The following is a 57,671-nucleotide window of genomic DNA, read 5'->3' as shown; positions in this document are numbered from 1 at the left end:
CATCTTCTAAGTCCCAAGATTCTAGAATCCAATCTTTATTCAAAAGGTAAAATGCAGAGGCATATTCTTTTTTGTATCCCGATATTTCATATTTCATCAAAATATTTTTTTTAAACTTAATGATTTTTTTCTGATAGAATTTATAGTCTGATTAAATTGTTGATTTGCAATTTCTGGACTTTTAGCGGTTATAATTATTTCATATGATGCAATAAATTCATTGTCGGAAAAAAAGAGTTTTTTTTCTAATTTATTATCTACAACAACAGCTTTATAATTAGTAAAATTTGTTTGCAATCCATTGTGATTATGCGTAAGATATTCTAGGATTATATTCTTTTGTTTTATGGAAATTAGCGAATCGTTATTTTTAGTCTTTTTCGAGTATATATTTTTATTTAGGGCATTTAAAATTAGGTCTAGCCCATCTTTATGCTTTATTTCTTTTATAACATATTTGGTTTGATAGGATTCATCTTCACAGTAATAATATAATTTGCCCTCTTCGTAATATTTAAGCAATTTACATGGGCAGGAGATTAGAAAATGGCTTACCGTTCCAAATGTTTGTAAATTATCTCCTTGGCTTAAAGATAATATTGGGATAATTAAGGTCAAAAATACATGCTTCATAGGTTGTTACTGAAGTGAGTATTTAAATCCTAAAACAAACCATCTTTTAGGCATTATCGCTCCTAAAATATCGGCATATTCTTTATTAAAAATATTTATTAATTCAGCGCTATATGTTAAACGATTTCCTAGGGCATAATTTAAATTGACATTATGAACAAAATATGACTGACTTAAGGTTTGATCGATATTCAAGTCTGACTCATTGCCCCTAATCTTCATTTGACCATTTAAATTAAATTTCCATTTTTTCCAATCGAAAAAAACATTGTAATTAAATCGGTCACCAGAGTTGTTAGCAAGGTATTTTGACAAAGTGTTGGTATTATTTTCAAATAGACTTTGATTTTCTTCAGCTGCAAAAATTTTACAATAACCTAATGATCCGCTAATATTAAGTACTTTGAATTTTTTTAAATTAAACCACAATTCAGACTCCCAGCCCAATGTTTTTAGTTTGCTTATATTTTGAGCAAATAGATAATTTTCATTTTCTAGTAAATCAATATTTGTAGAGATTTGACTGGAATTCATTAGCACCCAGTCAATTAAATTAGAAGCATTTCTATAAAACAAGGTGTTTTTAATAGTGGCATTTTTATATTTTTTAATATCAATACCAATTTCCCAGTTTAGACTTGTTTCTGCTTTTAAATCTGGATTTCCGATATTACGTCCAGCCGAAAGAGTACCGTTATAGTTATTATTATAAAACCTTTCGGTAAAGTCTGCAGACCTTATAGTTCTTCCAAAACTTGTTCGAAGATTATAATTATCATGATTATAATTTACATCAAATTGTGGGCATAACTGTACACGGTAGCTTTTATTATAGTCTAATCTTAATGACGGGTTGATTGTTATTGCTTTAATTTTTTTCATAAAATTTACAAAGCTCCCAATGTAGTAGTCAGAGTGATTCCCTCTATCAATACTAGCAATTTTACGATTTTGAAGATTTACTCCGCTAACCACTCTGTAAGAGTCAGTTTTCTTTGTATAATTGATATTACTATTAGTTAGCTCAGTGTAATTTTGATAATAAGGGAATTCAGGATTAAAAATATACAAATCATCAACATTTTGATAAGAAGTCATTAAACTAAGTTTTCTGGTTTTATCAATTTTATAATTTATCTGGGCTTGTGTCCAACTTTTTCTAATTGTTTCGTTAGAAAGATCATAATTACTACGAGTATAATAATACTGTGAGTTAAAAAAACGTTTGGCATATGCTGATCTAAGTATTACATTTAATTTATTACTAAAAGCATATTTATGAGAAAGTGAAAATGTTTGGTTGTCAAAAAAACTAAATATATCCTTATAAAGTTCTTGTCCATCTGACTTAATTAAGTTAACTCCAAGAGTTGTATAAAACTTCTCATGTAGTTTTTTTGCAATAAATAAATTATCTCCTGTTAAGCCATTTGACCCAACTTTAGACTCTACAATAACCTCATTTTTACTTATTCCTTCTTTAAATAATTTTGTTACGATATTAATTACACCTCCAACAGCATCTGGGCCATAAATTGACGAGCCTCCTCCTCTTATAATTTCTATTTGATGAATTTCAAAAGGATTGATGGGTATATACATACTGAAATGTCCAGTAAGAGGATCATTGACTCTTGCTCCGTCTAAAAGAACAAGGGTTTGGTTGAATGTACTTCCTCTTAGTACTATATCAGACTGAGTACCAAAGCCACCTCTAGATTGTAATTCAATACTAGGAATTAGCTTTAATAATTCGTCAATAGAATTAAAACTATAATTTTCAATATCATTTGAATTTATGATAGTTATGTTTTTACCAGACTCTATATTATTTAAATCAATCATACTGCCATATATATTGACAGTTTTAAGATTGGTGTTGCTTTGGTTTGTTTCTTGTCCCAATATTAAAAAGGGAATAAAAAGAATAAGTAGTAAATTTTTCATAAATCAAATATAATTTTTTAAACTTAGTTACAGTGTCTTTTTTAAGTATATAATTTTCATTTGACTAAGAGTAGAATGTCTTTTTAAGAGAACTCTTATTGAAGCAAAAATTAACTGAATGAGCAATTAAATTAGAAAAGCAAACTATTTATAATTTACTCTATTTAATAATGTATTTTTTTTCTACAGTACCATTATTGTAGATTTCTATTTTGAATTTAGGCTGTATACTTTGTTTCCCTTGAAAGTCAAAAGTATATAGTAGTTTTTTCTTAAAAGACTCTTCGTTGATGATAGTATTTGTTGGTAGACATTCGCAGTTTTCGTCATATATCCCGATAGTTGATGCACTTTCACAGGGTTCACCAGGAAATATGCAGAATAAGTCATTATTTATTACATTAGAATTATAGTTACAAGCATCTCCATTTTCACAACCTATAATGCTGTCATCAAAAAACCAGTCAAATTTATTCGCACAATATACATTTGAACTGTTTCCAGAAGAAGGTGGTGCTAATTCAAGCTCAAAGACAATTTCATTCTGAGGGTTTACTTCTGTTATGACTGCACCTCTGTTAGTGATCGACAAATTACCAAAGTTGACCAATGTATTGCCATTTTCTAATCTTTGAACACTACTTATAGAAGGACTAAATAATGAGTCGGGGTGATAAAAGTCCCATGTTTTGGTGGCGGTCATTGCATTTAAATCTAATTGATATTCAACAGCTCTAGAAATGTTTTGGCCCATAAAATCTGCACTATGATTACCATTATCAAACAGAAGGTATTTGTCGTCTCCTAAACTTTTAATACAATGTTGGTGTGTAAACGGGTAATCATTTACAAATTCAAATTGATTTTGTGATCCTCCCCATCTCCATATAACATCACCGGAAGTACGGTGTATTTTGGTAATTTCATCTAGATTTCTAGAAGAAATCAAAAAGTGACCATCGTAATCAATATCAATTGCATTTGTATGAATAAAAGCAATTTGGTTAGCTGTTAAATTGCTATATATATTATCAGTTACGCTAAAATGATCCCAGCTTTCCCACTGAAATATTACTTCATGATCAGAGTTTAGCTCTTGAATAACAACGCCCTCGACAATTGCATCTGGGTTTCCTCCTGTGACTACCTCATCCATTGGAAATGGTTGAAGATCATAATAAAACAGAACATAATTGCCATTTGGAAGTGCTAAAAAATCATGATTATCGGCTATGTATCCATTTTGCCCATATACGGTATCAACTGTGTTAAATAAAGAATCTACAACATGCCAGCACATATTTTGTCTATCAAAATATGTTATATGATTATTTAAGTTTACTTTCCAATCCCAGCCCATCATTCCAAGGTTTTCAGAGAAGAGAATTTCCCCATCAACATTGATAATCATCACGGGTTTATTACTGCCCTGACCAACAGGCTTTATGAATAAATTCTTAGAGGATGCTTCTTCAGTTGTTGTTAATGTAAAACTAGGTTGTGATAGAGAGACAATAGGTATAAAGCTAAGTAGGAACATTATTTTTTTCATCTTATAAATATACAATTTTACTAAAAATGAAAAAATTTTAAATCTGTTAATAATGATTTTTTAATTTAATTCAGCCTGAATGTAGAAGGTAAACAACTATTAGCTATAATTAGATTTTGCACAAATCCATTTAATGAAACTAGCAAAAAGATTATCAGACAGTGTCTCATTCTTTTTTGTTTGAATCTATACATTTTTTCCAGTTTTTAAAGGACTGACGATATGTTTGATACTCTGAGGTTTGTTTGTATTCTTCGTGGTTCATGCCCTCATTTCTTGCTGGTTTTTTTGGTTTTTTACCGCAATCACCCCAAAGGACTTCTTTTTTATAATCTTCTTCACAACTTTTCCATATCTTCAGTTCACTTCGGTAGATTTTATACTCCGATGTTTGTTTGTACTCTTCGTGATCCATACCATCTTCTCGTAAGGGCTTATTTGGTTTGTTTCCACAGGGACTTTTAGTAATTTCCTTTTTTTTACTAAACACAGGTTCTGTTAGTTGTTTTGGACTCATACATTGTTTCCAGATTTTTAATTTTTCACGGTATAATATATGTACATGAGTTTGTCGAAATTCATCAATACTAGTTCCTTTGGGTCTTTTGGGTTTATCAGGTCGGTCGCCACATTTATTAATCGGCTCTTCATTTTGACTCTCCAATCTTTTTTGTTTTTGATTTTCAAGTCTTTTAGATTCGCGTTCATCTATTCCAAGGGGGCTTGTGCAGTATTTCCACTGCTTAAGATTGTTCTTGTAATTAATAAAGTTTTCAGAATCTTTATAATTTTTTATAGTTTGATTTTCAATTCTTTGAGGCTTAACAGGCCTGTCTCCACATTCAGTATTTTGTCCAATGATAACAGAGGGAAAGATTAGTAAAAATGTAAATTTAATTAGTTTCATAAATTGGAATTAAATAATTGGATTAAACATAAATATAAGTCTTTTGTAAAATAATTATAAGTATAAAATGCGTGTTCTTAATGATTTTATGTACTTTTGGCGTTTTAAATATAGTAACTACATAAAAATATGAAACAAGGAACAGTAAAGTTTTTCAATCAAGTTAAAGGCTTTGGCTTTATTACTGATGCAGACGGGAGCAAAGATTATTTTGTTCACTCAACAGGTTTAACGGAAACAATTAAGGATGGCGACTCAGTCCAATTTGAATTGGAAGATGATCCAAAGGGAATGAGAGCAATTAATGTTAAGCAAGCAGAATAGTATCATAGCTTAATAGTTGCTAAAACCCCACAATTTTTAATAATACAATTAAGATTTTTTGCTTCGGGCAATAAATCTATGTTATATCTATGCTTATTTTTCTAATTTAAGCTTGTATTATTTATTTCACTTTCTGAATATATAATTTGGATAAATGGGATTATTGAAAACACCCCACATTAATTATTTTTTTCGAATTCAAAATCATCATTATTAAGTATAGTGTAAATATAGTTGTTATTTAATGTGTTTAACAGGTCTATAAAAGAGGTTTCTATGTTCATATTTTTTGCAACTAACATTTACTTGTTAATAATAAAGCTGCAAAAAAAGGCATTTCAGGAGTAAAAAAGTTCCCTTATGTATGAATTTATCATATAAATAACTAGATTTGCAACAAATTTAAAATTTAATATGATGAAAAAACATTATCTATTTTTATTAATGATCCTTTGTTTGGGATCTTTTAATGTGTTTGCTCAAGACGTGGTCGATTGTGATCCTCTTGGGTGTACAGATGCTACAGCATGTAACTATGATGCTACTGCAACTGAGGATGACGGTTCTTGTGAATTCGCTCAAGAAGACGTAGACAATCCTGGCTTTATGTTAACATGTGATGGAGCATGTCAAGATGACGATGATAACGGTATTTGTGACTTTAACCAGGTTGGTTGTACAGACGCTGAAGCTTGTAATCAATCGTTTTTTGTATGTATTGGTGATGATGGAATTGCTTCTATCTGTCCTGCAACAATTGACGATGGTTCGTGTACTTACGCAGTATTAGACTTCAATTGTGATGGTACATGTGTTGATGTTGACGAGGACGGTATTTGTGATAAGGTTGATGATCTAATCTGCGCTAATGACTCTGACAACGATGGAGTTTGTGATGATTCTGAAGTCTTTAGTGAGTGTGCTGATCCAACAGCTTGTAACTATGTTGCAGGGTCATCTCAGACTTATGGCTCTGACCCAAATATCACATTGCCTGGCGATATGGAAATGATTGATTCAAATAACGATGGTTTATTTGTATGTGTTTTCCCAGACGAATGGTTTAATTGTGATGGTACTTGTTTAGATGCAGATACAGACGGAGTTTGTGACGAGGTTGATGGTTGTACTGATGTAGATTCATTTAACTGGAATGATGTTGCTGCGACAGAATGTTGTACAGTAGCTGGATGTACAGACGACACTGCTTTTAACTATGATGCTGCGGCATGTTTTAATGATGGTTCTTGTGCTGAAATAGTTGAAGGTTGTATAGATGAAACTGCTTGTAACTTTAATGCTAACGCTAACACAGATGACGGTTCTTGTTCATTTGCTGCAGAATGGTATAATTGTGATGGTACATGTCAAGATGACGATGCTGATGGAACTTGTGATGAGGTTGAGATAGATGGATGTACTGACGAAACAGCATTTAATTATAATTCATTAGCAACTGAGGATGATGGTTCATGTGAAGAAGTTACTATTGGTTGTTATGATGAAAATGCAGGTAACTACTGTGCTGATTGTAATACTGAGTGTGAAAACGGAGATTGTTGTGAAGATGTTGTTTTAGGTTGTACAGATAATGACCCAGACACATTTGGTGGAGTTGCTTGTAACTATGATGCAGCTGCAAATACAAACGATGGTTCTTGTACATATGCAGCAACATGGTTTAATTGTGATGGTACATGTGTTGATTTAGATGAGGATACAATTTGTGATATTGTTGATGAATGTGTAGGTGAATTAAATGATTGTGATGACTGTATGGATTTAGCAGGCACTTATGTTATGGGAACTTGTAATGGTGACTGCGTAGAAGGAGATGATGATGGTGATGGAGTTTGTAATGATTACGAAGTTTTAGGTTGTACTGATGCAAATGCGGTAAACTATAATGAAAATGCAGGTGCTACTGAAGATGATGGTTCTTGTTTTGATCCTTTATGTGATAGCGACTGGGATGCAACAACAGGAAACTATATTGATGGCGACTCTGACAATGATGGAGTTTGTGATGATGATGAGGTTTTAGGTTGTACTGACATTAATGCTTGTAATTTTGATGCTGCAGTTGGAGCAACAGATGATGATGGTTCTTGTGAATTGCCATCTACAGGTTATAATTGTGACGGTAGCTGTGCAGATACTGACGGAGATGCAGTATGCGATTTAGCTGATGAATGTGTTGGTACTTATGATGCATGTGGTGTTTGTAATGGCGAAGGAGCAGAAGAATACTATCAGTGTTTAGATGCTACAACAGGAGAACAAACATGTATTAATGATACTGATGGAGATGGAGTTTGTAATGAACTAGAAATCGCTGGATGTACTGATATATCTGCATGTAATTATGATATGACGGCAACGGAGGATGACGGTTCTTGTGAAGGTGTTGTTGGTTGTGATTTACCATATATGTTAAACTACAACCCTCTTGCTGATGAGGACTGTGAAGGTGATGATTGTGGTACTGCAACTTGTATTGTGAACGACTCATGTATTGAGTTTGTACCTGGTTGTATGGATGATACAGCATGTAATTATGATGAGACAGCAAATACAGATGACGGTTCTTGTGAGTCTGATTCTTGCGCTGGTTGTATGGACGATACAGCATGTAACTATGATGCTGACGCAACTATATCTGCTCAATCTGATTGTTTATTTGAAGCATTTGTCCCTGCTGGGGAGGATTGTGCTTATTGGGAGTTAGATACTGACGGTGATGGTGTTTTAGATTACATGGAAATTCACGGTTGTACAGATGCTACAGCATGTAACTTTGATGTTGATGCAACAGAAGATGATGGCTCTTGTGAAGGTGCTTGTGATAGCTGTGATGAAAATGGGGTATTTACTGACGGTGATATAGATAATGACGGAGTTTGTGATAACGTTGAGATTCAAGGTTGTACAGATGAAATGGCTTGTAACTATAATCCGTTTGCAACTGAATTAGATGGTTCATGTGAAGGCCAAATTGGTTGTAACACTCCTAATGCAGTAAACTATAGTCCAGATGCCGATTGTTTCTCTAACGAATTATATGGTAATGACGAATTATGTCAAGACTATGTATTTGGTTGTATGGATGAAACAGCATGTAATTATGATGAAGCTAACAACTTCGATCCAGCTACTGCTCAAGGTGGAACATCTTGTATTTACGCTGCAGCTAGTTATGATTGCGATGGTAACTGTATAGAAGATTGTGATGGAGATGGAGTTTGTGATGACTTAGAAATGTGGGGATGTACAGATCCACTTGCTTGTAATACATCATATTTTGATGCTGACGGAAATGTATATGTAACTCCTATGTCAGATGACGGTGAAACAATGTATATGATTGCATCTCAAGATGACGGCTCATGTCTTCCGTATGGTTGTGGTCAAGTTTGGAGCTTTAACTATGATGCAGATGCAGTAGCAAATGGTTGTATTGACAACACATTATGTACTGACTGGAATCTAGGTTGTACAGATGCATTTGCATGTAACTATGATATGACTGCTAATTTTGATGATGGTTCATGTGCATACGCTTCAAATGGTGCTGGAATTGAAGATCCGATTTGTCAAGAATGTGTTCAAGATGCTGATGGAAATTACGTTGGTGTAACATATATTGATGAAGATGGTGATGGTATTCCAGACTGTGATTCTATCGTTGTAGGTTGTATGATTGCTGATGCATGTAACTTTAATCCAAATGCAATGTTTGATGATGGTTCATGTATTTCAGAAGGCGACGTTTGTGAGATTGATGGTGCTCCTGGTACAATCATTGATTGCATATGTGTGCCTGACGACGTTTCAATTGAAGAGGTTACTAGCTCTTTTGGATTATTAATTTATCCAAATCCAGCTGATGACTATATTACAATTGAATTAGATTCATATGATTATGAAGATGCAAGAATTACAATTATTAATCAATTAGGACAGATTGTTGTATCACATACTACATCAACGTTCTCAACTACAAATATCAATGTAGGTAATTACCCAACTGGTTTATACCAAGTAAGCGTAGCTACTGAGAAGGATATTGTAAACAAATCATTATTGATTAAGTAATTAGTAACTAATTGCTAGAAATAAAAAGGGGCTCAAGTGAGCCCCTTTTTTTATGGTAGAAAATATAGTCTATCTACTTAAGTGCTTGTGATAAATCATCAATTAGATCATTATAGTTTTCAATTCCTACACTTAATCTAATTAAGCCTTCACTAATTCCTATTTCTTTTTTTTCATCATCTGGTACATCAGTGTGTGTCATTGAATAAGGGTGTTGAGCAAGACTTTCATTACTTCCTAAACTAACCGCCAACTTAATTAGTTTAAGTGAATTTAAAAGCTTAAATGCGCTAGCTTCACTTTCTTCTATTGTAAAACCAATCATAGCACCACCTGTGAGGCATTGAGACTTATATATATCTACTTGCTTTTGCCCCATGTTTGGTAGTCCTGGATAAAACACATTTTTTACTTTTGGGTGTTTAATTAAAAAATCAACTAGTTTCCTTGCGTTTTTTTCTTGTTGATTCATTCTAATATGTAGTGTTTCTAGACTTCTTGTTAATAGCCATGCCGTATATGGAGCTATCATGCTACCAAGAAATGTACGTAGAGTTTTAATTGGTAATATACTTTCATGACTGCCCATAACTGCACCTGCAATAACATCACTATGACCATTTAAGAATTTTGTAGCTGAATAACATACTAGATCTGCTCCAAAATCTAATGGCTTTTGCCAAATTGGTCCCAAATATGTATTATCAACAACCGCAATAATATTATGGCCATACTTCTTCTCTATTCTTTCTTTGAAGAACTTAATAATATTTAAGTCAAAAAGTGCGTTAGTGGGATTTGCCGGGGTTTCAATATAAATCATCTTTAATTTAGAAGTCAGATTTTGATTTTCTAAATCGTTCCATAATTCTTCAATATTAGTGTCATTATTAAAGCCTTTTGATTCAACTCCAATATCAGCTAAAAAATTATTAATAAAATGGTGAGTACCTCCGTATGTAGGTTTACTATAGAGAATTAAGTCCCCAGGTTTTAGGTAAGCTAGCATTGTTGTTGATATAGCACTCATCCCACTTTCGAATGCTGCAGCTTCTTGAGAGTCTTCTAGTATTGCTAGACGCTCTTCAAGAATTTGCATGTTTGGGTTATTTATTCTAGAGTAAATAAGCCCTATTTGCTCATGTTTTTTCAAACTATCTTTACCATATGCTACTTCAAAAAAACGCTTTCCTTCTTCAGCTGTTTTAAAAACAAATGTTGATGTTTGAAAAATAGGTGGTTTTACTGATCCCTCGCTCCAGTCGGGATTATATCCGAAGGACATCATATGTGATTCTGCTTTCATAATTTTTAATGGCTATGTCCATGACCATGGTCATGGTGATGATCATGACTATGTCCGTGGTGATGATTACTATTTTCTCTTTTGTGTTTTATTCCGTTTAAGTTATTAAAAGCATTCTCATGTGCACTGAATGTAATTTCATTATTTATCAATTGAATTATTAGGTCACCATTTTTTGAGTATGCTTCTTCTAAAAGTTGTTTTTCATTTTGAATCTTACGATAACTTAACTGCCCATTTTTATAATACTCTTCTATAAGACTATCATTTATATATTTTTGAAATTTTAATTGTCCATTTTTGTGATATGTTTTTATTATTTCAAGTTCATCCTTATTAAAGATGTGTTCAGATTTCACCTGTCCATTTTTGTATGTCTCTTTTACTAATTGATTTTGAGAGAATATAATCAATGGCATTATTACAGATAGTAAGAAAAGTTTAGATTTCATTTAGTGAATATAATAATTTTTAAACACCCAGTAAGCCCTAAATATTATAATTATATTGCTTATGATTGTTTTAATTTGTTGATTTGATTTTCAATTTGTTCATCTTCAATCCTTGAAAACAATAGTTTTGGAGAATTTAATTGATGTCCTGCGGGGATTTGATTTATATCACTAGCGCATGACCATTTAGAGCTCTTTATGTTTAGCATATTTTTCAACTTTTGTGCTGTAAAAGGCATAAATGGTTCACAAAGAATAGATAATGATGCGGTAATATGGATACTAATATTTAAAATTGTTTCTGTTCTTGCTTTTTTGTCTGATTGTTTAAATAATTTCCATGGTTCAGTATCAGCTAAATATTTATTCCCTGATCTTGCTAAATCCATTAAAGTTTGTAATGCAAATCTAAATTTATAGTTATCAATTGAGTCTCCAATTACATTGGGTGTAGATTTAATTTTTAAAATTATATCTTCATCAATTTGTTCCAAATTATTTTTTCCTGGCACTTTACCATCCCAGTATTTATGACATAATACAAATACGCGATTGATAAAATTTCCTAGTATAGCGACTAATTCATTATTATTTCTTGCCTGAAAGTCTAGCCAGGTAAAGTCATTATCTTTATTTTCAGGTGCATTAATACATAAAACGTATCTTAGTACATCTTGTTGATTAGGAAAGTCTTTTAGATATTTATGTAACCAAACTGCCCAATTTTTGGATGTTGATATTTTACGACCCTCTAAATTAAGGAACTCATTAGCAGGCACGTTGTCAGGAAGAATAAAATCTCCATAGGACTTTAGCATGGCAGGAAAAATAATACAGTGAAATACAATATTATCTTTGCCAATAAAGTGAACTAGTTTAGTATTAGAATCTTTCCAATATGACTCCCAGTTCTTATTGTTTTTCTTAGCCCAGATTTTAGTGGCTGAAATATATCCGATGGGTGCATCAAACCAGACATATAATACTTTGCCTTTTTGATCTTCTATAGGTAACTTAACGCCCCAGTCCAAATCTCTAGTGACTGCTCGAGCTTTCAGGCCAGAATCAATCCAAGATTTACATTGTCCTACAACATTACTTTTCCACCTAATTCCATTTTCTTTAATAATCCAATCTTTTAGCCAATCCTCATGCCGATCTAAAGGTAAGTACCAATGAGACGTTTCTTTTTTAGTTAATTTACCACCACTAAGAGCAGATTGAGGATTTTTAAGTTCGGAAGGCTCTAGACTAGCACCACATTTTTCACATTGGTCCCCATATGCATCTTCATATCCACAAATTGGGCATGTTCCCTTAATATATCTATCTGCTAAAAAAGTTTTTTCTTTTTCATCATAGTATTCTTCGGTAGTTTTTTCTATGAATTTATTATCATCTAGTAGTTTTTTGAAAAACTCCTTTGCTACTTCGTGATGTTCTTGATTAGATGTTCGACTATATATATCTAATGAAATCCCAAATTCTAAGAATGAATTTTGAATCATTGTATGATACTTATCTATTACATCTTGTGGTTCTATACCGTTTTTTTTTGCTTTAATAGTTATTGGAACACCATGTTCATCAGAACCACACACATATAATACATCATCCCCAATATTTCTTTTATATCTTGCAAAGATGTCACCCGGGATATATACTCCTGCCAGGTGTCCAATATGAATAGGTCCATTAGCATAAGGCAATGCTGCTGTAACAGTAAATTTAGATGAGTCGCTCATAGTTTTGTATATTGTGTAAAAGTATAGTAAAGGATTTACAATGACAATAAATAATATAAATTCTATTGCGCCGCCAAATTTAAAAAAGGGGGATTGTATTGAAATTGTTGCTTGTGCAAAATTTATTTCTGTTAAGGACGTGGCTGATGCAATATCTATTATAGAAGACAATGGTTTTGTTGCTAAAGTAAACCCTCAAAATTTTAATAAACATAATGTGTTTGCAGGGACTATAGATCAGCGCATAGAAATATTACAATATGCATTGGATGATGATGAAACAAAAGCTATTTTTTTTGCACGCGGAGGTTATGGTACTATTCAAATTATAGATGGTTTAGATTTTGACTATTTTAGTAAAAACCCAAAATGGCTTGTCGGATTTAGTGATATAACAATTATTTTGAGCCATGTAAAGTCCTACTACAATATTCAAGCTATTCACGGTCCTATGCCATTTAACTTTAGCGCAACGGATACTGATTCAGTAATTAACCTTTTTAGTTTACTGCAAGGAAATTATAAAGCTTTAGAATGTCCTCTGTTTAAATTAAATAAATTAGGATCATGCAAAGGGAAGTTGTTCGGCGGCAATTTATCTATATTATATAGTTTAATAGGAACAAAAGATATAGATGGAATAAAAAATTCTATTCTTTTTTTAGAAGATGTTGATGAGTATCTATATCATTTAGAAAGGATGATTTATACAATGGATCGATCAGGTATTTTAAAGAGTTTAAAGGGTTTAGTAATTGGTCAGATGACCGCAATTTTAGACAACAAAGATTCATTTGGAAAGACGTCTTACCAATTAATATATGACATAGTTAAAAAATATGATTATCCGGTATGTTTTAATTTCCCTATAGGTCATAGTTCTCAAAACCAACCAGTTATTACAGGAAAAGAAGTTGAACTGAATGTAACTACAGCATCCTCTTCAATAACTTATTTGTCATGAAAAAAGAAAATCCTAGTATAAGGTTAAATCGATTCATAGCTATGTGCGGCATATGCTCACGTAGAAAAGCGGATCTCTTGATCGAAAATGGTAGAGTTAAAATAAATGGTAATACTATTTCTGCTTTAGGTACGAAGGTAAGTGACAAAGATGTTGTCGAGGTAGATGGTAAAAAAATTTCAATCGAGAAAAAACGATATATTTTACTAAATAAACCCAAGGGATATATTACAACCATGAGTGATGAAAGAGGACGAAAAACAGTCTTGTCTTTAATTCAAGACACTTACAAAGAGAGACTGGTGCCAGTTGGTAGGTTAGATCGAAATACTACAGGCTTGTTGTTATTTACAAACGACGGCTTATTGGCTAAAAAATTAATGCATCCTAAATACCAAATAAAAAAAATCTATAATGTTGAACTAAATCGAGATTTATGTAAACAAGATTTTGATGCCATTATCAATAATCTTACTTTAAGTGATGGAGTAGTTATAGTGGACGGTTTAGAGTATTGTGGTTCCAATAATAAGTTAAGGATAGAAATCCATATAGGAAGGAATAGAATAATTAGAAGAATTTTTGAACATCTTGGATATAATGTTGAAAAACTGGATAGAGTTGAATATGCATGTCTTTCAAAGAAAAATCTTTTACTTGGCAAATGGAGAGTTTTAACAAATTTTGAATTGAAAGAATTAAGCCGAATAAGTTAGTTGCTTTTATTAATTTAGTTACATGGAATTAAAATCAAGTGGACATACGTCAAAATTATTGGTTTTATTAGCTTTTTGTATTGTTGCTACAACTCTTTGGTATACTAATAATCTTGCAAATAAATTAAAAATAGAAGAACAGAAAAAAGTTGCTCTATGGGCCAAAGCAACAAAAGAGCTTTCGGATATGAACAACTCAAATTACGATGTTGGTTTTGTTTTTGAAGTTGTTAATAATAATACTACAGTCCCTGTAATTCAAGTCAATGAACTAGGAGATATAATTGCTCATAGAAATATTAACAAGCCCCACACAGAAGATGAGTTGCAAAAGCAGGTCAAGCTAATGAAGAGAAAATATCTTCCAATTGAAATAGAATTAATAAATGGGACTAAAGAATACATCTATTATAAGGATTCAAGATTGCTACAGAATTTAAAAAATTTTCCTTTTTTTATTTTGTCGATTATAGCAGCTTTTATCATTATTGCATATTTTGCTTTTAGTAATGCCAGGATTGCAGAACAGAATAAGGTTTGGACAGGCATGGCTAAAGAATCAGCACACCAAATAGGGACACCCCTTTCATCTTTATTGGGCTGGTTAGAGTATTTAAAAGAAAATAAAATAGAACAATCAGTAACATCTGAAATAGAAAAAGATTTGTCAAGGTTATCAGTAATTGCATCTAGATTTTCTAAGATTGGTTCTCTACCAAAATTAAATAAGATTAACTTAATTCCAGTTTTAGATAGTTCTATTAATTATATGCAAAAACGAGCATCTTCAAAAATATCTATAAGATTGATTTCAAATTCTCCACAAGTTAATGCTAAAATAAATCTTGATTTATTTGAATGGGTTATAGAAAATATTATTAAAAATTCTATGGACGCAATTAATGAAACTGGAAAAATTGTGGTTAAAATAATAGAAAATAAGAAAACAATTTTTATTGATATCATTGATAATGGTAGAGGCGTTAAGAAAACTCTTTCCAAGCAGATCTTTGAGCCAGGATTCACATCAAAAAAAAGAGGATGGGGATTAGGTCTATCTTTAGTAAAGCGAATTATTAAAGATTATCATAAGGGAGATGTAAGTTTATTAAAATCTACTCCAAATCAAGAGACTATTATTAGAATAGTTTTAAATAAGTAGCTATGGCAGGAATATATATTCATATTCCATTTTGTTCACAGGCGTGCCACTATTGTGACTTTCATTTTTCCACATCACTAAAAAATTTGCGTACTGTTATAAGTTGTATAAAAAAAGAGCTAACTATTCAAAAAAATTATTTAGAGGGTCAAACTATTAATACAGTTTATTTTGGAGGCGGTACACCATCCATTATTCCTGTTGATTATATTGTTGATATTCTTAAATTAATTAAAAGCAATTATAATATTGATAAGGAATTTGAATGTACTATTGAGGTCAACCCTGAGGATGTTTCATTAAACAAATTACGTGAGTGGCAAACTTGTGGTGTCAATAGACTGAGTATTGGTATTCAGTCTTTCTTTGATGAGGATCTAAAATTCATGAATCGTGCCCACAATAGTAAACAGGCACTTGATGCATTGGACCTTATAAGAGAATCAAACATAAAAAATGTTAATGCGGATTTAATCTACGGATATCCACAATTAAGCATCGAAGGATGGACGCGTAATTTGCAAACATTAATAGAATATAAAATTCAACACATTTCATGTTATTGCTTGACAGTCGAAAAAAAAACAGCTTTATTTAATTTTATTAAGAATAATAAATGTAAGCCACTAGATCCTGACCAAGGAGTTAAGCATTTTTTAAAAGCTCGTGAGATTTTAATTGATTCAGGATATATTCATTATGAGTTTTCAAATTTTGCTTTTAAAAATTATCAATCTCAACATAATAAAAATTATTGGAATAAAACCTATTATTTAGGCATTGGTCCTTCAGCCCACTCATATAATGGTAAATCCAGGCAGTGGAATGTAAAAAATAATTCGATTTATTGTGAAAAAATAAAAACAAATCAAGTATTTTATGAAAAGGAAATTTTAACTAAAAAAAACATCATGAATGAGCATATTCTTACAAGTGTAAGAACATTTAGTGGATTAGACTTACAGTTTTTTTCAGATAATATGACTTATGAGGAATATAAACAATTTATTAATGAATCATCGAAGTTGGAAAGAGCAGGTTTTTTTACAAGAAAAGAAAATATATTACATCTTACTAAAAAAGGAATATTATTTGCGGATAGTATTTCATCTCAATTATTTTTAATTTAACAAATTAAATATGAAAACGACTATTTATCATAATAATATAGAGTATTTAGCGGATTTAGATAATCCTTTAGATCTCTCTATACCTATGCATTCAAATAGTGTATTAGCATGGCACGTTCCAAACTTAAAAATATCACCTGTTTCTACGGTTGATTGGGTTGCTGATGTAAATGAAGGAGCTCCAGTTAATTTTAATAATATACATTTCAACCCTCATGCACATGGTACTCATACGGAATCTATAGGCCATATTTCGTCCAGAAAAGAGTCATTAAATGACAATTTAACAAAATTCTTTTTTGTCTCAAAGCTTATATCAATGAAGCCAGTAAATATAAATTCGGATTTTGTAATAAACAAAGAGAGCATTCAAAAGTTGGTGAGTAAGGACGAAAATATAGATACTTTAATAATTAGAACATTACCAAATAGTGATCTTAAGAAATCTAAAAATTATTCAAATACCAACCCTCCATACTTTTTAAAATCAGCTATAGAATACATTGTAGATATAGGAATAAAACATTTATTAGTAGATTTACCCTCTATTGATAAGGAAAAAGATGGAGGAGCTTTAGAGGGGCATAAAGCTTTTTGGAGATATCCTAAACAACCAAGAATTGATTGCACAATTACAGAGCTAATATATGTTTCTGAATTAATAAAAGATGGCTTATTTCTATTGAATCTTCAATTTGTGCCTTTTGAAAATGATGCATCCCCAAGTAGACCAATAATTTTTAATCTTAAAAAAGTTGAATAAATTGAATTGGACAAAGACTAGCTATTGTAATAGCATTACAAATTACTCACGCTTAAAAACCCATGAGGTTTTAGTGGGTGAGGTTGGAATTGGGGGCAGTAATCCAATTAGGATACAGTCAATGACAACAACAGATACAATGGATACGGAGGCATCTGTAAATCAGGTAATTAGTTTAATTAAAGCGGGTGCTGAACTCATTAGATTAACAGCTCCGAGTATTAAAGATGCTAGAAATTTATATAATATTAAAAACTCATTAATTAAAAAGGGTTATNGCCATCCATTGATTGCTGATATACACTTTACTCCAAATGCTGCTATTGAAGCTGCAAAAATTGTAGAAAAAGTGAGAATTAATCCAGGCAATTTTTCAGATAAAAAAAGATTTAAAACGCATAATTATTCTCATACCCAGTATCANGATGAGTTAAAAAGGATAGAAGAAAAAATAGTGCCACTTATAGAAGTTTGTAAAACTCATTGTACAGCTATGCGAATAGGTACTAATCACGGGTCTTTATCGGATAGAATCATGTCGCAATATGGCGATACACCATTAGGTATGGTTGAGTCTGCTCTAGAGTTTGTTCGTATTTGTGAAAAATACAATTATAATCAAATAATTCTTTCCATGAAGGCAAGTAATCCGATTATTATGATTCAGGCATACCGACTACTTGTTAATAAAATGAGAAAAGAAAATATGTTTTATCCTTTGCACTTAGGAGTTACAGAGGCTGGAGAAGGTGATGATGGTAGAATAAAGTCTGCAATAGGAATAGGATCACTTTTAATGGATGGCATTGGTGATACTATTAGAGTTTCATTAACAGAAGCACCCGAAAATGAAATTCCTACAGCAAAACTAATAACACAGTATATTGATAATAAAAAAGATCACATAAATTTTAAAGAGGTTAAGCAAAACCCTATTAATCCTTTTGCTTATGCAAAACGAAATTCATTTTCAATTTTTAATATTGGAGGCAATAATAGTCCAATTGTAATTTCTGATTTTTCAAGTCCAAAAAAGATAGATGTAGATAATTTAATTTCGGTTGGATATAGATACTCTGCAATACTAGATAAGTGGACAATTAGCGATGCGGCTTGTGACTATTTATTTTTAGGTGATAATGATATAGGTTTTGAGATCCCTGGTACTTTGAGGTTGCTTTACAATTATAAAACATGGCAAAGCCATAAAAAGGGCTACCCAGTTTTATCAGCTTATGAATATTTGAATGCTTCTAAACTATCTAATTTTCTAAACATTATATGCGTTTGTTTACATGATCTAAATACAGACTTAATATCTAAATTAAAGATAGATTCAACAGCTGTTTTATTAATTGAGGCTAATCAGAGTAATGTTATTTTTGAACAAAGAAAGATGTTTGTTANGTTAATGAATAATAGTATTTTAAATCCAATAATTATTAGTCGCTCATATAATAATTTATCTAAAAATATATTGCAAATAGAATCATCTATTGATATTGGCAGTCTTTTATTAGATGGATTGGGTGATGGAGTTTTTATTGTAGCCAAAAACAACTGTAGTAAACGTGAAGTCAATCAACTCGGATTTGATATTTTACAAGCAACTCGTACTAGAATTTCAAAAACTGAATATATATCTTGTCCCTCTTGTGGGAGAACTTTATTTGATTTGGAGCAAACCACTGCAAAAATTAGAGCGGCTACCGGCCATCTCAAAGGATTAAAGATTGGTGTAATGGGCTGCATTGTCAATGGACCTGGAGAAATGGCTGATGCAGATTATGGCTATGTAGGGACCGGTCCAGGCAAGATTAGTTTATATAAACAAAAAGAGGTGGTAAAAAAAAATATTCCTACAGATGATGCCATAAACGAATTAATATCCCTCATTAAAGAACATGGAGATTGGATTGATTAGTTTTGAATGCCGACTTTAAGGATATGGCATTAATTGAATCTANATCAAAGTATTCATTTGGATAATTAATAGTTTTAAGTTTTCCAATCCAATTATTTTTAACAGTCTCAAATTCTTCTTTTTTAGACTGATTCACTGGTTTAGAATCAGGAAGTTTTGTTTTAAATGGATCTACTTGCTTTCCATTCTTCCAAAATCGGTAACAAACGTGAGGACCCGTGGCTTGGCCAGATCGCCCTACATAGCCTATTATATCCACTCCTTGGGAAACGCGCTTGCCTTTTTTGATATTATTTTTAGACCATATTTTTTTACTTGACTTATCCATATGTAAATACTGGGTTGTATATGTTGAATTGTGACGTATTTTTACATAGTAGCCATTATATCGATTATATGATACTTCAATCACTTCACCATCTGCCGTACTGTATATTGGAGTTCCAATGGGTGCGGCGAAATCTGTTCCAAAGTGACCTTTCCACCTTCCTGTTACGGGATGCTTTCTTTTCGTTGTGAATCTAGACGAGATACGGGTAAATGATACGGGGGCTTTAAGAAAAAACTTTCTTAAGTTATTACCAGACTCATCAAAATAGTCATCAAATTCCCCTAGTTCATTAAATGCAAATGCATAGTATTCTTTATTGTTTGTATGAAAAACAGCAGCATGAACTTTGCCTACTCCAATAAATTCCCCATCGACGTATTTCGCATCATAAATGACTTTGAATTTGTCACCTGGGTTTATTCTAAAAAAATCTATCGTCCATGGATATATTTCGTCAGCAAAGATGTTTACAAGTTTTGCTGACAAATTGCTTTCTTCCATTGCATACCATAATGATGAGTTAATTATACCAGATCCCGTTTTTTCTTTAATTGTAAGCTCTTTGTGATCGATATATACATTTGTAGTATCTAGTAAGTTAGCAACTAAAAAATCAACTTTATTTATCTCATATATAAAATGTTTCGGGATGGTAAAAGCAGTGTCAGCAAATATAATTGTGTATTTAGCTCCTGCTTTAACATTTCTGAGATCAAAAACACCTTTAGATAATTTAGCAATCTTATCAATTTGAACAAAGTCAACATTATTTCTATTTAGTATTTCTCCTACATTCTCATTCTTTTGTACAGTTTTATTTATAATAAATAAATTTGTAGTGTCAATATTGTAATATANGTTTTTCTCTATCTCAAGCGTAGCATTATATACTTTAGGATCTTTTTTTTTGACACTCGTTTTACAAGCGGTAATAATTAAGATTAGTATGCAAAGATAACTTAGTCTCATTTATTTAATACTTGATTCTATCCACGATTTCCCCCACTCTTCTTTTTCTTTATCTGACCAAAGGATTGGGAAGAAAATGATCTTTTGAAATTTAGGTGGTAAATATGACTGCCAATTAGTGCCTCCTGTTGCGTCTATAAATTTATTTTTATTTTTAAGATGCTTGATNGCAGATTTATAATGTGCTAATTTCCAATTAACATTAACATTGACGTCGAACTCTCTTAGTAAACTAATTAACTTTTTATTTTCCTTGTCTTTTTTTGAAAGCTCGTTGTATTTGGCTAAAATATTTCTTGAACTCATCTTATTACATAGTTTCAATAGTCTTTCATTATATTGTCTTTCAAATTGTTTTAGGGTATATGTTTTTTTGCCAGTTGATAATTCATTAGCCCCACTTTTCCAGTATAAATTATCATATTCCTCATTAAGTGTTTTTTTAACGTTAGACTTGTTTGAAAGATTTTGAAGATATGTAGATCTTATTTCGAGCATTCTAAATTGAACACTTTGGAAGCCGCTACTTGGTAGTAAAGCCATTCGAAACTTTAAGAACTGTTCTTTCTCCATTCCTTCAATCATAATATCAAATGATTCTATCATCTTATTTAGATATCGGTTCAGTCTTTTCATTTTCTCTATAAATAAATCTAATTTCAGACTTTTCTTCCAGCCTAGATCCTCACCTGTGTCTAGCACATTTCTACCATTTTTATTTATATGTTCGATCTCATTAAGACATAATTTTAAATATAGTTCAGTTATTTGATGGTATATTATAAATATTTGCTCATCAGGAAAGTCAGTTTTAGGTTTTTGCAAGGACAACAGGGTGTCTAATTTAATATAGTTCCAGTATCCAACATAATCGGAATATAGTAGTCCATCAAGATATGAATACAGGTCCTGTCCAGTTGCTGAGTATTTGTCAGCTAGAAGCTTTATCTTTTCAAGTAGTTTTTTATCTTCCATTATTGTAGTAATACATTAAAAAGATAGTATAAATAATAAATTAAACCTAGAAATAAAACAAAGTGTTTTGATAAGAATCAAGACTAACATAAATAGACCCCACAAGTACTGGTAATTCTATTTTTAGTGGAATGCGCATATTATCAGAGCTTACCCAGATAAACGCTCCAGATTCACTTTTAAATACTCTACCTTTTTCCAGTAGAGGGGACAATTTCAAAGCTTTAATTTTTCCAAATTTTGTTTTGATTATTTCCTCTTTNATGATTTTTAAATGAGATTTATAGTATCGGTCTTGGTAATGGTAATCAAAAAATATTGTATCTCCAATTTGACTTTTTAAATTTTCTGTTTTGCGAAGTCTGTATCCTAAGCCAAGTAAATCATTGTTTTGTGTTGTTAATAATGAATCAGCTTTAAGCCTTAGTTGTGTTTTTTGATAGTATTTTCCTTCTTTTATATCCATAGAATACCACATTGTGTTTAGGTTAGCAGTGTCAATTATAGAACTATAGTGGTGTTCGACTTTCATAAAAAGGCTGAATAGTTTAGTGGTTTTCCCAAATGCATTTAAAAAATACGCAGCTTTATTATTATAAATTGTGTCTATGACACTTAGGTGTGCGTTTGCAGCAGTTAGTGCTCCGGTTTTTTTATTTTTTCGCCCGTATGTGATTTTGTAGTTTAATTTTTCTCCGCTTAGAAATGCAGCTTTCTTTGAATTAATTTTAATTTTTTCGTCTAAAAGGGGGTAAAACTTATTAAAAGCAGTGTTTTTTTGGCTAAAAAATAAAAAAAACACGATAAAAATAAATAAAAACAAAGTTTTTTTTAAATTTTTTTTCNTCATTTTTAATTCATTTTCGCTCATTTTTAATTCATTTTCGCTCATTTTTAATTCATTTTCGCTCATTTTTTAAAAAAAACACATGTTTTTAGTCAAAAACTATGTTAATTATTTTTTTTGGAACAATAATAATTCGATTTATTGATTTAGATTTTACGTAGTTTTCAGTTTTGGGATATTTTAATATATAATTTTGAATTTCTTCTTTTGACAAATTACTATCCAGCTCTATATTAAAGCGAACTTTACCATTAAATGAAACCGCATAATTACTAGTGTTTTCCAGCAAATACTTTTCGTCGTGGACCGGCCATTTAGCGTCATTAATTAAGTTTTTATTGCCAAGTATTTGCCATATTTCCGCTGAAATAAATGGTGCATATGGTGAAAGTAAAATAACAAATAATTCAATAATTTCTTTTTTATAACAACCAATCTTTGTAAGGTCATTTAAACAAATCATTAAATGGCTTACTACAGTATTAAACGAGTACCTTTTTAAATCATTTGTTATCTTTTTAATGCATATGTGGATAATTTTATATTCTTCGTGACTGGGGCTTGAGTTTGACAAATTCGGATTATTTACTAACCGCCATAATTTTTTTATAAAATTGTGGACACCATTAATCCCTTTGATATCCCATGGTTTAAATTGCTCTATTGGACCTAAAAACATTTCATACATTCTTAACGTGTCAGCTCCAAATTGATTAATTAAATCATCAGGGTTTTGTGTGTTATATTTGGATTTGGACATTTTTTCAATTTCATAACTACACACATAATTATTGTCTTGATTAAGAATAAATTTGGTGTTTTTATATTCAGATCGCCAATTTTTAAATTTTTCAATATTCAAAATGTCATTTTCAACAAGTTCAATATCTACATGAATTTTACTAGTTTCGTATTGGTCTTTTTTTTCAACAGTAACAAATGTATTTGTTTCTTTTATTCGATAAACAAAACTGGATCTACCTAGAATCATGCCTTGGTTTATTAGTTTTTTAAAAGGCTCGTCAAAATCAATATAGTTTTTATCAAATAAAAACTTTGTCCAAAATCGCGAATATAATAAATGGCCAACCGAATGTTCAGCACCCCCTACATATAAATCTACCTGTTTCCAGTAATCAGCTTTTGCTTTATTAACAAATTCGGAGTCATTATTAGGGTCCATAAATCTCAGGAAATACCATGATGATCCTGCCCATCCAGGCATAGTACTAAATTCCATTTTATCACCCTTAAATATATTCCAATCTTCTTTTTTTGCCCTTGCTAAAGGAGGATTTCCATTTTCGTCAGGCAGGTATTTATTTACAGGTGGCAGTTTGACACACGTATTCTCGTTAATTAAATAAGGTGTATCATGTTTATANTATATAGGAAATGGTTCCCCCCAATATCTTTGACGACTAAAAATAGCGTCTCTAATTCTATAATTTGTTTTTCGTACACCAATTTTTTGTTTATCAATTTCTTGAATTGCTACTTTTATTGCTTCTTGAACCTTTAAGTCGTTTAAAAAACTTGAATTGGTAATAGTAGCTGATTTATCTGTACAAGCTTTTTCACTAATGTTTTTTTTGTCGAAAATATTAGGGATTTCTAAATTGAAATGTTTGGCAAAATTCCAATCTCTTTGGTCACCGCAGGGAACAGCCATAATTGCACCAGTACCATAAGAAGCTAGGACATATTCGGCAATCCAAATAGGCAATTTCTTTTTTGTGAATGGGTGAATTGCATACGAACCAGAAAATACTCCCGTTATATTTTTAATATTTGATTGTCTTTCTTTTTCGGTTTTTAATTTGATTTGATTACAATATTTTTCGACAAATGGAGCTGTTTGGGAAGTCATAATTTTTTTTACTAAATCATGCTCTGGTGCTAAAACTATAAATGATACACCATAGATTGTGTCAGGTCTGGTTGTAAAAACTTCAATGGAACTTTCATGATTATGTGTTTTAAAATAAATAGATGCACCTTCAGACTTGCCTATCCAATTTTTTTGAACTTCTTTAATGGAGTCGGACCAATCAATTGATTTTAGTCCTGATATTAATCTTTCTGCATATGCAGTGATTCTTAAGGACCATTGTTTCATTTTTTTTTGTTCAACAGGGAAGTTCCCCCTCTCGGAATAACCATCTTTTATTTCATCATTAGCTAAAACAGTACCTAAGCTCTCACACCAATTCACCCATGTTTCTGATAAATATGCTAAACGATATTTTAAGAGAATTTCTTGTTGTTTTTTTTCATCCCAGCTGCTCCATTGTTCAGCACTAAAAAGAGGTGTATCCTCATTGCATGAAGATTGGACTTTTTTATTTCCACTTTTTTCAAACTCATCAATTAGCTCTGAAATATCACGAGCCTTATCATTTATATTGCAATAGTAGGAGTCAAATAGTTGTTTGAAAATCCATTGTGTCCATTTATAATAGTTGGGATTAGAGGTTTGAATTTCTCTTTCCCAATCAAAAGAGAAGCCAATTTTATCAAGTTGCTCTCTATATTTACTTGTATTTTTTTTTGTTGTGATTTCTGGGTGTTGTCCGGTTTCAATGGCATATTGTTCTGCTGGTAGTCCAAAGGAATCATAACCCATTGGATGTAAAACATTATATCCATTTAATCTTTTAAATCTTGCATATATATCAGATGCAATATAACCTAGTGGATGACCGACATGAAGACCAGCTCCGGATGGATATGGGAACATGTCTAAGACGTAAAATTTTTTTTTATTTGGATCTTCTGTAACTCGATAGATATTTTTTGCCTTCCACTCTTTCGACCATTTTTTTTCTATTTCTTCAAAGTTATAATCCATAAGATATTATTATAATATGATAAATGTAAATATTAATAAATAATTTATTACATTGATTTATGAAAAATCTTCAACTAGTTAAAATTATATTTTATGAGTTTGAAAACAGAGAACTTTTTTAAAATTAGGGTTATAAATTCTCGAATATCAATTTTTTTAGCCACTACATTTTCTGTTTTGATTATGGGAGTATTAGGTTTAGTTGCTATAAATTACAATACGCTTGAGACTAATTTGAAAGAAAATGTGAGTTTTAATTTAATTATTGAGGAGTCAATTGAGGAGATACAAATTCAGCAATTAATTAAGTCCTTAATTTTAATGCCTAATGTAAAATCAGTTGATTTTATTTCAAGAGAAGAGTCAGCTAATCTTTTAGCTAATAATTTAGGTCAAGATTTTTTAAAGGTTTTAGGTGGTAATCCACTATCTAATATTATTGAGGTGAGATTTTTTTCTGACTTTTTAATCCGGACTACTTCTCAGAGTCAAATAAATGAATTCATGTATTATTCAGAAGTTAAAGAGGTAATATATGATGAAAATCTCATTGCTTTATTGGAGAAAAATTTCACTAGATTAGGAGTTCTATTATTATTCATGGCTATATTATTTTTTATAATTGCTTTTGCTTTAATTAATAGTAATATTAGATTAACAATATATTCAAAAAGATTTAATATTAAGACCATGCAACTAGTAGGGGCTACTAAAAAGTTTATACAGAAACCATTTTTAATATCAAATTTAAAATCTACTATTTTAGCATGTTTGGTAGGAAATCTAATTTTAATGGTTTTTTTATCACTTGCCATTGATAAATTCCCAGAACTAAAAAACATGTTTTCTATTTATCAATTAATTTATTTAACTTTTGCTATTTGTGGAATTAATTTGTTGATTTCGTTTTTTAGTACATGGATTTTTGTAAGAAAGTACTTAAATTTAAATACAGAAGATTTATATAAATAGTATGTCAAATAAAAACACTTTTCTTTTTAATAAATCTAATTATTTATTGTTAATAATTAGTATAGTGATAATTATCATCGGCTTTCTATTAATGAAAGGTGGCGGCGGGACTACCGATTTTGAATTTAATGAAGAGATATTCTCTACTAAAAGAATTATAATAGCTCCCATAATAGTTATTGTTGGATATATTGGCTTGGGCTTTGCAATATTTTATAATGATTGATGAATTAAAATACTTTATATTGGGATTGATTCAAGGTTTAACTGAGTTTTTCCCTATAAGTAGTAGTGGCCACTTAGAGATCTTTTCACACATTTCTAATCTTGCTCAAGAAGAACCACTTTTATTATTTATTACTGTTCATTTTGCTACGGCATTAAGTACATCTATTGTATACTTTGAGCGTATTAAGCAGATTATAGTGGGTTTAATAAATCAAAATATAGATGATACCAGCTTTATATTGAAGCTTCTTTTATCATCCATTCCGACAATTATTATTTATTTGTTGTTTAATAGTCAAATTGACTTACTTTTTACTAATGCAATTAATTTAGTATGTCTAATGCTAATTATTACTGGTGTAATTTTAATTTATACTAATTTTATAAATCCATCAAATGGAGATATAACTTTTTCTAATGCTTTTTTGATTGGTTGTGCACAAGCTATTGCAATCATTCCTGGAATCTCTCGTTCTGGATTTACAATTACTGCGGCCTTATGTTGCAAGGTGAAGAGAGAAAAAGCAGCTGAATTTTCATTTCTAATGGCTCTTGTACCGATACTGGGAGGTACACTAATTAAATTAGTTGAATTTATCACAACTGATTCAAGTAATGATGTTGAGATTCAAGGTTTATTAATTGCTTTTATAAGTGCTTTTTTTTCAGGTCTATTTGCTTGTAAATATATGATATCAATTGTTCAAAAAAAGAATCTAAAATATTTTGGATACTATTGCATCTGTATTGGGTGTGGTTTTTTGTTATTTGTATGAGTTTGATTAATAAGCAAATATCAAAGACTATATTCGTTAATAAGCCAATTAATTGGACATCGTTTGATGTAGTTAAAAACATCAGGAGTTTAATGAAAAAGAAATATGATTTACAAAAAATTAAAGTAGGTCATACTGGAACCTTAGATCCTCTAGCTACTGGTTTATTAATCATCTGCACAGGAGATAGAACAAAAACTATTAATAGTTTTATAAATCTTGACAAAACATATATAGGCACTTTAAAATTAGGAGCTATTACTGACAGCTTTGATAGTGAAACAAAAGAAAAAGAAATAAAAGAATATAATTTTATTACTAACAGTCAAATTTTAAAATCATTTTCAAATTTTATTGGAGAACTTTCTCAAGTTCCTCCTATTTTTTCAGCAATTAAGCATAAGGGGGAACCATTATATAAAAAAGCACGTAGAGGAGAGTTAAATATTGATATAAAAAAAAGAAAAATAACTATTTATAGCTTGGACTTAATAGCTGTCGACTTGCCATTTGTTAAGTTTAAAATAAAATGTAGTAAGGGCACTTATATTAGATCATTGGCTAATGATATTGGTAAGGATTTGAGTTGTGGAGCCTATTTACATGCTTTATCTAGGGTATCTGTAGGGGAATATAAATTAGAAGATGCTTTAAGTATTGAAAATATTAAGAATTTTTTATGACCTATTTAATTAAAAAAAATCACATTTGATAATTTTGTATATTTGCGTCCATATTCTGTAAAAAAAGAATCTAATGATAAAGCTAAAATTATCCCATTTCGACTTTAAATTGCCACCAGAACTGTTAGCCATTGATCCGCTTATTAATAGAGATGAATCAAGAATGATGGTTATTCATAGAGATTCTGGAAAAATAGAGCATAGAAAATTCACAGACATTTTAGATTATTTTAATGAGGATGATGTTATGGTTTTAAATAACACTAAGGTAATTCCCGCCAGATTATATGGAAACAAAGAGAAAACAGGTGCAAAAATTGAGGTTTTTTTAATGCGAGAGCTAAATAAAGAAAGTCGACTGTGGGATGTTCTTGTTGATCCTGCTCGAAAAATCAGAATTGGAAACAAATTATATTTTGGGGAAAATGACGAATTAATCGCTGAGGTGATTGATAATACTACATCCAGAGGTAGAACATTAAGATTTTTACATGATGCCCCCTACTCAGAATTTAAAAGCACAATTGAGAGGCTTGGCCAAACTCCATTGCCTAAATATATAAATAGAGAGCCCACTAAACATGATGAAGAAATGTATCAAACCGTTTATGCTCAGCATAAGGGTGCAGTAGCTGCGCCAACAGCAGGCTTACATTTTAGTAAAATTATATTAAAAAAACTTGAGATTTTAGGGGTTCATTTACCTGAAATAACTCTCCATATTGGATTAGGAACTTTTCGTCCAGTTGAGGTAGAAGATCTGTCAAAACATAAAATGGATTCGGAGGAGGTGTTTATTAACTCTAATGTTGCCGATGTAATTAATAATGGCATAAAAAATAGAAGACGTATTTGTGCAATTGGAACAACTTCAATTAGAGCTATGGAAACACCAGTATCCTCTTATCAAACCTTAAAACCTTTTGAGGGTTGGACAAATAAGTTTATTTTCCCTCCATACAATTTTCAGATTGCTAATTCATTATTGACTAATTTTCATGATCCAAAATCTACAGTCTTAATGTTAGTTTCTGCTTTTGCTGGCCATGATTTAATTATGAGAGCTTATAAAGAAGCTGTAAAAGAAAAATATAAATTTTTAAGTTACGGTGATTGCATGTTGATAATTTAATCATGGCTCATTATGTTTTAATATTAGGTGGTGGTCAAGGCACTAGAATGAATAATTCGACTCCTAAACAGTTTTTAGAGATAAATGACATGCCTTTATTAATGCATAGTATAAGTGCTTTTTTCGCTTCTGACCCGACATGCAAAATTTATATTGGTTTACCAAAAAGCAATTTATCTGAATGGGACGGTTTATGTAAAAAATATGGTTTCAATATAAATAGTCTAATTTTTGAGGGTGGTAATAAAAGATTAGATACTGCATATTTAGGTATAAAGAAGATAGTAAGTGAAAATGAATGTTGCACGGAAGATATTATAAGTATTCATGATGGAGCAAGACCCTTCATTGACAAAAGTTTTATTCAAGAGTTAATAAATAGTGCTAGGCTAAATGGAAGTGCAATCCCTGTACTACCTTTAAAAAATGCTTTAAGGAGAGATTCAAGTCAAGAGTCCTTAAATAATAAAAACAAATCTAATTCTATGAACAGATCATTTTATAAAACAGTTCAAACACCTCAAGTATTTAACTGTAACATAATTAAGAGTTGTTATGAGAAGCTGCATCAATTACGCTCAATAAGTGGAGATTCAAGTTATATATTAAATGGAATTTTTGATGATGCATCTGTTTATGAAAAATTTAAATCCCCGAAAGATCCGTCAATAAATCAAGTCCCGGGTCGTGAGTATAATATTAAAATTACATCACCAATGGATTATTACTTGGCTCCATTTATATATGACTTTTATAAAAGTATGCAATGAAACAATTAATTAAAGATATTCGAATTTTAAATAGCTCGAAAATAAAGGATTTTTTTGATTTGCATAAAAAACCTCGATTTAGGGCTAACCAGGTGTATGAGTGGTTATGGAAGTATCGAGTATTAAACTTTAATTTAATGACAAATCTTTCATTAGATGATCGAGAATTATTAAGTAAAAATTTTTGTATTAAGAGCCTAACACTTCATAGCCATAAAATTAGTCGAGATGGAACGATAAAATTTTTATTTCAGCTTGAGAACAATAAAATAGTAGAGGGCGTCTTAATTCCCCAAGGAGACCGATATACAGCATGTATATCATCCCAGGCAGGTTGTAGTTTAGCTTGTGAATTTTGCGCCACTGGTAAATTAAAATTATATAGGAATTTATCACCGGGAGAAATTTACGATCAAGTTTTTTTAATAAATGAATTTGCTTTAAAAAAATATAAAAAAAGAATTACAAATATTGTATATATGGGGATGGGAGAGCCTTTTTTGAATAGTACTAATGTATTGCATAGTATTAATCATATTACTTCAAAACAGGGTCTTAATATATCATCTAAGCGAATTACAGTGTCGACTGCTGGTATTGTTAAAATAATTAAAAAAGTTGCTGATTTAAATCCTCAATTCAATTTGGCAATATCTTTACATTCAGCGAATGATAAAAAAAGAACTTCAATTATGGAAATAAATAAGTCAAATAATTTACAAGATCTAGCGATTGCGATTAATTATTTTTATACTAAAACTAAAATAAAACCTACTTATGAATATATATTGCTGAAGGGTGTTAATGATTCTATTGAAGACGCTAATGCTTTAATTGCTTTTTGTAAAAAAACACCTAGTAAAGTGAATTTAATTGAGTACAATAAAGTTCCTAATTTGCCTTATGAAAAATCTTCGATTAGTTCTACTAAAATATTTATGGATTTATTAGAAAAAAATAAGATATTAGTTAAGTTGAGACGTAGTAGGGGTGAAGATATTGGTGCTGCTTGCGGTCAATTAGCAACTCAAAATAAGACGTGATAAATATTTTAGAAGACATAAGAAAAGAATTAAATTTATTTGATAAGCAGTTTAAAGATGCTTTATCTACCAAGGCTACCTTGTTACATAGGGTAACAAATTATATTAATAAGTCACCGGGCAAAAAAATTAGACCTATTTGTACAATATTATCTGCAGGTTTAATAAATAATATTTCTCCTCAGACTTATCGCGGTGCTGTTCTAGTTGAGTTATTACATACGGCTACTTTGATTCATGATGATATAGTTGACGATGCACAATTAAGAAGGTCTAATTTTTCAATAAATACTGTATGGAAAAATAAAATTGCAGTTTTATCAGGAGATTATTTTTTAGCAAAAGGTCTTAAGTTGGCTATTAAACATTCAGACTATGATATATTATCTTTAATTTCTAATGTGGTACAGCAAATTGTTGAGGGGGAATTAATTCAAATAGAAAAAACAAAAAAATTAAATTTAAATGAGGCAGATTTTTATAAAATTATAAAGCTTAAAACAGGTTCTCTCTTTGAAACTTCTTTTGCCATAGGAGCTCTTAATTCTAATGTAAATAAAAATACAATTACTGATCTGAAAAATTTAGGAATGAACATTGGTGTGCTTTTTCAAATTAAAGATGATATTTTAGATTACACAAATAAATCTATTATTAGCGGAAAGTCTTTTGGGAATGATATAAAAGAAGGGAAAATAAATTTGCCATTATTATTATCATTTAGGCAAATGAATTTAATTGAAAAACAAAAAGCTTATAAAATCTTAAGAAGCAAAAACACTACAACACATGACATATATATTGTATATGATTTAATAAAAAAGTATAAAGGCATAGAAATGGCAGAATCTGTTGTAGAGAAGTTTTATTCGGAATCAAAAACAATTCTCGCTAATTTTGATGAAAATGTATATAAGAAAGTATTACTATCTTTACTTGACTACTTAATTGAGAGAAAAAAATAGATGAGAATTTCGAAAAAATCTATAGATGAAATTTTTGGTGCTGCAGTTATAGAGGAGGTAATTTCAGAATTTGTTCTTCTAAAGAAAACAGGTGCAAATTACAAGGGTTTAAGTCCATTTAACGACGAAAAAACACCATCTTTTGTAGTTTCTCCAACTAAGGAAATTTGGAAAGATTTTAGTTCAGGCAAAGGCGGTAATGTTGTTTCGTTTTTAATGGAACACGAGCAGTACTCTTACCCTGAAGCATTGTTATTCTTAGCTAAGAAATATAACATCAATGTAGAATATATAGAACTTGATTCTGATGCACAAAAAAAAGCAACTGAAAGAGAAGCATCTTTGTTAGTTTTAAGTTTTGCAGAGAAATACTTCTGCAATAATTTAATAGGCAAAGATAATAATGCTTTAGAGTATTTATATTCGCGCGGTTTTAAAAATACTACAATTCAAGAATTTAATATAGGTTTCTGCCCTATAAAGGACAAGAATTTAGTTGCTGAAACCAAAAAAGCGGGATATAACATAGATTTTTTATTAAAGACACGTATAGTAAATGAAAAATATCAAAATCGATTTTCGGGCAGATTAATATTTCCAATTCATAGTATCACAGGGCAGGTTGTAGGATTTGGAGGAAGAGTTTTAGAATCAGATGTTAAAAAAGCAAAATATCTTAACTCAGATAGTTCAGAAATATATCAAAAGTCAAAAGTATTATATGGCTTACATTTAGCTAAAAAACATATTAAAAAATTAGACTTTTGTTATGTTGTAGAAGGCTATACTGATGTTATTGCATTATATCAATCTGGCATTAAGAATGTAGTTTCTAATTGCGGTACCGCTTTAACAAATGATCAAGTAAGATTAATAAAAAGATTTACCAATAATTTAGTAATGATGTTCGATTCAGATAATGCTGGTTTATTAGCAACTGTAAAAGCGATCGATATAATTTTAAAACAAAATATGTTTCCTAAGATTTTACAATTACCTAATAATGATGACCCAGCTTCTTTTGTAAAGGATAAATCTTATGAGGATATATCTAGGTATTTTAATGATAATACAGTTGATTTTATTACTTATAAGTATTCTCTATCCAACACTTCTGATACAGTTAATATAATACAATCAACCAAAGATATTTTATTATCTATCTCATTAATTGATGATGCGATATCACAAGCTTTACATTTAAGAGCAGCGGCAAAAATTTTAAAGATTTCCGAGAATGATTTAAAAATAGAATTAAAAAAAATAATTATTTCGAGCAAAAAAAACACAGCTAAATTGAACTTAAAAGCTGCTGATAAAGTAGCAGATACTCAATCACTTGCTGATTTAAAATCAAAATATATTGAAGAGTTTCAGTTAATAAGGTTGTTTATTAATTATGGAACATCATCTTATACTTCTTCTGAAGAAAAAAAATTTAATGTTGCCGAATTTATATGTCAAGAGTTAGATAGAGATAATATATTATTTAGTGTTCCGTTATTTAATGATGTTTTGTCATATGTGAAAAATAATTTACAGTCTAAGGATAGTATTTCTAAGGATAATTTTTTAGCTCATGATAATGTAGCAATTAGGGATTTAGCTTCTTATGTTATAGGACAAAAGTATCTATTAAGTAATTGGAAACAAAAAGATATTATTGTTTTGGAAGAGGAAGATAGATTATTTTCGATAACTAAGGAATCTATATTGAGGTTTAAGTTAAAGCGCGTTCAAGACATGGTTCAAAATTCTTTATTAGAACTAAAGAATCTTGAAAAAGATGATGAACAACTATTACAGAATTTTTCCGCTCTCAGCTCCTTAGAGAAAAAAATCCAAAAAGAACTAGGAAGGTTATTTTAGTCCAAGACTGATTAATAACTGTTTAAACTGAATCGGGGATAATTGTTGTTTAGAATCACTTAGTGCATTATCAGGTTCATTGTGCACTTCAATCATTAAGCCATCTACTTTTTTTTCTAGCGCCTTTTTACAAATTGGGTAAATTAATTCCCGATTTCCAGCAATATGGCTTGGGTCATGAATAATTGGAATTTCCGGATATTCCTGTCGAATTATTTTCAACAAATCCCATCTAGGCTGGTTGCGATATTTTTTCGAGTTTTCAAGAAAAAACCCGCGGTGTATCAGCTTAATTGTGTTTTTTTTATTTTTTTTGAATCTTTCAATAGCACCTATCCAGAGCTTTATGTCTGGAAAAATTGGATTTTTTATCCATATTTCCACATTTTTATTTTTTAATTTTTTTGAAATCTCTTCAACTGTAAATGGATTGCATGTTGTTCTTGCCCCTATCCAAAAAGTGTTAATATTATATTCAAGAGCCAAATTAAGATGATTTAATGTGCCAATTTCAATAGCACAACGAACGTTAAATTTTTTTTGCACATTTTGTATCCATTTAAGTGAATTTTCACCCCGACCAGCAAAACTATATGGTGATGTGCGAGCCTTCCATGCGCCACATCGAATAATGTCGGTTTCATGATAGATATTTTCAATGGTATCATTAAATTGTTTTTTTGATTCAATAGCGCATGGGCCAGCAATAATAATTTTATTATTATTTTTTACCATCTAATAGTATTATAAATTCGCCTTTTAATTTAGAGTTAGAAATATCATTTATGACATGTTGAATATTGCCTCTGTAGGCAGTTTCATATATTTTTGTTAATTCTTTTACGACGACTATATTTCTCTCACCACAAGCTATGTGTAGTTCATTTAATGTTTTTAAAATTTTATGAGGTGACTCATAGATAATTGTAGTGTTTTCGTAATTTGCAATTGTATTTATCAATTTTTTTCTTTTCTTTTTTACTGGCAGGAATCCGTGAAATTGAAATTTTTCACTTGGAAGACCGGATTTAACTAATGCAGTTATACAAGCTGTTGGACCAGGTAAACAAGATATAGCTATATCATTTTGTATACAAGCTCGTATTAATAAAAATCCAGGGTCAGAAATACTAGGGGTTCCGGCATCGGAAACTAAAGATATTTTTTGACCCGAATCTATTTTTCTAATTATTAAATCTATTTTTTTATGTTCATTAAAAGCATGATAGCTCATCATTTTTGTCGAAATATCATATTTCTGTAAAAGTTTTCTTGTTACTCTAGAGTCTTCTACTAGAATCAGGTCGGATTCCCTTAAGATTCTTATTGAGCGAAGAGTAATATCTTCTAAATTTCCAATAGGCGTTGGAATTATATAAATAAGTCTTTCCATACTAACTGTGAAATTACTAATTTTAAATATATATATAATTATAACTAATCATGAAACACCTTCAAGTTATTACAGGTTGTATGTTCGCTGGTAAAACAACAGAACTGTTAAGAAGATTAAATTCTTTAAATGTAAAATACCTATTAATAAAACCTATGATGGATAATCGGATTGAAGGTAATCAAGTATCTACTCACAGCGGTATAGCCGAACAAGCAATTCGAGTTAACAATTTATCGGATATTTTTGAAAAATTAACTAATATTGAAGTTGTAGGGATAGACGAAGCTCAATTTTTCAGTAAATCTATTATTAAAGATTTAGAGTATTTGAATAGTAAAAATATAAATGTTATAATCGCAGGGCTTGATAAGGACTATTTAAACAAACCTTTTGGATGTATGGAAGAGATTATTGCCCTATCTGACTCTGTGATTAGGTTGAAAGCAGTATGTAATTATTGCTCCAAAGAAGCAACTTATTCCCACAGGTCTAATATGGTTTCTCAGGATCAATTTTTAGTGGGAAATAAAAATTATTACGAAGCACTTTGTGAAACATGTTTCCAAAAAATAAATTTTCCCAATGGACAGTAAATTTTACGGAACGAGGCTATATATTAACTATTCAAAATTAGCATATAATGTTAACTTTTTAAAACACCATGTTAATGGTGCTAATATTATTGCCATGGTGAAAGCAAATGCATATGGACATGGCGATATATTTATTACTAAAAAATTACAAAGCTTAGGTATATGTCGTTTCGGTGTAGCAGATTTTGATGAAGGAATAAGATTAAGGAATCAGGGTGTAAATTGTTCGATTATGGTTATGAATCCCAGTTCTTCTAATTTACGACTAATTCTTGAAAATGATTTAGAGCCAGTTATACACAATGCGTCAACATTAACAATGTTAATTCAACTTATCCAAAAGGAAAAATTAAATCAAATTCTTTCTAGAGATACTATTTCTATACACATCAAATTAAATACTGGTATGAATAGATGGGGGTTTGATGTTTCTGCTGTCTCTAAAATAATTCAGCTATTAGAAAAAATAAAGAGTGTTAAAATCAAATCAATTTATTCTCATTTATCTTCATCTAAAAACGTTAAAGACGATGCTTTTACAATGCATCAAATCAATCAATTTTTAAACGTTGAAAATTCATTAAAAACTAAAATTAATTATAATATCAATTATCATATTTTTAATTCTGCAGCTCTTTTAAGAAAATTTAAATTTGACCAATCTCATTTATTAAGAACAGGCATTTTACTTTATGGTGCTACAAATAATAAAAATTTACGTTGTATTGCCGAATTAAGATGTGCTATTTCTGATATTAGAACAGTTAACGCAGGAGCAACTGTTGGTTATCAAAGAAGCCATAAGGTGGTAAAAAAAATAAAAATAGGTATTTTGCCCTTTGGGTATGCAGACGGACTTCAACGGCAGTGGGGTAAAGGTCAATTAAAATTTTTTTATAATGATAAGTTCTTGCCTACTGTTGGAGAGATTTCAATGGATAGTTGTATAATTGATTTATCTGAAGCGGGTGATATTTCAGTTGGTGATGATGTTATATATTTTGGAGAAAAAAGACCTATTTGGGATTTAGCAAGAGAATTAAATACGATTCCTTATGAAATTATATCAACTTTGTCTCGACGCATTAAGCGAGTTTATAATTAGTACAATTATTATAAATTAAAAATGAAAATAAGCAAAAAAATGTTAGTGTATTATGGTTTAAAAAATAATTGTCTGTGCACATTATTAAGATAAAAAATAGCGGAAAAATAAATTTCAGAAATGATTGATTTTTAGACTTGAAGTATTGAGTAATATGATGCCAAAATATCATTATTGCTAGAAATAAACCTATAACACCTAATTCAATTATAATAAACATCCAATTATTGTGCGGATGTTTAATAGTTTTATCATCAAAATTTAATTGGTAGATTTGCTTAAATTGGTTTGACCCAAAACCTAAAAGTGGCTTTTTTTTAGCCAACAATATTGAGTTCTTTATGTAGATATATCTTTGTCCTATGCTTGTTTGATATTGAGGTTGTTTACTATTTATATATTCCATCCACTCACTGTTGTGTTTAATCTGATTGATATAAAATTCTTTTGGTAAGCCCTCCTGCTTGCTTAGATATATAGCATCTGATTCAATTTTTTGTTCTAACGATGGGGGGGAGTAAATACTTTCAATATTATTAAAGGTATCAATAATACGATTTTTAAATGGACTAAAAACATAAAATGATAATAATAGAACAATGAGTGTTATGAATAATAAAATGAAATTAAATTTGGATTTTGATAGTAATAAAATTGAAATTGGAAAGAAAATCAACAATGACACAATCCCTATTCGTCCGTAAGAATTAAGTAGTGCAATTATAAAAATAATCATTATAATAAGATAATACTTGTTTTTATTTCTTTGTATTAATGATAGAATTAGTATTATTCCGAAACATAAAAATATTGAGTAATCAAAATGATCTATAAAACTATGTGCAAATAGATTATCATCATAATGTCCTTTTTTAAAAAAGCTATTTTTTGGATATATAAATGTAAATAATGATAATAGAATGTTAAAAAATAGTCCAATTAGAAATCCATATTTAGCTTTTGTAATATAACTTTCATCAAACTTTAGAGTATGCAAAATGGGTAGTAATAAGATTAATGCTTGTTTTTGTGTAGTTATATTCCAAATGGAGCTTTCTGACCATATGTAACTTGTTAAAAAGTACAAAAAAAACAAAATAGTAGACCATAAAATTGGAGTTTTAGTAAACTTTAGAAGTTTTGCTTTTAGGTCTCCACTTGATATCCATGCGATGCATAAAAGTATAATAATTACATCCGATATGTAAATAGATACTGATACAAATACAGATAATAATAATAGCAAATAATTATTAATATTTATTTTTTTAAAATAAATGTTCAAAATTTAAAATTTTGTTATTCTGGTGACAGTATTTTTAAGTATTCTTCTTTATTATTTAAAACCCTAATTGCTTCAATAATATAAGGGTCATAGTTTAGCTCATTTTGAATTCTTCCGACATCATAAAATTTTCTAGTAAGAATATTCCCTATAATACGTTCTTCAATTAGTTTCTTATGACGAATTAAATCTTGTTTTTTATCTAATTGTATTTCTGTATTTAGTGACTCAATTTCACTATACATTTTATCTAATTTTAAGCTATCGTTTTCTAGTTCTTGTGTAGATTTTTCAATGATTTCAATTAAATCATCCCTATAGTCGTAGAATACAAAATCATTTCTTTTTAAATAATCTGTAAAGTTTTCATAGTTGATTCCAACATTAATACAGTCATCAATACTGCGACATTGTTCGAAGTCATGAATAATTTCGTTTCCATATTTAAAAACATGATTATTTCTTACTAACGAAATTAATATATTAGGGTATTTTATTGGCTCAATTTTTATATCAGGGTCAATACCCCCTCCGTCATATACTAACCTTTTGTTTCTTGTGTAGAATGTGTCTCTTGTTTTTGTAAGAGAATCTTTTTGTTCATCTAGATAATCATTATATTCTTGGGTTTGATTTAAATCTTGAATACATCTTCCAGAGGGGGTGTAATATTTTGCGACAGTTACTTTTAATCTGGCATTATAATTTAATTTTCGACTTTGTTGTACAAGTCCTTTCCCAAAAGTTTTGTTCCCTATAATTATGCCTCGGTCTAAATCTTGTATTGCTCCAGCTACAATTTCAGATGCTGAAGCGGAAGCACCATTAACTAATATAATTATTGGTATTTCAGGGTATTTAGGCTCTTTTTTGGTAATATATTTTTTTTTCCACTCAATATTTTTTCCATTGGTTGTGACCACAACTTCATTTTTTGGGATAAATAAGTTTGCTAAATTAATGGATTCATTCAATAGCCCTCCTGGATTTGCTCTAAGGTCGAGAATCACACCCTCTAATGGTGTTTGTATTTCTAGATCTTTTAGAGAGTTTTCTACTTCTTGAGTGCAATTTTTTGTAAATCGTCTTAATTTCACATATCCAATATCCCCATCTAAGACACTAGAGTATTTTACACTTGGAACATGAATTTTTTCTCTTGTAATTTCAAATGTCATCAATTTGTCACCTCTATTAACTTCAACATTTACTATTGTTCCTGGACTGCCTTTTAGTAATTCACTGACGTCCTCTGTATTTGCGTTAATAATTTTCGTATCATTTATTTTAATTATACCATCACCCATTTTTAGCCCTGCTTTGTCTGCAGGAAAGTCTTTATAGGGTTCATAAATCACAACGGTTTCATCAATTTTTCTAATTGTAGCACCTATTCCCCCATAATCACCAGTTGTTTGAAATCTAAAGTCTTCAATTTCTGATTCCGGAATATATTTGGTGTATGGGTCAAGTCTCTTTAACATGGTGTCAATTGTACTATGCATTAATTCACCTGGGTCTACAGGATCAACATAATACGTGTTTATTTCACGATATATGTTATTGAAAATTTCTAGGTTTTTAGTTATTTCAAAATAACTTGAAACGAAGCCTGTCATTAATAGGAAGGTTATAATACTCAACATATAATACTTAATAGTTTTCATAGCTCTAAATTTTATGGTACAGGGTCATGACCTGATCCTCCCCAAGGGTTACATTTAATAATTCGTTTAACAGATAAAAAAAGAGCATAAAATGTAGTATGTTTTTGAAAACACTTTAAGCAATACGATGAGCAACTTGGATAATATCTACAGTTTTGACCAACCATTGGTGAAATCAGTAATTTATATACTTTAATTAAATAAATAAAAAGATAATTAATAATTTTCATTTAATTCTGTGATTATTTTTTTGAATAAAGTTAATAATTCTTCTTGTAATTGATTAAACTCTATTATATGAGTTTTATTATATATTATAATTATATTAATTGGCCTGATAGTTTTAGTTGTTAAATTTTGCTTATTTAGTAAGTAAATTTCTTTTATGCATCGTTTTATGTAATTTCTATCAACAGCTTTTTTGATTTTTTTTTTAGGAACAGAAATAACTAGACGAAGTGGCACATCATTTAGGTTTTTGTTAAAATCCCATAATAGATAAAGTGATGAAAAATTAACTTTTTTTCCAGTTTTGTACAATGTATCTATTTCCTTTTTAGACAGGCAAATTTTTTTTTTCAAATTTATAAGTGTGTTTATACAATTAATTCAATTTTGTACTATCTAAATAATGGTCTAATGCCATACTCATGGATGGGAATTCCTTGCTAGGTGCAGTCACATCAACTTTAAGTCCTTTTTCTTTGGCTTTTTGAAGAGTTGACTCTCCGAATACAGCAAGTTTTATTTTATTTTGATTAAAATCTGGAAAATTTTCAAAAAGAGAATCAATATCACGTGGTGTGTAAAAAACTAATAAATTAAAAGATGCTATTTTTAATTTAGACAAATTCGTAGCTACAATTCTAAAAAAAGGACCATGTGTGAAGTTGATATTTTTACTATTTAATTGATTAATATATGAATCTTTTATTATGTCTGATGCAACAAATAAGAAGTTTTCATCCTCATGTTTCTCCATCATTTCTACAAGCTCGGAGAAATTATTGTTTGCAGAATATATTTTTCTTTTTCTATATGCAATGTATTTTTGGAGATAGTAAGCCACTGCTTCCGAAATACAAAAGTATTTAAGAGAATTTGGAACTATTATTCTCATTTCATCACATAGTCTAAAATAATGATTAACAGCATTTCTACTAGTCAAAATTAATGCACCGTATTTTTGTATATGAATTTTTTTTAGCCTAATATTTTTAACAGTTTCGCCTTCAACAGCCACAAAAGGATTAAATGTAATTTTTAAGTTGCGTTTTTTGGCTAAATCATGAAAGGGGGAGTTCAAATTTGCCGGGTTTGGTTGTGCTATTAATAATCGTATTTGTTTTTTCAAAACGTAATGGATGTATATTATTTTATCAAATTACTTGCAATAATTTAAATAAAATTAAATACGGCAAGATTTCAAGAATGTAAAGGTACAAAATATTATAAAAAATTAGTCGAACCTTAAAAAGATTTAGTCTTTTTAGTTGAATAATTTTCATAATTAAATAACATAAAGCAAATAAACAATAACAATAAATAGAGGAGATGTTAAATAAATGTCCGTTAAAACTATATGATGTTATAATAATAATGGGAAAAAAAACTACACTAAGCAAAAAAAGATTGTTGAAATATCCATGAAAGTATTTATTAGCCTCATGCTCGAGATCAAATATTTTACTAATCCCCCAAAGAATTAAAAATCTAACAACCCACCATATGGCTATTAAGCTTATAATTTTAGAGAATAAAAAGATGGACATTGTTTCCGAAATTTGAAAAACATAAAAGGAAATTAAAACGGATTGAATTATTAGAATATTTATGCCAGTTAAAAAGTTTAAATTGTTTGACTCAAACCTTGGGTATTTCAAGTAGTATTTTTGATTAAACGGAGATTGGATTAGTAGTAGTAAGCGTTTGTTATCAATCCATGTAACCATACTTATAAAAACAAAAAACAGTAATAATAATAATGTATATAAATCACTTAAATAAAAACTCATAAATATTTAATGTTTTACAATAATTCTATAAAGCTAAATTATTATTTTTGTTTTTAAAATCAATATTATATTATATGGCTAAGTCAGACAATTTTCAATCACCCGATTATTATATTTTGGATAATCTCCTATCAGAAGAACATAAATTAATAAGAAAAACTATAAGAGACTTTGTTAAAAAAGAAGTGTCTCCAATTATTGAAAAAGTTTGTCAAACGTGTGAATTTCCAAAGCACTTACTTCCTAAACTTGGAGAGTTGGGCTGTTTTGGCCCCTTTATCCCTTCTCAATTTGGCGGTGCAGAGTTAGATCAAATTTCTTATGGATTAATTATGCAGGAATTAGAACGTGGAGACTCTGGTATTCGTTCAACAGCATCTGTTCAATCATCTTTAGTAATGTATCCTATTTTTGCATATGGTACAGAAGAACAAAAGACTAAATATTTAAAAAAATTAGCAACGGGGGAATTGATGGGTTGTTTTGGCTTAACTGAACCAAATCACGGCTCTAACCCTGCTGGTATGGAAACCTCTTTCGAGGACAAAGGCGACTTTTTCTTACTTAATGGATCTAAGCTTTGGATTTCAAACTCTCCATTCTCTGACATTGCAGTTGTTTGGGCAAAAAATGATAATAACAGAATTCAAGGCCTAATTGTTGAGACTGATTTAGAAGGTGTATCAACACCAGAAACACACAATAAATGGTCTCTTAGAGGGTCTGTCACTGGCGAATTAATTTTTGACAACGTCCGAGTGTCTAAAAATAATTTATTAACCAGGAAGGATGGATTAGGTGCTCCTTTGGGATGCCTAGATAGTGCGCGCTATGGAATTGCTTGGGGCGCGATTGGAGCTGCGATGGATTGTTATAATACTGCTTTAAATTATTCTTTGCAGAGAAATCAATTTGGCAAACCAATTGGTTCTTTCCAATTACAGCAGAAGAAATTAGCAGAAATGATTACAGAAATAACAAAAGCGCAGTTGTTAGCATGGAGATTAGGTACTTTAAAGAATGAAGGAAAGGCTACGACTGCCCAAATTTCTATGGCAAAAAGAAACAATGTCGAAATGGCTATTAAAATTGCTCGCGAGGCAAGGCAAATTTTAGGTGGGATGGGTATTACGGGTGAATATCCAATAATGAGACATATGATGAATTTAGAGTCGGTGATTACATATGAGGGTACACATGACATTCACTTACTTATTACAGGCCATGACATAACAGGTATTAGTGCGTTTAAATAATTAGTTTGGGCTAGGCTTCACAACTCACACATTCTTTATTTTGCTTAAATTTTTGTGCAGCATTCATGCTGTGCTGATAGTATAATGATTTTAAGCCGAGCTCCCAGGCAGTGATATATAATTTATTAATTTCTTTTGCAGACATATCAGGGTGTATCATTAAATTGACTGATTGCCCTTGATCAATATAATTTTGTCTATTTGCAGCTTGATAAATAATATCCATTTGATTAATTTCAGAGTATGTTTTGAAGATATCTTTTTCTTTATCAGATAAAAATTCTAAATGTTGAACGGAGCCATCACGGTCTCTTATGCTCTTCCATACTTCGGTAGTATTTTTAGACTTTTCTTCTAATAATTTTTCTAAGTAGGAATTTTTTATGGTTGTTTTAGTTTTTGCAATATCCTTTACATAAATATTTGACCATATTGGCTCAATTCCTTGCGAAACTTGTCCTAGAATAAATGCGGATGATGTTGTAGGAGCAATAGCGTTCAAGGTTGTGTTTCTTCTGCCGTATCCTTTTAATACTTTTGGTTCACCAAACTTTTCTGCTAGTTCTTTTGACGCTTTATATGAATTTGTTTTGATGCATTTAAAAATTTTATTATTTAAATCAAAAGCATCTTGACTATTAAATGGTAGCATTTTTGACTGAAGTAAAGAATGCCAACCTAAAACCCCAAGTCCCAGGGCACGATTCTCCTTTGCAAAATTATACGCTCTTTCCATAAATAGGAATGTTTGTTGATCATCTCTATTAGAAGAACTTTTAAAGTATTCTAGTTTTTCTAAAAACTCTGTAATAACCGCATCAAGAAAGTAGACCATTGTTTCTACGGCATCAGTGTTTTTCCATTTGTCAAAGTGTAAAACATTTAGCGAAGAAAGAACACAAACAAAAGACCATTGGTCGTTTGAGGGTAGCATAATCTCTGTACATAAATTACTCGCGTTAATCTTATGACCTTTATCTTTATAAACTTCAGGTGTGCCCTTGTTGGCATTGCCGTTAAAGAATATATATGGATATCCAATTTCGCCTCTTCTTTGAAGCACTTTGGCCCAGATGTTTCGTTTATCTAAATCACCATCTATCATTTCTTGCATCCATTTGTCGCTAACGGTTACTCCATGCGTTAATTCTTGGATGGGATTCCCCTCAGTTCCAATATCAAGAAATTCAGAAATATCACTGTGTTCAATTGGAAGGTATGGAGAGAATCTACCTCTTCTTACAGAGCCTTGACTCACAACGTCGACCATTGTTTCAAACAATTGCATAATATGTACTGAACCCGAGGCTTCTCCATTATTCTTTACAGAGGCTCCCCGGTGCCGAATATGGCCAAAGTAACCAGAGGTCCCTCCTCCAAGCTTTGACATCATGCCAACCTCAGACTGAGTGTATAATATATTACCCATATCATCAGCAACGTTAGACCCAAAACAACTAACTGGAAGTCCTCTTTCTTTACCAAAATTTGACCAAACTGGAGATGCTAATGAGTAAAACCCTTCTGACATATAGTGGTAGAATTTGTCACTAAAACCCTTTATTTTTAAAATTTCTTCCGCTCTATCAGCAATCTCTCTGATTCGCTCTTCAGCAGTATGGTTTCCAGAAATATAACCTGCTGCTAGGAAGTCTCGACTATTTTTAGTCAGCCATTCAAAGCCTTTATTATTTTCATTGGTTAATTGTGTTTTTCTAGCCTTTAATAGAGCATCTTGTTCAGTTGCTATATTTTTATTTTGAGTCGTTTTTTTTATCGGTGCTTGTTTCATATTAAAAGATATCGTCTCCAGTTATACTTTGTGTTCGTTTACTATAATTTATTGATCGTTTTACAAAAAAGTCTCCGTGTTTTGTGCCTATAATTTCATCATTGAACCACTCTGTTTGGTTAACTAATTCATTATTAGTTTGAAATATTTTTTCAACTCCAATACTTTCTAGCGATCTATTAAAACGATCTTTAATAAATTCTGTGACTTGATTTTTTGGAAGAAAATCAAGTTCGCCTTTTTCAAAGATCCAGTCAATAATAGATTGTTCTGCTTCAAATGCTTTTTGACATAAATTTTGAATTTTTGTATTGTATTCATTCCCAAACCAATTAGGGTTTTCTTTTTTAATAATTTTAATTAAATCAATTCCAAAGTCTCCATGTATTTGTTCTTCTTTAGATGTAGCTTCAACAACATTTGAGATACCTTTTAGCATGTTTTTGTGTTTATTGAAGGCCATAATTATTAAAAATTGAGAAAATAGAGAAACGTGTTCAATAAATAATGAAAAAAGCAAAACGGATTCTGCATATTCTTGCTTGTCTTCACTTTGTGCGTTTATTAGTGAGGTTTCTAGATACTTCACTCTTTTCATTATTGCTGGCTTCTTTTTCAGTGATTGAAATTCTTTGTTTAGGCCCAAAATTTCTAATAAATGAGAATAAGCATCAGCATGTCTCACCTCACTTTCTGCAAAAGTTGCGCCAACTGATCCAACTTCGGGCTTTGGAATTTTATGATAAATATCACCCCAGAAGCTTTTGACAGCAACTTCTATTTGCGATATCGCAAGCATTGTGTTTTTAATCGCATGGCGTTCGGTTTCGGATAGTCTAGTTTTAAAATCTTGTATATCACTTGTAAAGTTGAATTCTGAGTGGATCCAATAAGAGTGTCGAATTGCTGGAACATATTCGTAGAGCTCCGGGTATTCGTATGGTTTTAGCGTAATTCGCTTTTCAAAGATGTTTCTTTTTCTTTTCTGTGCCTGTTGGCTTCTATACAATATATATGCTTTAGCAACATCCAAAAATTCGCTTTGCATTAGTTTTTTCTCGACTAAATCTTGAACTTCTTCAACATTAGGCACATAGTTGGGACTGCTCTTTTTTCGCTGAATTAATGTGTTGTAAATCTCCAATGATATCTTTTCAGATGCTTTAACATCACCTTTATTGACAGACATCATGGCTTTTAGTACTGCATCAGTGATTTTTTCTAATTTAAAGGTTTTTTTTGTAAAGTCTCTTTTAAAAATATTTTCAATTCTCATAGTAATATATCTTAGGCAGTTAAGCCAAATTTACAATTTAACAAGCCTACTTTTTAGGTGACTGTTGATGTGTTTTCAAAAGTGAGTTGTTAATAATTTTTATTTATTTTTCTACAAAAAAAAGTTTAAAAAAAAGTCAAAAAATCACCTTAATGCTGATCAAACTAGCATATCAAATAAGTGTTTTTAAACGAAGTTTGTAGGGGTATAGGTTGCACATGCAATATGTACGCACCATTAGGGCAAATAACTAACTTTTAATTAAATTAAACAACAAAGAATTAGAAATTCATGAATTTAGTTTTTAACAATGATTGTTATTAACTTTTTATAATAGATTTGTACATAAAATTTTAATGTTAATATCAAATCTTTTTAATAATATTGGTTACTTTAAGTATTTTAAAATTATTATAAAATTCTATCAAAATGGATTTGAAGAAAATTATTAGTCATTGTAAGGAGTACGGATTTGTATTTCCCTCAAGTGAAATCTACGATGGATTATCAGCAGTCTATGATTATGGTCCGTTTGGGGTAGAATTGAAAAACAAAATTAAGTCTCATTGGTGGAGGTCAATGGTCCAAGAAAATGAAAATATAGTTGGCCTCGACACATCAATTTTTATGCATCCAGATATATGGAAGGCATCAGGACATACAGATGCTTTTAATGACCCTTTGGTTGACAATAAGGATTCAAAAAAAAGATACAGAGCCGACATCTTAATTGAGGATAAGCTCGAAAAGTACCAACAAAAAATTGACAAAGAAATCAACAAGGCGCAAAAAAGATTTGGAGAAAAATTCGACAAAAAAACATTTATAAATACAAATCCAAGAGTTCTTAAGTATACAAAAATAAAACAAACGATTACCAATAGATTGTCTTCTGCCCTAGAAAAAAATGACCTGAACGAGTTAAACAGTATTATTAGTGATTTAGAGATTAAATGTGCAGTGTCCGGTACATCAAATTGGACTAATGTGCGACAGTTTAATCTAATGTTCAGCACTAAGATGGGTGCAGTCAGTGAAGATTCAAGTAAATTATATTTAAGACCAGAAACTGCTCAGGGGATTTTTGTCAATTTTTTAAATGTACAAAAGGTTTCTAGAAAAAAAACTCCATTTGGTATTGCTCAAATAGGGAAAGCTTTTAGGAATGAGATTGTTGCACGACAATTTATTTTCCGAATGAGAGAGTTTGAACAAATGGAAATGCAATTTTTTGTTAGGCCAGGGGAGGAAATCAAGTGGTATGATTACTGGAGGGAAAAAAGATTGGAATGGCATAAAAATTTAAATTTAAATTTCAGTAATTATAGATTTCATAATCATGAAAGTTTAGCTCATTATGCAAATGCGGCATGTGATATTCAATTCGAATTTCCAATTGGTTTTAAAGAGCTTGAAGGAATTCACTCAAGAACAGATTATGATCTTTCTCAGCATCAAAAATTTAGTAAAAAGAAATTAGCGTATTTTGACTCTGAGATAAATGAAAGTTATATTCCTTTCGTTGTTGAAACTTCAGTAGGTTTAGACAGGTTGTTTTTGTCAATTATTTGTGGTTCTTATGTAGAGGAAAGCGTCCGTTCAGATAAGAGAGTTTTGTTGAAGTTACCACCCTATTTATCTCCAGTAAGTTTAGCGGTATTGCCATTGGTTAAAAAGGACAGCTTAAAAAATAAAGCTCGACAAATATTTGATGAGTTGAAATCCCAGTTTTCTTGTCAATATGAAGAAAAGGATTCAATAGGTAAAAGATATCGAAGACAGGATGCCATTGGCACTCCATTTTGTGTTACAATTGATCATGAGTCACTTTCCGATAATAATGTAACATTAAGAGAAAGGGACACCATGTCTCAGCAAAGAATACCAATTGACAATTTGTCTAAAATAATCAAATCGAAGCTTGATATTTAGTTTCTACTGCATGCCAGTTAACAATATTCCAGAATGCTTTAATATAGTCAGGTCTTCTATTTTGATAATTTAGATAATATGCATGTTCCCATACATCAATTCCCAGTATAGGGATCCCCTTACATCCATTAGACATTATTGGGTTGTCTTGATTAGGTGTTGAGCAAATATTAAGCTCTCCTTTATTAGAGCATAGCCAGGCCCACCCAGATCCGAAACGAGTTGCTGCAGCTTTTTCAAATTCTTCTTTCATTTCATCAAAACTGCCAAATTTTTCATTTATAATGTTGGTGAATTCTGCAGATGCTTTTATAGGGCTTGGACTTAAAATTTCCCAAAATAAGCAGTGGTTATAATATCCCCCTCCATTATTACGGATGTTTGTAGGCAAGTTGGGGGTTGTTAAAATTTCCTCAATAGTTTTGTCTGCAAATTCAGTTTCGACAATTGCTTTATTTAAATTATTTGTGTAGCCTGCGTGATGTTTTGAATGGTGAATTTCCATAGTACGTGCATCGAAATGAGGCTCTAGGTCGTTATAATTATAATTTAATTTAGGTAGTTGAAAAGCCATATAGTTTTTTTTATGTTTTTAGCAAAGATAATGATCTTACTATAATTTCATCACTTTCATTTAAAAACATTTGCATTTCTTCCCAACCCCAATATTGTCGAATTATTAACGCATTAAACCTATCAAGTATTTTATTTTTTCCTTTTTGTAAATCTTCATTTAATTCATCTGTTAAATATACTTCAGTTAATTCTTTTAACATCCACTTCTTGATTTTTTCAAACTCGATTTCCATTTCTTGTTTTGATAAATTAAAGTCTTTAAAATTAATTTCTTTCAATTCATTCCTTTTTGAATCTACATATTGGAATGCTAAATCATTGAAAAAACTGCTATTATATAGATATAATAAACTAGCGGGTAGTATTTCATTGCTTAGGCTGATGATTTCATCAGGAGTTATACCTCCACCTCCATATACAGTTTTGCCACTTTTGGTAAAAAATTGTTGTAATGTATCAATATCAGGATTTTGTTGTGAATTTGCTCCTCCGTAAATATCTTCATCATAAGAGTAAGGCTTTTGTATACATCTTCCTAGTGGGGTATAATATCTAGCTACAGTTAATCTAATTAGAGATCCATCAGGCAGCGGAATTTGTTCTTGAACCAATCCTTTCCCAAAGCTTTTTTGTCCGATTATTATCCCTCTCTCATGATCTTGAATTGCTCCAGCAATAATTTCACTTGCAGAAGCAGAACCTTCATCAATTAATATTGTCAATTCTCCCGTCTTATATAATCCCAAAAAGTTAGCACGATATTTTTCTATTTCTCTAGCATGTCCCTCAGTATATACGAGCAATTCTCCATTACTAAAAAATTCATTTAGTATTTTGATTGCCTGATCTAAATATCCACCACTGTTAGCTCTTAGGTCTAGGATTAAATGGTCAATATTATGTAGATTTATTAGTTGTTTTAATTTTGTTTTAAACTCTTGATGTGTAGTCTCAGCAAATCTATTTAATTTTATATATCCGGTTTTAGGAGCTATTTCATATGCTACGTCTAGACTATGTATGGGGATTTTCCCTCTTCTAATATTAAATGTATTATATTCTTGGATTATTTTTCTATAAACACCAACCTTTACATATGAACCTTTTGATCCTCTAAGTTTTTCAATAACATCTTGATTTTGAATACCAATTCCTGCAACATTTTTATTTTCAATCGAAATAATTCTATCCCCTGCTTTTATTCCAACTTTTTCCGAGGGCCCCTCAGGAATAACATTAATTACTACGATTGTGTCATTTTTAATTGAAAATTCAACTCCAATGCCCTCAAAGCTGCCTTGCATCATCTCCATTGATGATAATACTTGATCTTGCGTCATGTAAATAGAGTGGGGGTCTAGATTTTTTAAGGTTTGCTCAATAGAACTTTCAATCAATGAGGATATATCAATTGAGTCAACATAGTTTTTATGAACCTCATGTAAGATTTGATCAATCTTGCTATTATAATGATACTCTTCCTTGTTCCAATCACTTAATAAAATAATTATTAGACCAACAACAATAGCAATTAAAGTATATTTAGTGTCACTCTTATTATTCATTTATTAATTTAGTTATTTCTACACCAGCTTTTTTTAAAAATTTAATACCACTGGTATCTTTGTATTCTTTATGATATATGACACGCTTGATGCCAGATTGATGAATTAATTTACTGCACTCTTTACAGGGGGATAGGGTTAAGTATAGATCTGCTCCTTTGCACGATTGTCCATGCTTAGCACATTTTAGTATTGCATTTGCTTCAGCGTGAAGTACATACCATTTTGTTTCACCCTCTGTGGTTTCACAAGAATTTTCAAAACCAGATGGTGTCCCATTATAGCCATCAGAAATAATCATATTATCTTTTACTATTAATGCACCTACTTGCTTGCGTTGGCAATATGATAATTTTGACCATTCTATAGCCATTCTCATGTATGCCAAATCATATTTATGTTGTTTTTTATTCATATTATTAATTGTACCCAGAGTGGGAATCGAACCCACACTCTGTTGCCAGAACTGGATTTTGAATCCAGCGCGTCTACCAATTCCGCCATCTGGGCAAAAGGCTATATTACAAACAAAACTAGTCTAATTAGTTTATATAAATCGGATTAAATACAATTAATTTATTTAAATTTGCTGACCCTAATAATAGGAAAATGATCTTCATGGAATCGAATGTTAAAATTTTTTCTGGCAGACACTCTGTATCATTAGCAAAAAAGATCGCAAAATCTTTTGGAGTTAACTTGGGTAGTATTGTCTTTAATAACTTCAGCGATGGCGAATTTCAACCCTCTTTTGAGGAGACAGTAAGAGGTCAAAAGGTATTCATTATTCAGTCTACACCACCACCTTTTGATAACTTACTAGAGCTTTTATTAATGATTGATGCTGCTAAAAGAGCCTCTGCAAAAGAAATAATTGCAGTTGTTCCTTATTTTGGAATGGCTAGACAAGATAGAAAGGATAAACCAAGAGTTCCTATAGGCGCAAAGTTAGCTGCTAACTTAATAAGCTCAGCAGGTGCAACACGTATTATGACTATAGATTTACACGCTGATCAAATTCAAGGGTTTTTTGAAGTGCCAGTTGATCATTTATTTGCATCGACAGTATTTATGAAATATATTCAATCCCTTCATCTGCCAAATTTAACAATTGCATCACCTGATGTAGGCGGTACAAAGCGTGCAAATGCGTATGCTAAATTTCTAAATGCAGAGATGGTTATTTGTTATAAAAAACGCTTAGTTGCAAATAAGGTAGCAGAAATGAAAATTATAGGGGATGTAAAAGAAAAAGACATAATATTAGTTGATGACATGATTGACACAGGAGGGACTTTAGCAAAGGCAGCAAAAATCATGAAGGATTCAGGTGCAAATAGCGTACGTGCAATATGTACCCATCCAGTTTTATCAGGTAATGCATACGATAATATTAATCATTCATTGATAGAGGAACTTATTGTGAGTGATACTCTTCCCATAAAAGAAGAGAGTTCAAAAATAAAAGTACTAACTATATCAAATTTGTTTGCGGATGTTATTGATAATATCCATAATAACAAATCAATAAGTTCAAAGTTTTTAATTTAAAAAATATTTTTTATGAAATCGGTATCTATAAACGGAATAGCGAGAGTAAACTTGGGAAAGTCTTTCGCTAAACAATTAAGAAAAGAAGATAATGTGCCATGTGTTATTTATGGTGGGGCAATGGAGCCTGTACACTTTTATACACATGTTAATGATTTAAGAAAGATTATCTATACACCAAATGTATATTTAATTGATATAGTAATTGGTGAGGATAAAATGTGCGCAGTTATGGGTGACATTCAGTTTCACCCTGTTACTGATAAAGTTTTACATATAGACTTTTTAAGAGTTGTGGACGACAAAAAAGTACGTATCAATATCCCAGTGAATATTTTAGGTAACGCCATTGGAGTTAGAAATGGAGGGAGGTTAGCACACAATATGCGAAGAATGTTAGTTGAAGCTTTTGCAGAACATTTACCCGAAGCTATTGAAGTTGATATTTCACCTCTTAAAATTGGGGATTCAATTAGAGTGTTAGATATGAAATTTGAAAATGTAAATTTTTTAAACAACTCTAATGATGTAATTGTAGCCGTAAAAACTGCGAGAGCTGCTATTCAAGAAGAAGAGGAAGTTGAAGAAGATTCTGAAGAAGCTTCTAAAGAAGAGGGTTCAGATGAAAATTCTACTAATAAAGATGCTGAATAATTGCACACCTTAATAGTTTCAAATGAATAAGTTTCTTATTGTTGGTTTAGGAAATCCTGGTGAAAAGTATCAAGGAACTAGACATAATATTGGCTTTAATGTAATAAACGATATAGCTGCCAAACATGATTTGAAATTTAGTATAGTAAGATTTGGATTAATTTGTTCTTTTAACCTTAAGGGCAGAAAAGTATATTTGTTAAAGCCTTCAACGTATATGAATTTAAGTGGCAAATCTATTAAATACCATTTGCAAACTAATAAAATTAGTATTGATAATCTTTTTGTTGTCTCTGACGAAATTCATTTACCATTTGGCACTATTAAATGTAGAAGAAAAGGCTCTGATGGAGGACATAACGGCCATAAAAATATAATTGAACATCTACAAGACTCGAACTATTCTAGATTAAAATTTGGTATAGGCAATGAGTTTAAAAAAGGTGATCAATCTAATTATGTTTTAAATTCTTGGTCTGATAGTGAGAATTTGACTTTAAATGATTTAATTATTAAGTCTTCAAATATAATTCTTGAATTTTGCCTTTCGGGCATTGAAGTTACTATGAAAAACAATAATTAGTAAATTTTAGCGTTATGTTATTGCATATCGAATTATACGGGGGTATAGTTTCTGATACTATTGAGGGGGCTCTAGAGCCCCTTCGTCTATTTATAAATTATCGCATGTTTATTTTTTAAAAATTTTCAATAAGCGGTTTATCATTTTTTTCTCAAATTGCCAAAAAAAACTAAATTGTCCCAATAGTGCTGCAACAAGAATAAGTACTATTTGATATATTGGAAATATAATGATTAATCGGGTAATGAAGTATAATGATTTGTGATTTATACAAGAATCAATTTTAAGTACATCAAGAATTGGTTTTGAAATATATAATGCTAGAGAGCCTGTGATTGCAAAAACAATTAATATTATAACAAATTGAGTATTTGATTGAATTTTCCATTTACTTTTTAATTTTTTTACCAAATTAAGAGTTGTATTAATTTGCTTCATGATGCTACTCTTCATAACAGGATATTAATGTTTTTTTCTAAATAGAATACTTAAAGTTTTAACTTTGCATTATCGACAAAAGTAGTTAAAAATATACATTCGAATTAATAATTTTAAACTTGACGATCATACAGTTCATTTATTTTTTCATAAGACATTGCGAAATTAAGAATTCATAATTGTATATCATACAAAGATGTTCTCAAAAAAATGACCATTAAAAAATAAAAAAGCCGTTTTTGCATAGCTTTTAATAAAAAAGGTTATACTTTTGTCAAAACTTAAAAAATTATATTATGTTACTTACAATTCAAGAAATGATGCCCAATGATTACGTTGGCTTCACATTTTTTATAGGATACATGGCAATGGCCGCTGCTACAGTTTTCTTCTTATTTGAAAGAAATAGTGTTAGTAAAAAGTGGAAAATGTCTCTACTTGTATCTGCATTAATAACAGGTATTGCCGCTGTACACTATGGCTACATGCGTGATTACTGGCTTGCTTTTGAAACATCACCAACATTCTTCAGATATGTTGATTGGATTTTAACTGTACCATTAATGTGTGTTGAATTCTACTTATTAACGAAAATCGCTGGAGCAACTAAAAGTCTGCTTTGGAGGTTAATCATCGCATCAACTTGGATGTTAGTTGCGGGTTACATTGGAGAGGCTATGAGTGATGGATCAACTGGACATTCTGTTATGTGGGGTGTTATTTCAACATTAGGTTACTTATATATCCTATATCATGCTTGGCTTGGTGAAATTGCTCAACTAGCAGCAAACAGCAAGTCTGAAACTGTTAAGAAAGGTGTAAGAACACTAGCATGGTTTGTTCTAGTTGGATGGGCTATCTACCCAATTGGATACATGTGTATGGATGGTGGATGGTTAAACACTGCCCTTGGTTGGAGTTCTACAAATGTTGACCTTTGGTATAACATTGCAGATGCTATTAATAAGATTGGCTTTGGTTTAGTTGTTTATAACATAGCAATTACTGAATCAAAAAAAGAAAATTCATAATAAATTTTTAATTTATTATTCAATAAGGGGGTGAGAAAAAAAAACTTTTCTCGCCCTTTTTTTTAATTATGAACATATACTCTTTCCTTTATTTATCTTCAATATATCTTTTTTTTAACCTATTTAATGGTATTGAAAATATTGATTATAACTATCAGCTAATTTTTTCAGCTAGTTTGATCTTTACTGTCGGAATAGCGCACGGTTCAATAGATAATTATTTGCTTCAAAAGAAATATAAATTTTCAAACTTTAAATTTTACACTTTATATTTAACACCCGTCATACTGCACATTTTAATGTGGTTTGTTGTTCCTACAATATCATTTTGTTTATTTTTGATTTTTTCAGCATATCATTTTGGGGAGTCTCATTTTTCAGATTACAACATTAAATCAAATTTTAAATTTGTGTTGTATTTTAGTTGGGGCTGTATGCTTCTTTCATCTTTAATACTATTTAATAATGATGAATTAATAAGCCTGTCAATTAATTATAATAATTCACTTTTTTTGTTTATATATAGTTCTAATATAATACCTCTTGTATGTTACATTTCTATTGCTATGACTTTAATGCTAATAATTTATTTATTAATAAATAGAATTATAACAATTCACGATTTTATATCTGAAGTTTTTCATTTCGGTTTAATTATATTAACATTTTTCCTTTTCCCAATTTTAATATCTTTCACTTTATATTTTATTTTTATTCATTCATTCAGGTCACTAAATCATGAGTTTGTATTTTTGAAATCAAAAAAAATCATATTTTCTTTAAAGGACTTTATTTTAATTCTACTGCCACATACTATAATTGCTCAAATTTTCTCTTTATTTTTTTTAATGCTAATAAGTTTTAATATTATTACAATTAGTATCCCAATTGCATTACTCATGATAATTTCAGTCATAACTATTCCTCACGTTGTTGTAATGTCTGCTTTCTATAGTAATTAAGTTCTCATAACTACCATAATAGTAAGATTGTAAAATAATTTATAATTTAGGTTAATGAAAATAGTCAAAAGAAAATCAAATAGAATTCCTATTATTATTCTTAACGGATTTTTAGGCTCTGGTAAAACTACACTTTTTAGAAATCTTCTAGGTCAGGCAAGCGAAAAAAACGTAAAAGTTTGTGCAATTGTAAATGATATGAGTGAACTAGATGTTGATGGACAGTTAATAGGCAATACTACACTCATTGAGGATGATAATAGTAAAATGCACTCTATTAATTCTTGTGTTTTAAGTAGTACAATAGGCTTGCAAAAATTAGATTCAGCTATACAAAAGTTACTTGATTCTCAGAACCCAGAGTGTATTATAATAGAAACTTCTGGTAGTTGCCACCCTATGCCTCTTGTTAAATATTTTAGGGAACATGAACATGTGGAACTTACTGCTTTGCTAGTTCTTGTTGATTGCCTAATGATGGCACATGATTATAATTATGGAGAAACTCTTATCCCAATTTTCAAAAATAATCTAGCCCTTAAAACAAGAGACACTCATAATTTATTAGTTGAACAAATTCTTTTTTGTAGTCACTTGATATTGACTAAGCCTGATAGAATTGAACAAGGTAGGGTAAACCAAATTACTAATCATGTTAAAAGTATTAATCCATTTTCATCAGTTAATCCAGTAGTTTATGGACGAATAACTATTGAATCTTTGCTTGCCGTTGAAGAATATAATTATTTTAATGTCGAGAAGTTGATAAAGGAACTAGAGCCTTTAGTTCAAGATTCGAATTCACCCTTTGAGATATGTACAATGGTACTTAGGGATGATCGGCCATTTCACCCCAAAAGACTATGGGATGTCTGTCATAATTATCTTGATACCAAAATATATCGTAGTAAAGGCTTCTTTTGGCTTGCCTCCAGAAATAAATACGCTTTATTATGGAATCAATCTGGTGGGGATATTAATTTAGAAATTGTTGGTACTTGGCGTAAAGCTATTTTGGAAGATGATAATCACGGTCTTATAGACGAAGAAATTAGTTTTTTAAAAAAGAAAATATCTGATGAAAATAGTCTTTTTGGTGATAGGCATTGTAATCTCACAGTTATTGGTAATAAGTCTATAATTGATAAATTTGCGGAGAAATTAAAAGCCTGCTTTTTGACTGAAGACGAGATAAAAATGTGGAATGATGGTTTCAATTTTGTTGATCCATGGCCACAAACAATTGTAAGGATAAAAAATTAACCAGTTTGTTTAACAGTTTATAAAGCGGGAATTCAAAAAAATAATTAGTTTTATAGTATGAAATTATTTTTAACAAATCAAAACAAATCAGAAAGAATAGTTCGATTTATTATTTCACTATTTTTATTGCCAACTCCTTTTGTACTTGAGTGTACAACCTACTCTATGATTCTTGGAATACTGGGTGTGATTCTATTATTTAACTCAATAGTCGGAACGTGTTATATATATAGAGTATTAGGTGTTAATACATGTAAACTTAATAAGTAAATTATTGGTGCTTATAAGTTCGTGAAGTTTTTTGTAGTATAAAGTATCTATATATAATATCATTGATTTTACCATTTATTTTTTTACCAATTCTTGGTTTTGATAATTCAAAATATACAAGACAAACCTCATCTACAAAACATTAAGTCAATTTCATTCAACCGTACCGGAGTTAGAAGTTAATAAAGTTTGGTCTATTGATAGTTCCAATCAAATTGATTTCGACAAACTAATTTTATCATTCACATTAACAGTTAATGTTGGAGGTTTAATAAATAAACATAACTATAAACTCAGACAACAACAGTTGTTTTCTTTAATCAAAAACTACAAAGACAATCAACACCTTTCATACAAACGAATTAGTGAATTACTATTCAAAGATGGATATAGAAGTATTAGAAAAAATAAAGTTCTGAAACCTAATTAT

54 protein-coding genes and 1 tRNA gene (1 of these 55 running past the window's edge) are annotated in these 57,671 nt (G+C 30.4%); 28 read left to right on the top strand and 27 right to left on the bottom strand.

Translation table 11 applies throughout. The annotated features are described in order from the left end of the window. The 5 genes from CBD51_002415 to CBD51_002395 form a co-directional block, all read right to left on the bottom strand. Positions 1-97, bottom strand: partial view of a GNAT family N-acetyltransferase gene (locus tag CBD51_002415; protein ID RPG59869.1) — the 5' end (the start) only. Its footprint begins 368 nt before the window's first position; only the first 97 of its 465 coding nucleotides appear in the window; it begins with the start codon at positions 95-97; its stop codon lies off the left edge, out of view. Continuing rightward, positions 97-633, bottom strand: a complete 537-nt coding sequence (locus CBD51_002410; protein ID RPG59868.1) for a hypothetical protein — start codon at positions 631-633, stop codon at positions 97-99. Before CBD51_002410 ends, CBD51_002415 begins: the two co-directional genes overlap by 1 nt. A gap of 6 nt (positions 634-639) precedes the next feature. Continuing rightward, positions 640-2,580 (bottom strand): TonB-dependent receptor, encoded by a 1,941-nt coding sequence (locus CBD51_002405; GenBank protein ID RPG59867.1) that lies wholly within the window; start codon positions 2,578-2,580, stop codon positions 640-642. 160 nt (positions 2,581-2,740) lie between these two features. Next, a complete protein-coding gene (locus CBD51_002400; protein ID RPG59866.1) occupies positions 2,741-4,132 on the bottom strand; it encodes a hypothetical protein in 1,392 nt (463 codons plus the stop codon). Between the two features lie 166 nt (positions 4,133-4,298). Beyond that, positions 4,299-5,039, bottom strand: coding sequence for a hypothetical protein (locus tag CBD51_002395; protein RPG59865.1), 741 nt, complete (start codon positions 5,037-5,039; stop codon positions 4,299-4,301). Between the two features lie 129 nt (positions 5,040-5,168). On the opposite strand from CBD51_002395, the gene CBD51_002390 reads away from it, so the two are divergent. Together CBD51_002390 and CBD51_002385 are read left to right on the top strand one after the other, a co-directional pair. Further along, on the top strand, positions 5,169-5,363 hold the full coding sequence (locus tag CBD51_002390; protein ID RPG59864.1) for a cold shock domain-containing protein: 195 nt from the start codon (positions 5,169-5,171) through the stop codon (positions 5,361-5,363). A 414-nt stretch (positions 5,364-5,777) separates the two neighbouring features. Further along, the gene (locus tag CBD51_002385) at positions 5,778-9,458 is read left to right on the top strand and encodes a T9SS C-terminal target domain-containing protein (protein ID RPG59863.1); all 3,681 of its coding nucleotides are present in this window, start codon (positions 5,778-5,780) and stop codon (positions 9,456-9,458) included. A gap of 73 nt (positions 9,459-9,531) precedes the next feature. Here the strand turns inward: CBD51_002385 and CBD51_002380 are convergent, their stop codons facing one another. The 3 genes from CBD51_002380 to CBD51_002370 are packed head-to-tail and all read right to left on the bottom strand — an operon-like array spanning position 9,532 to position 12,961. Next, on the bottom strand, positions 9,532-10,764 hold the full coding sequence (locus CBD51_002380) for a cystathionine gamma-synthase family protein (protein RPG59862.1): 1,233 nt from the start codon (positions 10,762-10,764) through the stop codon (positions 9,532-9,534). Between the two features lie 5 nt (positions 10,765-10,769). Continuing rightward, positions 10,770-11,216, bottom strand: coding sequence for a hypothetical protein (locus tag CBD51_002375; protein ID RPG59861.1), 447 nt, complete (start codon positions 11,214-11,216; stop codon positions 10,770-10,772). Between the two features lie 59 nt (positions 11,217-11,275). Next, the gene (locus CBD51_002370; protein RPG59860.1) at positions 11,276-12,961 is read right to left on the bottom strand and encodes a methionine--tRNA ligase; all 1,686 of its coding nucleotides are present in this window, start codon (positions 12,959-12,961) and stop codon (positions 11,276-11,278) included. 40 nt (positions 12,962-13,001) lie between these two features. Between CBD51_002370 and CBD51_002365 the strand changes: the two genes are divergently transcribed. From CBD51_002365 to ispG, 6 genes are read left to right on the top strand one after another with little or no spacing between them, the layout of a single operon-like run. After that, positions 13,002-13,925, top strand: a complete 924-nt coding sequence (locus CBD51_002365; GenBank protein RPG59859.1) for an LD-carboxypeptidase — start codon at positions 13,002-13,004, stop codon at positions 13,923-13,925. Further along, on the top strand, positions 13,922-14,641 hold the full coding sequence (locus CBD51_002360; GenBank protein ID RPG59858.1) for an rRNA pseudouridine synthase: 720 nt from the start codon (positions 13,922-13,924) through the stop codon (positions 14,639-14,641). Before CBD51_002365 ends, CBD51_002360 begins: the two co-directional genes overlap by 4 nt. A gap of 22 nt (positions 14,642-14,663) precedes the next feature. Next, on the top strand, positions 14,664-15,803 hold the full coding sequence (locus CBD51_002355; GenBank protein RPG59857.1) for a sensor histidine kinase: 1,140 nt from the start codon (positions 14,664-14,666) through the stop codon (positions 15,801-15,803). A 2-nt stretch (positions 15,804-15,805) separates the two neighbouring features. Further along, complete coding sequence (gene hemW / locus CBD51_002350; GenBank protein ID RPG59856.1) at positions 15,806-16,933, top strand: radical SAM family heme chaperone HemW; 1,128 nt, start codon at positions 15,806-15,808, stop codon at positions 16,931-16,933. A gap of 10 nt (positions 16,934-16,943) precedes the next feature. Continuing rightward, on the top strand, positions 16,944-17,696 hold the full coding sequence (locus CBD51_002345) for a cyclase family protein (protein ID RPG59855.1): 753 nt from the start codon (positions 16,944-16,946) through the stop codon (positions 17,694-17,696). 1 nt (position 17,697) lies between these two features. Further along, complete coding sequence (gene ispG, locus CBD51_002340; protein RPG59854.1) at positions 17,698-19,620, top strand: 4-hydroxy-3-methylbut-2-en-1-yl diphosphate synthase; 1,923 nt, start codon at positions 17,698-17,700, stop codon at positions 19,618-19,620. Here ispG and CBD51_002335 read toward each other — a convergent pair. From CBD51_002335 to CBD51_002320, 4 genes are all read right to left on the bottom strand, one after another. Next, the gene (locus CBD51_002335; GenBank protein RPG59853.1) at positions 19,592-20,920 is read right to left on the bottom strand and encodes a hypothetical protein; all 1,329 of its coding nucleotides are present in this window, start codon (positions 20,918-20,920) and stop codon (positions 19,592-19,594) included. The two genes, ispG and CBD51_002335, sit on opposite strands and share 29 nt — an antisense overlap. Beyond that, entirely contained in the window at positions 20,921-21,895 is a 975-nt protein-coding gene (locus CBD51_002330; protein ID RPG59852.1) for a tryptophan 2,3-dioxygenase, read from the bottom strand. It abuts the gene before it with no gap. Between the two features lie 46 nt (positions 21,896-21,941). Continuing rightward, positions 21,942-22,808 carry a DUF3108 domain-containing protein gene (locus tag CBD51_002325; GenBank protein RPG59851.1) on the bottom strand — a complete coding sequence of 289 codons (867 nt, stop codon included), beginning with the start codon at positions 22,806-22,808 and terminating at the stop codon, positions 21,942-21,944. 22 nt (positions 22,809-22,830) lie between these two features. Next, complete coding sequence (locus CBD51_002320; GenBank protein ID RPG59850.1) at positions 22,831-25,593, bottom strand: leucine--tRNA ligase; 2,763 nt, start codon at positions 25,591-25,593, stop codon at positions 22,831-22,833. Between the two features lie 93 nt (positions 25,594-25,686). On the opposite strand from CBD51_002320, the gene CBD51_002315 reads away from it, so the two are divergent. The 9 genes from CBD51_002315 to dnaG all read left to right on the top strand — a co-directional run bounded on the left by CBD51_002315 (position 25,687) and on the right by dnaG (position 34,031). Further along, complete coding sequence (locus tag CBD51_002315) at positions 25,687-26,565, top strand: FtsX-like permease family protein (protein ID RPG59849.1); 879 nt, start codon at positions 25,687-25,689, stop codon at positions 26,563-26,565. A 1-nt stretch (position 26,566) separates the two neighbouring features. Beyond that, the gene (locus tag CBD51_002310) at positions 26,567-26,791 is read left to right on the top strand and encodes a DUF3098 domain-containing protein (protein ID RPG59848.1); all 225 of its coding nucleotides are present in this window, start codon (positions 26,567-26,569) and stop codon (positions 26,789-26,791) included. Then, positions 26,784-27,569 (top strand): undecaprenyl-diphosphate phosphatase, encoded by a 786-nt coding sequence (locus CBD51_002305; protein ID RPG59847.1) that lies wholly within the window; start codon positions 26,784-26,786, stop codon positions 27,567-27,569. Before CBD51_002310 ends, CBD51_002305 begins: the two co-directional genes overlap by 8 nt. Beyond that, the gene (gene truB / locus CBD51_002300) at positions 27,566-28,252 is read left to right on the top strand and encodes a tRNA pseudouridine(55) synthase TruB (GenBank protein RPG59846.1); all 687 of its coding nucleotides are present in this window, start codon (positions 27,566-27,568) and stop codon (positions 28,250-28,252) included. Before CBD51_002305 ends, truB begins: the two co-directional genes overlap by 4 nt. Positions 28,253-28,325: 73 nt before the next feature. Then, entirely contained in the window at positions 28,326-29,384 is a 1,059-nt protein-coding gene (gene queA, locus CBD51_002295) for a tRNA preQ1(34) S-adenosylmethionine ribosyltransferase-isomerase QueA (GenBank protein ID RPG59845.1), read from the top strand. 2 nt (positions 29,385-29,386) lie between these two features. Then, the gene (locus tag CBD51_002290) at positions 29,387-30,154 is read left to right on the top strand and encodes a 2-C-methyl-D-erythritol 4-phosphate cytidylyltransferase (GenBank protein ID RPG59844.1); all 768 of its coding nucleotides are present in this window, start codon (positions 29,387-29,389) and stop codon (positions 30,152-30,154) included. Continuing rightward, positions 30,151-31,197, top strand: a complete 1,047-nt coding sequence (gene rlmN / locus CBD51_002285) for a 23S rRNA (adenine(2503)-C(2))-methyltransferase RlmN (protein RPG59843.1) — start codon at positions 30,151-30,153, stop codon at positions 31,195-31,197. The genes CBD51_002290 and rlmN overlap by 4 nt, the downstream gene beginning before the upstream one ends. Next, positions 31,194-32,162, top strand: coding sequence for a polyprenyl synthetase family protein (locus CBD51_002280; protein RPG59842.1), 969 nt, complete (start codon positions 31,194-31,196; stop codon positions 32,160-32,162). The genes rlmN and CBD51_002280 overlap by 4 nt, the downstream gene beginning before the upstream one ends. Beyond that, positions 32,163-34,031: a DNA primase gene (gene dnaG / locus CBD51_002275; GenBank protein RPG59841.1), complete on the top strand. Its 1,869-nt coding sequence runs from the start codon at positions 32,163-32,165 to the stop codon at positions 34,029-34,031. Here dnaG and CBD51_002270 read toward each other — a convergent pair. Then, the gene (locus tag CBD51_002270) at positions 34,023-34,766 is read right to left on the bottom strand and encodes a hypothetical protein (GenBank protein ID RPG59840.1); all 744 of its coding nucleotides are present in this window, start codon (positions 34,764-34,766) and stop codon (positions 34,023-34,025) included. The genes dnaG and CBD51_002270 overlap by 9 nt on opposite strands. Continuing rightward, entirely contained in the window at positions 34,753-35,424 is a 672-nt protein-coding gene (rsmI, locus tag CBD51_002265) for a 16S rRNA (cytidine(1402)-2'-O)-methyltransferase (GenBank protein RPG59839.1), read from the bottom strand. Before rsmI ends, CBD51_002270 begins: the two co-directional genes overlap by 14 nt. A 50-nt stretch (positions 35,425-35,474) precedes the next feature. Between rsmI and CBD51_002260 the strand changes: the two genes are divergently transcribed. Both CBD51_002260 and alr read left to right on the top strand, forming a co-directional pair. Continuing rightward, positions 35,475-36,020, top strand: coding sequence for a thymidine kinase (locus CBD51_002260; protein ID RPG59838.1), 546 nt, complete (start codon positions 35,475-35,477; stop codon positions 36,018-36,020). Beyond that, complete coding sequence (gene alr / locus CBD51_002255) at positions 36,010-37,125, top strand: alanine racemase (protein RPG59837.1); 1,116 nt, start codon at positions 36,010-36,012, stop codon at positions 37,123-37,125. Before CBD51_002260 ends, alr begins: the two co-directional genes overlap by 11 nt. Here the strand turns inward: alr and CBD51_002250 are convergent. From CBD51_002250 to CBD51_002225, 6 genes are read right to left on the bottom strand one after another with little or no spacing between them, the layout of a single operon-like run. Further along, the gene (locus CBD51_002250) at positions 37,106-38,410 is read right to left on the bottom strand and encodes an O-antigen ligase domain-containing protein (protein ID RPG59836.1); all 1,305 of its coding nucleotides are present in this window, start codon (positions 38,408-38,410) and stop codon (positions 37,106-37,108) included. The two genes, alr and CBD51_002250, sit on opposite strands and share 20 nt — an antisense overlap. A gap of 14 nt (positions 38,411-38,424) precedes the next feature. Next, entirely contained in the window at positions 38,425-40,077 is a 1,653-nt protein-coding gene (locus CBD51_002245) for a S41 family peptidase (protein ID RPG59835.1), read from the bottom strand. Between the two features lie 11 nt (positions 40,078-40,088). Beyond that, positions 40,089-40,307 (bottom strand): membrane protein insertion efficiency factor YidD, encoded by a 219-nt coding sequence (gene yidD / locus CBD51_002240; protein RPG59834.1) that lies wholly within the window; start codon positions 40,305-40,307, stop codon positions 40,089-40,091. After that, entirely contained in the window at positions 40,294-40,686 is a 393-nt protein-coding gene (rnpA, locus tag CBD51_002235) for a ribonuclease P protein component (protein RPG59833.1), read from the bottom strand. The genes yidD and rnpA overlap by 14 nt, the downstream gene beginning before the upstream one ends. Beyond that, complete coding sequence (locus tag CBD51_002230; protein ID RPG59892.1) at positions 40,682-41,419, bottom strand: uroporphyrinogen-III synthase; 738 nt, start codon at positions 41,417-41,419, stop codon at positions 40,682-40,684. The genes rnpA and CBD51_002230 overlap by 5 nt, the downstream gene beginning before the upstream one ends. Before the next feature lie 37 nt (positions 41,420-41,456). Continuing rightward, positions 41,457-42,092: a DUF4271 domain-containing protein gene (locus CBD51_002225; GenBank protein RPG59832.1), complete on the bottom strand. Its 636-nt coding sequence runs from the start codon at positions 42,090-42,092 to the stop codon at positions 41,457-41,459. A gap of 74 nt (positions 42,093-42,166) precedes the next feature. Here CBD51_002225 and CBD51_002220 point away from each other — a divergent pair, with 74 nt between their 5' ends. Then, the gene (locus tag CBD51_002220) at positions 42,167-43,348 is read left to right on the top strand and encodes an acyl-CoA dehydrogenase (GenBank protein RPG59831.1); all 1,182 of its coding nucleotides are present in this window, start codon (positions 42,167-42,169) and stop codon (positions 43,346-43,348) included. Positions 43,349-43,358: 10 nt separating this feature from the next. Here CBD51_002220 and CBD51_002215 read toward each other — a convergent pair whose 3' ends face one another. Beyond that, a complete protein-coding gene (locus CBD51_002215) occupies positions 43,359-45,140 on the bottom strand; it encodes a ribonucleoside-diphosphate reductase subunit alpha (protein RPG59830.1) in 1,782 nt (593 codons plus the stop codon). Position 45,141: 1 nt separating this feature from the next. Beyond that, positions 45,142-46,416: a ribonucleotide reductase gene (locus CBD51_002210; protein ID RPG59829.1), complete on the bottom strand. Its 1,275-nt coding sequence runs from the start codon at positions 46,414-46,416 to the stop codon at positions 45,142-45,144. Between the two features lie 429 nt (positions 46,417-46,845). Between CBD51_002210 and CBD51_002205 the strand changes: the two genes are divergently transcribed. Beyond that, complete coding sequence (locus CBD51_002205; protein RPG59828.1) at positions 46,846-48,348, top strand: glycine--tRNA ligase; 1,503 nt, start codon at positions 46,846-46,848, stop codon at positions 48,346-48,348. Here the strand turns inward: CBD51_002205 and CBD51_002200 are convergent. The 4 genes from CBD51_002200 to CBD51_002185 form a co-directional block, all read right to left on the bottom strand. Beyond that, the gene (locus CBD51_002200; protein RPG59827.1) at positions 48,326-48,922 is read right to left on the bottom strand and encodes a superoxide dismutase; all 597 of its coding nucleotides are present in this window, start codon (positions 48,920-48,922) and stop codon (positions 48,326-48,328) included. The genes CBD51_002205 and CBD51_002200 overlap by 23 nt on opposite strands. A 10-nt stretch (positions 48,923-48,932) precedes the next feature. Continuing rightward, positions 48,933-50,489: a S41 family peptidase gene (locus CBD51_002195; protein RPG59826.1), complete on the bottom strand. Its 1,557-nt coding sequence runs from the start codon at positions 50,487-50,489 to the stop codon at positions 48,933-48,935. After that, a complete protein-coding gene (locus CBD51_002190; protein ID RPG59825.1) occupies positions 50,482-50,904 on the bottom strand; it encodes a dCMP deaminase family protein in 423 nt (140 codons plus the stop codon). Before CBD51_002190 ends, CBD51_002195 begins: the two co-directional genes overlap by 8 nt. An 8-nt stretch (positions 50,905-50,912) precedes the next feature. Continuing rightward, a tRNA-Leu gene (locus tag CBD51_002185) sits at positions 50,913-50,999 on the bottom strand. Between the two features lie 99 nt (positions 51,000-51,098). Here CBD51_002185 and CBD51_002180 point away from each other — a divergent pair. The 3 genes from CBD51_002180 to CBD51_002170 are packed head-to-tail and all read left to right on the top strand — an operon-like array spanning position 51,099 to position 53,277. After that, the gene (locus CBD51_002180) at positions 51,099-52,040 is read left to right on the top strand and encodes a ribose-phosphate pyrophosphokinase (protein ID RPG59824.1); all 942 of its coding nucleotides are present in this window, start codon (positions 51,099-51,101) and stop codon (positions 52,038-52,040) included. Positions 52,041-52,052: 12 nt separating this feature from the next. Continuing rightward, entirely contained in the window at positions 52,053-52,694 is a 642-nt protein-coding gene (locus tag CBD51_002175; GenBank protein RPG59823.1) for a 50S ribosomal protein L25/general stress protein Ctc, read from the top strand. Between the two features lie 22 nt (positions 52,695-52,716). Next, the gene (locus tag CBD51_002170; protein ID RPG59822.1) at positions 52,717-53,277 is read left to right on the top strand and encodes an aminoacyl-tRNA hydrolase; all 561 of its coding nucleotides are present in this window, start codon (positions 52,717-52,719) and stop codon (positions 53,275-53,277) included. A gap of 108 nt (positions 53,278-53,385) precedes the next feature. Here CBD51_002170 and CBD51_002165 read toward each other — a convergent pair whose 3' ends face one another. Beyond that, positions 53,386-53,715 (bottom strand): diacylglyceryl transferase, encoded by a 330-nt coding sequence (locus CBD51_002165; GenBank protein ID RPG59891.1) that lies wholly within the window; start codon positions 53,713-53,715, stop codon positions 53,386-53,388. A 293-nt stretch (positions 53,716-54,008) separates the two neighbouring features. On the opposite strand from CBD51_002165, the gene CBD51_002160 reads away from it, so the two are divergent. The 4 genes from CBD51_002160 to CBD51_002145 all read left to right on the top strand — a co-directional run bounded on the left by CBD51_002160 (position 54,009) and on the right by CBD51_002145 (position 57,241). Then, positions 54,009-54,746, top strand: coding sequence for a rhodopsin (locus tag CBD51_002160; protein RPG59821.1), 738 nt, complete (start codon positions 54,009-54,011; stop codon positions 54,744-54,746). A 68-nt stretch (positions 54,747-54,814) separates the two neighbouring features. Then, positions 54,815-55,708: a hypothetical protein gene (locus tag CBD51_002155; protein ID RPG59820.1), complete on the top strand. Its 894-nt coding sequence runs from the start codon at positions 54,815-54,817 to the stop codon at positions 55,706-55,708. 54 nt (positions 55,709-55,762) lie between these two features. After that, positions 55,763-56,971, top strand: a complete 1,209-nt coding sequence (locus CBD51_002150; protein RPG59819.1) for a cobalamin biosynthesis protein CobW — start codon at positions 55,763-55,765, stop codon at positions 56,969-56,971. Positions 56,972-57,028: 57 nt separating this feature from the next. Continuing rightward, the gene (locus CBD51_002145; protein RPG59818.1) at positions 57,029-57,241 is read left to right on the top strand and encodes a DUF2892 domain-containing protein; all 213 of its coding nucleotides are present in this window, start codon (positions 57,029-57,031) and stop codon (positions 57,239-57,241) included. The last annotated feature ends 430 nt before the right edge of the window (positions 57,242-57,671 follow it).

The organism is Flavobacteriales bacterium TMED191, from assembly GCA_002171975.2.
GTDB lineage: Bacteria > Bacteroidota > Bacteroidia > Flavobacteriales > TMED113.
This window is presented reverse-complemented; position numbering and strand designations above follow the sequence as displayed.

Excerpts from the sequence above, each read along its gene's own strand:
- CBD51_002225 (RPG59832.1), bottom strand. The coding sequence starts at position 42,092 with ATGAGTTTTTATTTAAGTGATTTATATACATTATTATTATTACTGTTT.
- hemW (RPG59856.1), top strand. The coding sequence starts at position 15,806 with ATGGCAGGAATATATATTCATATTCCATTTTGTTCACAGGCGTGCCAC.
- CBD51_002360 (RPG59858.1), top strand. The coding sequence starts at position 13,922 with ATGAAAAAAGAAAATCCTAGTATAAGGTTAAATCGATTCATAGCTATG.
- CBD51_002270 (RPG59840.1), bottom strand. The coding sequence starts at position 34,766 with ATGGTAAAAAATAATAATAAAATTATTATTGCTGGCCCATGCGCTATT.
- alr (RPG59837.1), top strand. The coding sequence starts at position 36,010 with ATGGACAGTAAATTTTACGGAACGAGGCTATATATTAACTATTCAAAA.
- CBD51_002305 (RPG59847.1), top strand. The coding sequence starts at position 26,784 with ATGATTGATGAATTAAAATACTTTATATTGGGATTGATTCAAGGTTTA.
- CBD51_002150 (RPG59819.1), top strand. The coding sequence starts at position 55,763 with ATGAAAATAGTCAAAAGAAAATCAAATAGAATTCCTATTATTATTCTT.
- CBD51_002215 (RPG59830.1), bottom strand. The coding sequence starts at position 45,140 with ATGAAACAAGCACCGATAAAAAAAACGACTCAAAATAAAAATATAGCA.
- CBD51_002245 (RPG59835.1), bottom strand. The coding sequence starts at position 40,077 with ATGAAAACTATTAAGTATTATATGTTGAGTATTATAACCTTCCTATTA.
- CBD51_002400 (RPG59866.1), bottom strand. The coding sequence starts at position 4,132 with ATGAAAAAAATAATGTTCCTACTTAGCTTTATACCTATTGTCTCTCTA.
- CBD51_002395 (RPG59865.1), bottom strand. The coding sequence starts at position 5,039 with ATGAAACTAATTAAATTTACATTTTTACTAATCTTTCCCTCTGTTATC.
- CBD51_002390 (RPG59864.1), top strand. The coding sequence starts at position 5,169 with ATGAAACAAGGAACAGTAAAGTTTTTCAATCAAGTTAAAGGCTTTGGC.
- CBD51_002355 (RPG59857.1), top strand. The coding sequence starts at position 14,664 with ATGGAATTAAAATCAAGTGGACATACGTCAAAATTATTGGTTTTATTA.
- CBD51_002195 (RPG59826.1), bottom strand. The coding sequence starts at position 50,489 with ATGAATAATAAGAGTGACACTAAATATACTTTAATTGCTATTGTTGTT.
- CBD51_002190 (RPG59825.1), bottom strand. The coding sequence starts at position 50,904 with ATGAATAAAAAACAACATAAATATGATTTGGCATACATGAGAATGGCT.
- CBD51_002315 (RPG59849.1), top strand. The coding sequence starts at position 25,687 with ATGAGTTTGAAAACAGAGAACTTTTTTAAAATTAGGGTTATAAATTCT.
- CBD51_002165 (RPG59891.1), bottom strand. The coding sequence starts at position 53,715 with ATGAAGCAAATTAATACAACTCTTAATTTGGTAAAAAAATTAAAAAGT.
- CBD51_002155 (RPG59820.1), top strand. The coding sequence starts at position 54,815 with ATGAACATATACTCTTTCCTTTATTTATCTTCAATATATCTTTTTTTT.
- CBD51_002365 (RPG59859.1), top strand. The coding sequence starts at position 13,002 with ATGACAATAAATAATATAAATTCTATTGCGCCGCCAAATTTAAAAAAG.
- queA (RPG59845.1), top strand. The coding sequence starts at position 28,326 with ATGATAAAGCTAAAATTATCCCATTTCGACTTTAAATTGCCACCAGAA.
- CBD51_002260 (RPG59838.1), top strand. The coding sequence starts at position 35,475 with ATGAAACACCTTCAAGTTATTACAGGTTGTATGTTCGCTGGTAAAACA.
- rsmI (RPG59839.1), bottom strand. The coding sequence starts at position 35,424 with ATGGAAAGACTTATTTATATAATTCCAACGCCTATTGGAAATTTAGAA.
- CBD51_002405 (RPG59867.1), bottom strand. The coding sequence starts at position 2,580 with ATGAAAAATTTACTACTTATTCTTTTTATTCCCTTTTTAATATTGGGA.
- CBD51_002370 (RPG59860.1), bottom strand. The coding sequence starts at position 12,961 with ATGAGCGACTCATCTAAATTTACTGTTACAGCAGCATTGCCTTATGCT.
- truB (RPG59846.1), top strand. The coding sequence starts at position 27,566 with ATGAGTTTGATTAATAAGCAAATATCAAAGACTATATTCGTTAATAAG.
- CBD51_002345 (RPG59855.1), top strand. The coding sequence starts at position 16,944 with ATGAAAACGACTATTTATCATAATAATATAGAGTATTTAGCGGATTTA.
- CBD51_002410 (RPG59868.1), bottom strand. The coding sequence starts at position 633 with ATGAAGCATGTATTTTTGACCTTAATTATCCCAATATTATCTTTAAGC.
- CBD51_002175 (RPG59823.1), top strand. The coding sequence starts at position 52,053 with ATGAAATCGGTATCTATAAACGGAATAGCGAGAGTAAACTTGGGAAAG.
- CBD51_002210 (RPG59829.1), bottom strand. The coding sequence starts at position 46,416 with ATGAGAATTGAAAATATTTTTAAAAGAGACTTTACAAAAAAAACCTTT.
- CBD51_002310 (RPG59848.1), top strand. The coding sequence starts at position 26,567 with ATGTCAAATAAAAACACTTTTCTTTTTAATAAATCTAATTATTTATTG.
- yidD (RPG59834.1), bottom strand. The coding sequence starts at position 40,307 with ATGAAAATTATTAATTATCTTTTTATTTATTTAATTAAAGTATATAAA.
- CBD51_002170 (RPG59822.1), top strand. The coding sequence starts at position 52,717 with ATGAATAAGTTTCTTATTGTTGGTTTAGGAAATCCTGGTGAAAAGTAT.
- rlmN (RPG59843.1), top strand. The coding sequence starts at position 30,151 with ATGAAACAATTAATTAAAGATATTCGAATTTTAAATAGCTCGAAAATA.
- CBD51_002385 (RPG59863.1), top strand. The coding sequence starts at position 5,778 with ATGATGAAAAAACATTATCTATTTTTATTAATGATCCTTTGTTTGGGA.
- CBD51_002205 (RPG59828.1), top strand. The coding sequence starts at position 46,846 with ATGGATTTGAAGAAAATTATTAGTCATTGTAAGGAGTACGGATTTGTA.
- CBD51_002375 (RPG59861.1), bottom strand. The coding sequence starts at position 11,216 with ATGAAATCTAAACTTTTCTTACTATCTGTAATAATGCCATTGATTATA.
- CBD51_002180 (RPG59824.1), top strand. The coding sequence starts at position 51,099 with ATGATCTTCATGGAATCGAATGTTAAAATTTTTTCTGGCAGACACTCT.
- dnaG (RPG59841.1), top strand. The coding sequence starts at position 32,163 with ATGAGAATTTCGAAAAAATCTATAGATGAAATTTTTGGTGCTGCAGTT.
- CBD51_002200 (RPG59827.1), bottom strand. The coding sequence starts at position 48,922 with ATGGCTTTTCAACTACCTAAATTAAATTATAATTATAACGACCTAGAG.
- CBD51_002290 (RPG59844.1), top strand. The coding sequence starts at position 29,387 with ATGGCTCATTATGTTTTAATATTAGGTGGTGGTCAAGGCACTAGAATG.
- CBD51_002380 (RPG59862.1), bottom strand. The coding sequence starts at position 10,764 with ATGAAAGCAGAATCACATATGATGTCCTTCGGATATAATCCCGACTGG.
- CBD51_002145 (RPG59818.1), top strand. The coding sequence starts at position 57,029 with ATGAAATTATTTTTAACAAATCAAAACAAATCAGAAAGAATAGTTCGA.
- CBD51_002220 (RPG59831.1), top strand. The coding sequence starts at position 42,167 with ATGGCTAAGTCAGACAATTTTCAATCACCCGATTATTATATTTTGGAT.